This window comes from Allobosea massiliensis, from assembly GCF_042655245.1.
In the GTDB taxonomy this organism is placed as follows: Bacteria; Pseudomonadota; Alphaproteobacteria; order Rhizobiales; family Beijerinckiaceae; genus Allobosea; species Allobosea massiliensis.
This window is the reverse complement of the sequence record NZ_JBHSLU010000073.1, coordinates 21,258-76,714: the sequence shown is the minus strand read 5'-3', so window position 1 is coordinate 76,714 and position 55,457 is coordinate 21,258. Positions and strand designations below refer to the sequence as shown.

The following is a 55,457-nucleotide window of genomic DNA, read 5'->3' as shown; positions in this document are numbered from 1 at the left end:
CGCAGATCACGCCGACGCAGACCGGCGCCATATAGGAATGGTGCCGAAATTCCTCGCGGGCGTGGACATTCGAGACATGAACCTCGATCGCCAGCGCATCCGTGCCCTTAATCGCGTCGCGCAGCGCGACCGAGGTGTGGGTGTAGGCGCCGGCATTGATGACGATGCCCGCCCCCGCCAGCCCGGCCTGCTGGATGAAGGTGACGAGCTCGCCCTCGTAATTGGTCTGGCGGAAGACGAGCTCGACGCCGGCCGCCTCAGCCCTCGCCCTCAGCCGCTCCTCGACTCCGGCCAGCGTTACCGCGCCATAGGTGGCGGGCTCGCGGGTGCCGAGGAGGTTGAGATTGGGACCGTTGAGAACGTGGACGGCGACCATGGCGCAGGTGTTTCCGGCGCCGCCCGAGGGCGGCGGACGCCGCCCTCATAGACGCTGCGAGCCGGCAGGGGAAGTCTGACGGCGCGTCAGGCGCTCGACAGGCTCAGCCGCTGCAGCTCGTCTTGCCGCATTTGCGCACGGCCTCGATCTTCTGCTTGAGGGCCGGCGCGCCGACAGCGCCGAACACGACCTCGTCGCCCAGGATGAAGGCCGGGGTGCCGGTGAGACCGAGACGGTCGCCGAGCGCCACCGTATCCTCGATCACCCCCTTGGTCTGCGCGGATTCCATGTCCTTCTTGAGCCGCTCGACATCGGCGCCAGCCTCCTTGGCGACCTCGAGCGCCTTGGCGCCGTTGATCCGGCCCTTGGTCGCCATCAGCTTGTTGTGGAAATCGAAGTACTTCTGCCCCTGCAGCTGAGTCATGGCCGCAACCGCGACACGACTCGCCTCGACCGAGTCGGGGCCCAGGATCGGGAAGTCCTTGATCACGACCTTGAGCTTCGGATCCTCCTTGACGAGGGCCCGGACGTCCTCGACCGCCCGTTTGCAGAAGCCGCAATTGTAATCCATGAACTCGACGATGGTGACGTCGCCCTGCGGGTTGCCAACGATCGCCGAGGTCGCCGGATCGACGAGCTTCGCCTTCTCCGCCAGGACGGCGCTGCGCTGCGCATCCGCCTGAGCGACGGCGTTGCGGCGCTCCAGCTCGATCATCGCCTCCTGGATGATCTCGGGGTTCTGCAGCAGCGTCTCGCGAATCAGGGCCACGATGGCCTTGCGCTGTTCGGCGGTGAGGCCTTGGGAAGGCGTCGCGGTCTGCGCCAGGGCCGAGGTCGAGGCCGCGAGGCCAAAGCCGAGAGCCAGCGCCGGCAGGAGGCCGGCCAAACGCCGGAGCGGGGTGGGGAGGGCCATCGGGTCGTCCTTCTCGGTTCCGGCGCGCGACCGGTTGATGTTGCACAGCTTCTCGGCTCTCGTGACGCAGGCGTCAATTCACAGCTTTGCCACCGGTTGCGGGGCCGGGACGCCTCGGCTACGCCCGCCGGCAGGCCACCCCGCCCCGGACGAGACGATGCCAGACCAGCCGAATCCAGTCGCCTCCCGCCCGCAGGACAGACTGCAGCCCGCAGCACGCGCCGCGCGCGTCCAGCCCTTCATCGTCATGGACGTGATGAACCAGGCGGCGGCGATCGAGCGCGGCGGCGGCTCGGTCGTCCATATGGAGGTCGGCCAGCCCTCGGCCCCAACGCCGGCCTCGATCCGCGCCGCCGCGGCGCGCGCGCTCGAAGATGGCCGCATCGGATACACCCAGGCGCTGGGGACGGATTCGCTGAGAGCCCGCATCGCCCGACATTACGCCGAAGCCTATGGCGTCGATGTGGCGGCCGAGCGCGTGGTGGTCACGACCGGCTCCTCGGGCGGTTTCATCCTGGCCTTCCTCGCCTGTTTCCAGCCGGGAGCCCGCATTGCGATCACGGCGCCGGGCTATCCCGCCTATCGCAACATCCTGATCGCGCTCGGGCTAGAGCCCGTGGCGATCGAGGTCGGCCCCGAGACCCGCTTCGCCCTGACGCCGGATCTCATCGCCCGCGCGCATCGCGCGAAGCCGCTGGCCGGCGTGCTGACCATGAGCCCGGCCAATCCGACCGGTGTGGTCATGGCGCCCGACGCCATCGCCGCCGTGGCCGCGGAGTGCCGCCGGCTCGGCCTCTGGTACATCTCCGACGAGATCTATCATGGTCTGACCTATGACCAGCCGGCGACGACGGCGCTCTCGGCCGACCCCGACGCGATCATCGTCAACTCCTTCTCGAAGTACTATTGCATGACCGGCTGGCGCGTCGGCTGGCTGGTCGTGCCGCAGCGGCTGGTGCGGACGATCGAGCGGCTGCAGCAGAACCTCTCGATCTCGGTGCCCTATCTGAGTCAGGTCGCGGGCGAGGCCGCCTTCGAGGCCACGCCCGAATGCGAGGCGATCAAGGCGGGCTATGCCGAAAACCGCGCCTATCTGCTGGAAGCGCTGCCGCGGATCGGCCTGGGCGATTTCCTGCCCGTCGACGGCGCCTTCTACATTTATTGCGACATCGGGCGATATTCGAACGATTCTATGAGCTTCTGCCGCGATGTTCTGAACGGAGCGGGCGTCGCGATCACGCCGGGGCTCGATTTCGACGAAGGCCGCGGCGCCCGAACAGTCCGGCTGGCCTTCGCAGGCTCTCTGGCCGAATGCCAGGAGGCCGTCACGCGACTGGACGCCTGGCTGCGACAGCGGGCCTAGCCGCCGCTTGCCAAGCCTCCCGCTGCGGCGCCAAATCGGGGTGACGCTGGGGAGTGTGACGAGATGGGTTCGGGATTTGGCGGTCGCAACCTGATCGCGGCGATGGGGGCTCTGGGCCTCGCCCTGGCGATGGCGCCTCCGGGCCGCGCGCAGTCCCCCGCCCAGTCACCCGTCATCCTGACCCTCTCGGGCGACGAGGCGCCCGAAACCGTCAGCCGCATGGTCGAGGCGCTGTCGCGCGACGGGCGCCAGGTCGAAATCCGCATCGGCGGCACACCTGGTGCGGTGAAGCCTGCGAGCGCTCCGTCCAAACCGGAAGCCCCTTCCAAGGCCGCGGCGCCGAGCGAGAGCGCGGCTCCCTCCACCACGGCCCAGGTCGAGGCTTTCGTCGATGATCTGGTCGAGGGTGTCGATTACGGAGTCGCCTCCGTGCCCCGGATCGGCCAACTCGCCGATGATTGGAGGCGGGCCTGGCAAGCCAGACGCAACGGCCTGACCGGCCTGTCTGCTGAAATGCGCCTCGTGCTCATCATCGCCTTGGCGCTCGCGGCAGCGGGCGCGTTCCGCCGGGCCAGCGCCGGCTTCTTCGCAGCCCGGATGCGCCCGCAGGGACCTGAATTCACTCCGCGGCTGATCGCCTCGTCATGGGGCCTCCTGCAGGATGTCGCCACCATCGTCCTCGCGCTTCTGGCGGCACGGCTGGCGCGCAATGCCTGGCTGCCGGATCCGGACATCGCCGCAGCGACGATCACCACGGTGGCCAACGGCGCCGCCATCGGTGCCCTCCATCTCGCCGTCGGGCGCTTCCTGCTCTCGCCCGGCGTGCCGGAGCGGCGCATCATGCCGCTGCCGCGGGCAGAGCGGCATTTCGGCTTCCTCCTGTTCTACTCGGTGGTGACCCCGCTGATCATCGTCGCGCTGCTGCTGTCGGGCCGGGTCGGCTCGGGGCCGCAGCCGCTGGCGGGACTGCTGATGCTGACCGGCCTCATCGCGGTCGCCTTCAAACTCTGGTGGTTCTACGACCTGCGCGGCGATCTCGCCGCCCTGATCCTGAAGGGTTCACCCGAACCCGGCCCCTGGCGACGCCTGATCGCGCTCTCGGCGCCCTGGTTCTACATGGCGACGGCGCTGGCGCTCTGGGCGGTCGGGCGTGCCGCGGCGATGATGTCGGATGGCGGCCGCTGGGCCGAGGCCGCGGCCCTGACCCAGACGGCGATCGTCATCATCCCGATCCTCGCCGTCGGAATCGGTAGCTGGCTCGACTGCCGCGCCGCCCGCCATGCCAGGACCGAGGGCGCGACGCCGCTCTCTCTGGCGACGGGCGCGGCACTGCGCGCGGCTGCCGTTGGCATTCTCTGGGCTGCCGGATTCTTCATTCTGGCGCGGCTCTGGGCCGGGCTGCTCGTCGGCCTCAGCACGGCGCAGTTCACCGCCTTCTCGCGGCAGGCGGCCGGCGTCGCGATCTTCGCCTTCGCCGGCTGGGTGGCCCTCGTCTTCCTGCGCGTCTTCTTCGACGCCTGCGCGCCGAAACCGCGCGCCTCCGGCCATGCCGATGAGGAGGAGGGCACCGGCGACAGCGTGCCCTCCCGTCTGGCGACCGTGCTGCCGGTTCTGCGCGGGGTCGTGCTGGGTGCGGTGCTGGGCCTGACGATCCTGATCGTGCTGTCACGCATGGGCGTCGATATTGGCCCGCTGCTCGCCGGCTTCGGCATCCTCGGCCTGGCCATCTCCTTCGGTTCGCAGGCGCTGGTGCGCGACATCGTCTCCGGCGTCTTCTTCATGCTCGAGGACGCCTTCCGCGTCGGCGAATATGTCGACACCGGGCGGCTGAAGGGCACGGTCGAGAAGATTTCGCTGCGCTCGATGCAGTTGCGCCACCAGAGCGGACAGATCCACACCATCCCCTTCGGCCAGATCCAGCAGCTGACCAATGCCAGCCGCGACTGGGCGACGATCAAGTTCAACGTCCGGCTCGACCACTCGGCCGACATCGAGCAGGCGCGCAAGACGATCAAAAAGGTCGGGCTCGCTTTGCTCGAGGCCCCCGAATTCGGGCCGCATTTCATCGCCCAGCTCAAGATGCAGGGCGTCGCCGACATCACCGACAGCGCGGTCGTCATCCGTCTCAAATTCACCGCCAACCCCGCCCAGGCTTCGACGCTGCAGCGCGAGGCGCTCAAGCGGGTCTATCGGGCGCTGAACGAGGCCAAGGTGCCCTTCGCCTCGAATCTCGTCACCGTGCGTGGCGGGGAGGGCGGTTCGACCTCGGGCGCCGCCGCGATCGCCGCGGTGCCGCCGCCCAGCCCGCTGGCGCCGGCGGCGGGCTAGGGTTGATCTCATCGCCGCTTGGCGGACTCGTACACGTCGGAGTGATCACGCCGACCGACCGCGACGACGAGGACCGTGAGGACGTTGTCGTCGACCCGGTAGACCAGCCGATACCCGACCTGCCTCAGCTTGATCTTGTAGTGGTGCGGCATCCCGTGCAGCGCGTCGGAAGCGATACGTGGACGGAGGAGCCGTTCGGCGAGCTTCTTCTTGAACTGGACGCGAGCGTTATCGCCGAGCTCGCGCCATTCCTTCTGAGCCGAGGGCAGGAAGGCGAGGCTATAGCTCATCGAGGGTGACCGACACCCCGACCTCGTCGGCGCGAGCCTTGACGATTTCGGCGAGAGCCAAATCATCGAGCCGCTCCAACATCGCCTCATAAGTCTCGGCGGGGACCATATAGGCCATGACGCGGTTGTGGTTCAGGACGGCCACGGGCATCCCCTTGGCATCACTGAGGACGGCGCTGGGGCTCTTCTTCAGCTCCGAAACGCTGACCGCATAATCAGCCTCGACGCGCTGGACGCCGGTCTTCATCCGCGAGCCCTCCGTAACTGACTTGAATACAGTACCAAGTTCGGCACTGAAATCAATTTTGATTTTAAGAGCGTGCTGCCGACGGCGCATGAACAGATCGAGAAAAAGGCCGCTGCGGTGTCCCGCAGCGGCCCCTGATCGTCAGCCTCGTCCGGCCAGCCGGTTCCACCAGCCGCCGCGCTTCGGGCGGTCCGGATCGGGCGGGGTCAGCACTACCGCGACCGGCTCCTCGATCACGCGCGGCGCGGGCGCCGGAGCGGGCTCGGGCTCCGCAACGGGAGCGGCCTCCACCGGTGCCGGCGCGGGAGCTTCGGCAGCAGCAGGCGCGGCGACCGCTTCGATGGTCTCGCCGCCCTCGGTGATCGGCACGACCTTCTTGCGCGAGCGGCTGCGCTTGGGCTTCTCCGCCTCAGCCGGAGCGGCCTCGGCTGCGGGCGCCTCCGCGGTCACTGTTTCCGCAGTGGCTTCGAGCGGCTGCTCGGCCTCGCCCTTGGGCTTGCGGCCGCGGCGGGCGCGCTTCGGCTTCTCCTCGGCGACGGGCTCGACCGGCTCCGCCACCGCCTCGGCGATGCTGGCCAGGGGCTCGGATGCAGTCGCGACGCCATCGGACGCGCCCTCGGCGGTCTGCTCGTCGCCGTCCTCGTCGCCGTCGTCATCGCCGCCATCGGCCTCGTCGCTGCCGCCGTCGAGACGCACGCCATTGGCGTCACGCTCGCCGCCACGCCGCCGCCGACGACGGCGGCGGCGCTTGCGCCCGCCTTCGCCACGCTCGCCCTCGGGCCGCTCCTCGCGACCGCTGGCGGCGACCGCATCCGTCTCGCCGCCGTTCTCGGCATCGAGCGCTTCCGCTTCCGCAGCGGCGTCGAGCGCCTCCTCGTCGGCATCCGAGAGCACGGCTTCCGCCTTGATCGGCGAGGGGACGATGCGTCCCTCATTGCCGACGAACTCGCCGCGCTCCACCTCGAAATAGCGGGTGCCGAGCAGCGTCGGATCGGTCGAGATCGTGATCGCGACGTTGAAGCGGGCTTCCAGATCGGCGAGATGCGCGCGCTTTTGGTTGAGCACATAGAGCGCCACTTCAGGCCGCGTCCGGACGTTGAGGTTGTGCGAGGCGCTCTTGATCAGCGTCTCCTCCAGCGCGCGCAGGATCTGCAGCGACACCGAGGACGCCGAGCGCATCATGCCGGCGCCGGCGCAATGCGGGCAGGGCACGGAGGAGCTCTCGAGCACGCCGGTGCGGATGCGCTGGCGCGACATCTCGAGCAGGCCGAAGGCCGAAATCCGGCCGACCTGGATGCGGGCGCGGTCGTCCTTGAGGCATTCCTTCAGCTTTTTCTCGACCGCACGGTTGTTGCGGTTCTCCTCCATGTCGATGAAATCGATCACGATGAGACCGGCGAGGTCGCGCAGGCGCAGCTGGCGGGAGATCTCCTCAGCCGCTTCGAGATTGGTCTTGAGGGCGGTGTCCTCGATGTTGTGCTCGCGGGTCGAGCGCCCGGAGTTGATGTCGATCGCGACCAGCGCTTCCGTCTGGTTGATGACGATGTAGCCGCCGGACTTCAGCGTCACGGTGTTGGAGAACATCGCGTCGAGCTGGCTCTCGATCCCGAAGGAGGCGAAGAGCGGCGTCTGCTCGCGATAGGCCTTCACGCTCTTGGCATGGCTCGGCATGAGCATGCGCATGAAGTCCTTGGCTTCGCGATAGGCCTCGTCGCCGGCGACGTGAACCTCGTCGATGTCCTTGTTGTAGAGGTCGCGGATCGAGCGCTTGACGAGGTTGCCCTCCTCATAGACCAGCGCCGGGGCGACGGAGGCGAGCGTCAGCTCGCGCACGCTCTCCCACATCCGCATCAGATATTCGTAGTCGCGCTTGATCTCGACCTTGGTGCGCGAGGCACCGGCCGTGCGCAGGATCAGGCCCATCCCCTCCGGAACCTCGAGCTCCTGGGCGATCTCCTTCAGGCGCTTGCGGTCCTCGGCATTGGTGATCTTGCGCGAGATGCCGCCGCCCTTGCCGGTGTTCGGCATCAGGACGGAATAGCGCCCGGCCAGCGAGAGATAGGTGGTCAGCGCCGCGCCCTTGTTGCCGCGCTCTTCCTTGACGACCTGCACCAGGATGATCTGGCGGCGCTTGATCACCTCCTGGATCTTGTACTGGCGGCGCGAGCTGCGTTGCGGGCGCTCCGGCATGTCGTCGAGGGCGTCGCCGCCGCCGAGCTGCTCGGGCTCCTCCTGCTCGCCGTCCTCCGAGCCGTGATCGTCGCCCGACTCGTCGTCATCGGAGCGGCGGCGCGCCTCGTCTGGCTCGGAGTCGGCAGCTGCGTTCGTCTCGTCGCCGTTCGGCTCCCCATCAGTCTCGCCCGCCTGCGGAGCGATTGCGGCGACCGCATCCTCGCCCGCCGATTCCGCCAGGGCCGCGACCTGTTCCTCGGCCGACGCAAGCGCATTCTCGTCGGTCGGCGCGGTGTCGGCGAGCTCGACCGCCTCGGCGCTCACCGTCTCGTCGGACGAAGCCTTCTTGGCGCGCCCGTCCCGGTCGCCGCGACGGCCGCGGTCGCGACGGCCGCGCTTCTCGCGCTTCTCTTCGTCGCGCTCCTCCTCGCGGTCGGCGCGGGCCTCGTCGGCCAGAAGCGCCTGCCGGTCGGCGACGGGAATCTGGTAGTAGTCGGGATGGATTTCCGAGAAGGCGAGGAAGCCGTGGCGGTTGCCGCCATATTCCACGAAGGCGGCCTGGAGCGAGGGCTCCACCCGGGTCACCTTGGCGAGATAGATGTTTCCGCGCAGCGGCTTGCGGCTGGCGGCCTCGAAATCAAATTCCTCGATTCGCGATCCGCGGACCACCACGACCCGGGTCTCTTCCGGGTGGGTGGCGTCGATGAGCATCTTGTTGGCCATATTGACGTTCCATGGGCACGGCCGCCGAAACCCGCCGGGCTGCGGACGAAGGTCCGCTGCCGCGGGCAGGGGTGCCGCGCAGAGGCCGGCGAGCGCCGGCTTGTTGCAGGAGCAAAGGCCGGCGAGCGCCGGCATCTGGGACGGGGAAGTGTTCGGTCGAGACAGAAGAGCGGCTCGGGAAGTCCGGTCGGGCCGAAGGCCCTGCACCGTCCCGCAGGTATTGACGAGTCACCGATGATCCAAGCGGCGTCGTATGCCCCGACATCTGTCCTGACCTGCGGCATGCCCGCTCCGAGGAGACCAGGCCCACCGCGTTTGCACGCTCGCGAGACGTCGGCCTGATGCTGCATGACACGGGCACCGGCACCGGCCGTCTGCGGACGATCCGTTGAGGTTGCCGACTTGCAGCCTGGCCCCGGACGCCGACGGCCCTTCCGGACCGGATGCGCACCATGGGCGGCCCTGCAAGGCAACCTTCCCCATTACAGACAGGTGAGCGTGTTTTGCAAGTCACATCGCGGGGCGGCCTCGTCGCTCCCGCTGCGCGCCGGTTCACCCGAAGGCCGGCCCATGGTAACGCCCTATTAGGATGTTGCGTCGCTATGGTTAAGCCTTGGTGACGACAGTTCGGACGATGAACCTGACACCTCCCTCAATCCTGCCCCTTATCGCCCGTGTCGCGGCCGGCGCCCTGCGCCTGACCGTGCTGGTTGCGGTCGTCGCGACGGGCTTCGCCTGGGCGGGGCAGGCCGTCGCCAATGACCGGCCACCGGCCGAACTGCCGGTCGCGACCGATGCACGGCTGGAACAGGCCGGCGAGACGGTGCGGCTGGTGATGGCGCTGTCACGCCCGCTGGAGGTTACGGCCTCCGTGCTGGCCGGGCCCGACCGGGTCGTCATCGACATGCCCTCGACGAACTTTCAGGTCCAGCCGGCCGTGGCACGGAAGGGCGCGGGCTTCGTCGGCGCCTTCCGATTCGGCCTTTTTACCGCCGACAGGGCGCGGATCGTCATCGATCTCACCCAGCCCGCTGTGGTGGTGAAGGCCGAAACGCGCCCGGTCAGGGGCGGCTTCGGCGAACTCGTCGTGGAGCTGCGGCACGCGACCCGCGCCGAATTCCAGGCCGCCGTCGCCCGCACGCCGACGCGCGAAGCCGCGCCAACCGCGGTGGAGCCTCCGGCCGACAAACCAGCCGGCGAAACCCGGCAGACGGTGGTGATCGACCCCGGCCATGGCGGCATCGATCCCGGCGCCGTCGTCGCCTCGATCTCCGAGAAGAATGTCGTGCTTGCCTTCGGAACCAAGCTGCGGGACCAGCTCGAGGCAAGCGGCCGCTATCGCGTACTGATGACGCGGGACGACGACCGCTTCGTGCCCCTGGCCGAACGCGTCGCCATCGCCCGGGCGGCCGGGGCCGATCTCTTCATCTCGATCCACGCCGATTCGCTGACGCAGGCGCAGGAGGTTCGCGGCGCGACGGTCTATACGGCCTCCGAACGCGCCACCGACGCCGAAGCGGCGAGGCTTGCCGCCAAGGAGAACCAGGCGGATGCCGTCGCCGGGCTGGAGGCCCGCGAGGACACGCAGGACGTCGCCGGCATCCTGATGGATCTGGCCAAACGCGAGACCCGCACGTTCTCCTCCTTGTTCGCCCGCAATCTCGTCGAGACGCTCGGCGGCTCGGTGAAGATGCACAAGGTCCCGCTGCGCTCGGCCGGTTTCCGGGTGCTGAGCGCACCCGACGTGCCTTCGGTGCTGATCGAGCTGGGCTACATGTCGAGCCCCAAGGATGCCGAGCTGTTGAATTCGCCGGAGTGGCGCGGACGCGCCGTCGCGGCGGTGGCGGCGGCCGTCGAGGGCTATTTCGTCAATGCCCGCGCGCCGGGCGGCAAGGCGGCGGAGAATCGGCGCTGACGGCCGGAGCGACGAGACGTCATGTGTCGGAGAGGCCACGGTTTGGCCATGTCCGTCATGTTATAGACGTGATTTGAGACGGTCCGTCCCGGCGCCTGCGCCGGCCGGTCGATGAGCAAGGGCCAGGGCCTGAGATGCGCTTTATCCTGCGACTGTTCGGATGGTTGTTCGCCGCCGGCGCGATCGCTTTCGTGATCGGCGCCGTCGTGGCGGGCGGCTTCCTCTGGCACTACTCGAAGGATCTGCCCGATTCGGCGCAGCTGCGGAACTACGAGCCGCCGGTGATGACGCGCGTCCATGCCGGCGACGGTTCGCTGATCGCCGAGTTCGCCCGCGAACGGCGTCTCTATCTGCCGATCCAGGCCGTTCCCAAGCTGATCATCGACGCTTATCTCTCGGCCGAGGACAAGAATTTCTACAAGCATGTCGGCGTCGACCCGGAAGGGCTCGTGCGCGCCGCGATCACCAATTTCCGCAACCGCTCCGCCGGCCGGCGGCCACAGGGCGCCTCGACGATCACCCAGCAGGTGGCCAAGAACTTCCTCGTCGGCTCCGAGCAGAACATCGAGCGCAAGATCCGCGAGGCGCTCGTCGCGCTACGGATCGAATCGGCCTACTCGAAGGACAAGATCCTCGAGCTCTACCTGAACGAGATCTATCTCGGCGCACCGGCGCCGGGGCAGGGCAGCTACGGGATCGCCGCGGCGGCGCTGAATTATTTCGGCAAGTCGGTCCATGAACTGAACCTGCACGAGGCGGCTTACCTGGCTGCGCTGCCGAAGGCGCCGACCGATCTGCACCCGTTCCGCAACCGCGAGCGCGCCATCGAGCGGCGCAATTACGTCATCGACCGCATGGTCGAGAACGGCTTCGTCAAGCGTGAGATCGGCGAAGCGGCGAAAAAGCAGCCGCTCGGCGTCAATCCTCGCACGGTCTCGCCCAACAACATCGCCGCCGGCTATTTCGCCGAGGAGATCCGTCGCGAGCTGCAGGATCGCTATGGCGAGAAGAAGCTGCTCGAGGGCGGCCTGTCGGTGCGTGCCACCGTCGACCCGAAGATGCAGCTGATGGCCCGCAAGGCGCTGGTCGACGGGCTGGTGCGCTTCGACGAGGCCCGCGGCTGGCGCGGCGCCATCCAGAAGCTCGACCTCTCCGCCCGTGACTGGGGGCTCGCCATCGGCGAACTGCCGGTGCTCGGCGACGTCGCGCCCTGGCGTCTGGCGGTGGTGCTCGACGTGGCGGGCGACAGCGCGCGCCTCGGCCTGCATCCGCTCCGTGAGGCTTCGGGCCATCTCAAGAACGACCGGGATACCGTCACGCTGGGGCCGGAAGGCATCAAGTGGACCCGCCGGGCGCGCGTCTCGCAGGCCGTCTCGGTCGGCGATGTCGTCTATGTCGAACCGATGGATAACCGCCCGGGGCAGGTGCGCCTGCGCCAGCTGCCGGAGGTCAACGGCGCGATCACGGTGATGGACCCGTTCTCGGGCCGCGTGCTCGCCATGGTCGGTGGCTTCAGCCACGACCAGTCCGAATTCAACCGCGCGACGCAGGCGATGCGCCAGCCCGGTTCGTCCTTCAAGCCCTTCGTCTATGCGACGGCGCTCGACAACGGCTACACGCCATCCTCGATCGTGCTCGACGCGCCGGTCGAGATCGACCAGGGCGGCGGGCTCGGCATGTGGCGGCCGGACAATTACGACGGCAAGTCGACCGGCCCGCGCACCCTGCGCTACGGCATCCAGTTCTCGAAGAACCTGATGACGGTGCGTCTCGCCAAAGATGTCGGCATGCCGCTGATCGCGGAATATGCCCGTCGCTTCGGCGTTTATGACGACATGCTGCCCGTGCTCTCGATGTCGCTGGGCGCCGGCGAGACGACGGTCATGCGCATGACCGCCGGCTACGCCATGCTCGTCAACGGCGGCAAGAAGATCCGCCCGACCCTGATCGACCGCATTCAGGACCGCTGGGGCGCAACGATCTTCCGGCACGACCAGCGCATCTGCGAAGGCTGCAACGCCGAGAAATGGGCCGACCAGCGCGAGCCGCGGCTGATCGACAACCGCGACCAGGTTCTCGACCCGCTGACCGCCTACCAGATGGTCTCGATCATGGAGAGCGTCGTCCAGTCCGGCACCGCGACCGTCGTCAAGTCGGTCGGCAAGCCGCTGGCGGGCAAGACGGGGACGACCAACGACGCCAAGGACGTCTGGTTCGTCGGCTTCTCGCCGGATCTCGCGGTCGGCGTCTATATGGGCTTCGACAAGCCGAAGTCGCTCGGCACCTCGGCCACGGCCGGCCAGTATGCGGCGCCGATCTTCCGCGACTTCATGGCGGCGGCCCTGAAGGACAAGCCGGCGACCCCGTTCCGCGTCCCGGCCGGCATCAAGCTGATCCGCGTCGACCCCAAGACCGGGATGCGCGCGGGTGGCGAAGGCGGCATCCTCGAAGCCTTCAAGCCCGGCACCGCGCCGCCGGACAGCTATTCGGTGATTGGCGCCGCGGGTGACGGCATGACGCCCTTCAGCGTGGCCCCGGGCGGCGGTCGCGCCGTCGGCTCCGGCACCGGCGGACTGTACTGACGTCCGCGCCAGCGACGGTCTGCCATGAGGGCGAGCATGACGGGCTCGCCCACCATGCCGTTTACACCGGGCCCGTTCCCGCTTATCCCGACGCCAGATTCATCAAGGCCTAACGCATGCGCCCAGAAATCCAGACGCAACTCGACAACGCCAAGCAGTCGATCGGACTGCTGAGGAGGCATCTTTGACTGGGATCAAGCCCAGCGCCGCCTCGCCGAACTGAACGCCCTCTCGGAGGGCCCCGATTTCTGGAGCGATGCCGACACCGCGCAGAAGCTGATGCGCGAACGCACCTCGCTGGAAACCCAGATCGAGGGCATCCTCAAGCTTGAGCGCGACCTCGACGACGCCCTGACCTTCATCGAGCTCGGCGAGATGGAGGATGACGCCGCCTCGATCGCCGAGGGCGAGGCCGGCATCAAGGCGGTCGAGGTCGAGGCCGCGCGCCTGCAGGTCGAGACCCTGCTCTCGGGCGAGGCCGACATGCTCGACACCTATCTCGAGATCCATCCCGGCGCCGGCGGAACCGAGAGCCAGGACTGGGCCGAGATGCTGCTGCGCATGTATCGGCGCTGGGGCGAGCGGCGGAAGTTCAAGGTCGAGACGCTCGAGTATCAGGACGGTGACACGGCCGGCATCAAGTCCGCCACGCTCCAGTTCAAGGGCCACAACGCCTATGGCTGGCTGAAGACGGAGAGCGGCGTGCACCGGCTGGTGCGCATCTCGCCCTTCGACTCGAATGCGCGGCGCCAGACCTCCTTCGCCTCGGTCTGGGTCTATCCCGTTGTCGACGACCGCATCGTCATCGACATCAACGAGTCGGACTGCCGGATCGACACCTACCGCGCGCAAGGCGCGGGCGGGCAGCACATCAACACGACCGATTCGGCCGTGCGCATCACACACATCCCCTCAGGCATCGCGGTGTCGTGCCAGCAGGAGCGCTCGCAGCACAAGAACCGGGCCAAGGCCTGGGACATGCTGCGCGCGCGACTCTACGAGGTCGAGCTGAAGAAGCGGGAAGAGAAGGCCAATGCCGAGCAGGCCTCGAAGACCGATATCGGCTGGGGCCATCAGATCCGCTCCTATGTGCTGCAGCCCTATCAGCTGGTGAAGGATCTGCGCACCGGCGTGTCGTCGACCGCGCCCTCCGAGGTTCTGGACGGCGCACTCGATCCCTTCATGGAAGCCTCGCTGGCCCAGCGCGTCTACGGCACCGAGGTCGAGGTCGAGGACATCGACTGATCGCGAAAACCCGGCCCGGGCGGCGCCTTTGCGACGCCGCCCGCGGAGGGCGACGCGGAAAGGTCTTGGAACCTCGGGCCTGCCGATCCATTTGTGGACGGCGACGCCGGATCCGCGAAAGGCCAGACCATGACACTCCAACGCCAAATCGGGTTCTGGCTGCTCTCGCTCGCCGTGCTCGTGCTGTTCCTCGTCGTCTTCCGCGACGTGCTGCTGCCCTTCATCGCGGCGCTGGCGCTCGCCTATCTGCTCGACCCCCTGGCCGATCGCCTAGAGCGCATCGGGATGGGCCGGCTCGCCGCCACCATCTTCATCCTCGTGGTGTTCCTGATCATCTTCGTGCTGGCGCTCGTCCTGCTGGTGCCGCTGCTCGGCCAGCAGCTCGCGGGCTTGGTGGCCCGTCTGCCGGCGGACGCGCAGCGTCTGCAGACCCTCGTTCTCGAACAGGGAGGCCCCTGGCTGGAGCGTTTCGGCGGCACGGCGCTGACCGAAGAGGCCAAGAGCTCGCTCGGGAATCTCGTCGGCGAGGCGACCAAATGGGTCGGCAGCGTGCTGCAGTCGCTCTGGACCGGCGGCACGGCCATCGTCGGCGTGTTCTCCCTGCTGGTGCTAACCCCGGTGATCGCCTTCTATCTGCTGGTCGATTGGGACCGCATGTGCGCCACGGTCGACAGCTGGCTGCCGCTCGATCATCGCGACACTATCCGCGGCCTGCTGCACGAGATGGATGTCGCCATTGCCGGCTTCCTGCGCGGCCAGGCGTTGGTGTGCCTCCTGCTCGGCATCTTCTACGCGGTGGGCCTCAGCCTGCTCGGGGTCAATTTCGGCGCGCTGATCGGAATCATCTCCGGCTTCCTGTCCTTCATTCCCTATGTCGGCTCGCTGACTGGACTCGTGCTCTCGGTCGGCGTCGCGATCGTCCAGTTCTGGCCGGACTGGACCTGGCCGCTGGCGACGCTCGCGGTCTTCGCCGCAGGACAATTCCTCGAGGGCAACATCTTCCAGCCGAAATTCGTCGGCGACTCGATCGGCGTCCACCCGGTCTGGCTGATGTTCGCGCTGCTCGCCTTCGGCTCGCTCTTCGGCTTCGTCGGGCTGCTGCTGGCGGTGCCGCTCGCCGCCGTCATCGGCGTACTCTGCCGCTTTGCGCTCCGGCAATATCTCGCTAGCAACATCTATCACGGCGGCGACGCGACCAAGGCCGCGGCTGTGCAGGCGCGCCTCGATGTCGATGCCTGAGCAACCGCCTCGGCCGCGCCAGCTGGCGTTCGACCTGCCGGTCGACAGCCGCCATGGCGTCGAGGATTTCCTGATCGGTCCGTCCAACGAGGCCGCCTACGGGCTGGTCGAGGCCTGGCCGCACTGGCCGGACGCCTGGCTTCGCCTGGTCGGGCCCGAAGGCGCCGGGAAGACGCATCTCGCTGCGATCTGGGCCAAGCGCGCCCATGCCTGGACCGTGTCAGCGAGAGAGGTTCTGGATGCCCAGGTGCCCCATCTCGTCTCCGGCGGCGCGCTGGTGGTCGAGGATTGCGACGGCGGCCTGCAAGACGAGGCGGCGCTGTTCCACCTGATGAATGCGGTCAAGGCGCGCAGTGGCCACCTGCTGCTCACCGCCCGCACGGCGCCCGACCAGTGGGGTCTGCGCGTGCCGGATCTGCTGTCACGGCTGCGGCTGGCGCCGGAGGCCCGGATCGAGCCCCCCGACGACGCATTGCTGCGCGCCGTCCTCGTCAAACTCTTTATCGACCGCCAGCTCGTGGTCGACACCGGGATCATCGACATGCTGGCGCTGCGGATGGAGCGCTCCTTCGCCGCGGCGCGCACCTTGGTCGACCTGCTCGACAGGCTGTCGCTCGAACGCGGCCGCCGCGTCACGCGGCCTCTGGCGACAGAGGCGCTGGAGCACCTCTACGCCGAGGAGTGAAGCCGCCTCAGCCGAGGCGGCGCGGGCCGGCCTCGACCGGGAGGGCGACGAGCCGCGCATGCATCGCCTCGACCAGCAGCTCGTGGGCGCGGTTGGCGATGGCGTCGAGCGAGGGCGTCTTGACGAACATCGCCGCGGCTTTGGCGTTGAGCTGCTCGCGGCTGGGCAGGACAGGCAGCTGCCAGCTCGAGGCATCCCATTGCGCCCAGGCCTCTGCAGCCTGGTTCTGGATCTCCGCGAAACGATCGCCGGCGCGTTCCTGCAGATCGGCCAGCGCCGCCCGAAGCTCGGCCAGCGTCAGGCTCGGCCAGTGCAGCTCGGGCAAAGCAGGGGTCGAGGCATAGGCCTCGCGGAAGGCGCTGACCACCCGATCGACCGGGACCGAGGCCGCCAGTCGCTCGGCCGAGCGCTCGATCACGCGCGGGGGCAGCGCCTGCGAGCGGTCGACCACGGCCTGGGGGGGCTGCTTCAGGTCCCAGACCAGGCGCAGCTTCGAAAGCCCGAGGATGATGTAGTAGGTCGGGTCGATCTGCCACCAGCGGAAGCCCTGGCGGACACTGTACTGATAGGCGTGGTGGTTGTTGTGCCAGCCTTCGCCCATGGTGATGATGGCGAGCCACCAGTTGTTGCGGCTCTCGTCACCGGTCACATAATCCTTGTCGCCATGCACATGGGCGAGCGAGTTGATGCAGAAGGTGGCGTGATAGACAGCGACCGTCGACCAGAAGAAGCCGACGAAGAGCCCCGCCCAGCCGTCGATCAGGAAGCACAACCCTGCGAGCAGGATCGCCGGCGCCAGTTCGAAACGGTGCAGCCAGCGCAGTTCAGGGAACTTCGTCAGGTCAGGGATCGTCGAATCGTCGAAGACGTGGTGGTCGCGGCTGAAGATCCAGCCGACATGCGAATAGGCGAAGGAAGTCTGCACCGGCGAATGCACATCATGCTCGGTGTCGGCATAGCGATGGTGGTGGCGATGCTTCGAGGCCCACCAGAACACGCTCTTCTGCGCCGTCGACTGTGCCAACGCTGCAAGCAGGAACTGCCCGATCCGGCTGGTCTTGTAGGTACGGTGCGAGAAATAGCGGTGATAGCCGCCGGTCACGGCGAACATGCGCAGCCAGTAGAGGCCGATGGCGAGCCAGACCGAGGTGGCGGTGACGCCGCTCCAGAGGGCGCCGAAGCAGGCCAGATGCGCGAGAACGAAGGGAATGGCGGACGGATAGACGATGTCGCCATCGTCGCGTTGGGAAGAACTGCTCAAAATGGCCTCTGTCGATTCAGACGGCCGGGAAAGGCCGCCCGGGGAGCCGACCCCGCGCCGGCACGAAACAGGAGCCGGCCGCGCCTTGCAAGAGGGTGCAGCGACGCAGCCGCGCCGGCACCGCCCTCAGCCGGAAATGACATGGTTGTCATCGAACCGTCACGCTACGGTGGCTCAAGACGCGCAAGGAGACGACCGTGGCCAGAGCAGCGACCGGAACGAGCGCCAAGCGCATGAACACGCAACCCAGCGCCGCCGAGGCCGTGCCTCACCCCCCCGCCGAGGAACCGACGCCACTGCGTGATTCGCCGGCCCGCTTCATGAACCGCGAGCTCTCCTGGCTCCAGTTCAACCGGCGCGTCATGGAGGAAGCCTCCAACCGAAATCACCCGCTGCTCGAGCAGCTGCGTTTCCTCTCGATCTCGGCCGCGAATCTCGATGAGTTCTTCATGGTCCGCGTCTCGGGCCTGCGTGAGCAGCTCAAGGCGGGTGTGGTCACGCCGAGCCAGGACGGCCTAACGCCGGCCGCCCAGCTCGCTGCGCTCGGCGAGGCCGTCGCGGCCCTGACGCGGGACCAGCAGGCCCGCTGGGTCGAGCTGCGCGGCGACCTGGACGAGAACCGCATCCAGCTGCTGTCGCCCGGCGATATCGGCCCGGCCGAGCGCGTCTGGCTGGAGGACTACTTCCTCAACTACGTCTTCCCGGTGCTGACGCCGCTCGCGATCGATCCGGCCCATCCCTTTCCGTTCATTCCCAATCTCGGCTTTACCGTCGCGCTGGCGCTGGAGCGCGTCAGCGACGGGCGCCAGCTCGACGCGCTGATCCGCGTGCCGATCAAGATGGACCGCTTCATCGAGCTGCCCGATCTCGCCCGCGAGGAGAAGCGCCGTTTCATCACGCTGGAGGACGCGGTCTCGCTGTTCATCGGCAAGCTTTTCCCCGGCTACGACGTCAAGGGCACCGGCTCCTTCCGCATCATCCGCGACACCGATCTCGACATCGAGGAGGAGGCGGAAGATCTCGTCCGCGTCTTCGAGACCATGCTCAAGCTGCGCCGGCTGGGCGTCGTCATCCGGCTCGAGATCAGCACGGGGATGCCGGCGCATCTGCGCAAGCTGATCGTGCGCGAGCTCAAGGTCGACGAGGACGAGGTCGTCGAGGTCGAGGGCATGATCGGGCTGAGCGAGCTGTCCCAGCTCGTCGGCGTCGACCGGCCGGACCTGAAGTTCAAGCCCTACAACGCCCGTTTTCCCGAGCGCATCCGCGAGCACGGCGGCGACTGCTTCGCGGCGATCCGGCAGAAGGACCTCTTGGTCCACCACCCCTATGAGAGCTTCGACGTCGTCGTGCAGTTCCTGCAGCAGGCGGCCCGCGACCCCAATGTCGTCGCGATCAAGCAGACGCTCTACCGCACCTCGGCCAACTCCCCGATCGTCAAGGCGCTGACCGAAGCCGCCGAGGCCGGCAAGTCCGTGACGGCTCTTGTGGAGCTCAAGGCGCGCTTCGACGAGGAAGCCAACATCCGCTGGGCCAAGGAGATGGAGCGGGCGGGCGTGCAGGTCGTCTACGGCTTCATCGAGCTGAAGACCCACGCAAAATTGTCGCTGGTGGTGCGTCGGGAGGCCGGGCAGCTCGTCTCCTATTGCCACATCGCGACCGGCAACTATCACCCGATCACCGCGCGCATCTACACGGACGTGTCCTTCTTCACCGCCGATCCGGTGATGTCGCAGGACGTGGCGCGAGTCTTCAACTTCATCACCGGCTATGCCGAGCCGGCCGAGCTGGAGAAAATGTCGGTCTCGCCGGTGGGTCTCAAGCAGCGCCTGCTCGACGACATCGCCGAGGAGGTCGCCCATGTGAAGGCGGGCCGCAAGGGCGCGATCTGGGGCAAGTGCAACTCGCTGGTCGATCCCGTGATCATCGATGCGCTCTATGACGCCAGCCAGGCCGGCGTCGAGATCGACTTCGTCGTGCGCGGCATCTGCTGCCTGCGTCCGGGCGTGCCGGGCCTGTCCGATAACATCCGCGTCAAGTCGATCATCGGGCGCTTCCTCGAACACACCCGCGTCTACGCCTTCGGCGCCGGGCACGGTCTGCCCTCCGCCAAGGCCAAGCTCTACATCTCCTCGGCCGATCTGATGCCGCGCAATCTCGACCGCCGCGTCGAGGCGCTGACGCCGATATTGAACCCGACGGTCCACCAGCAGTTGCTGGAACAGATCATGCTGGCGAACTTCCTCGACAACGAACAGAGCTGGACGATCTTGCCGGACGGCGGCTCCCGACGCATTGTCCCGGCGCCGAACGAAGAGTCGTTCAACGCTCACAAGTACTTCATGACGAACCCGAGTCTGTCAGGACGTGGCAAATCACTCTCGAATTCCAGCCCCCGCTCCCTCTCCCGTCGAGGGGGGCGCAAAGCGTGACGTTCTGACCGCGCCCGGCCGGCTCGGGCTTGGGGCCGGAACGCTCGCCATCGTCGATATCGGCTCCAACTCCGTCCGTCTCGTCGTCTACGAGATGGTCGCGCGTGCGCCCGCCCAGGTCTTCAACGAGAAGGAGATGGCGGGCCTCGGCCGCCAGGTCGCGACCACGGGGCGGCTTGCGCCCGAAGCCGTCGAAAAGGCGATCGCGGCGCTGGTGCGCTTCCGCATCCTCTGCGAGGCGATGCATGTCGGCGAGATCCGGGTCATCGCCACCGCCGCCGCGCGCTATGCCAGCAATGGCGCCGAGTTCATTGCCCGGGCCGAGCAGGCCATCGGCCAGCCGATTGAGCTGATCTCCGGCGACCGGGAGGCCGTGCTCTCGGGCCTCGGCGTTCTCTCTGGCTTCGACAATCCCGACGGCGTCGTCGGCGACCTCGGCGGCGGCAGCCTGGAACTCATTCCCGTCTCGCGCGGCACGGTCGGGGAGGGGGCAAGCGTGCCGCTCGGCGGCCTCGCCTTGCTGGACCGCTCCAAGAACTCGCTCAAGGCGGCTGAGAAGATCGTCAAGGACGAACTCGACAAGCTGCCGCAGATCGAGGCGATGAAGGGGCGCGACTTCTATGCCGTCGGCGGCACCTGGCGCGCGCTGGCGACGCTCCACCAGCATCAGGTCCACTATCCGCTCAATGTCATGCATGGCTACACGCTGCCGGCGAAGGACGTGGCCGATTTCGTCAAGCTGGTCGAGAAGGCCGACCTGACGGGGCTCGACGCGATCGATGCCGTTTCCTCGGCGCGGCGCCCCTTGCTGGCCTATGGCGCGCTGGTGCTCGACGAACTGATCAAGCGCGGCAAGCCCCGCGCCGTCATCATCTCGGCGCAGGGCGTCCGCGAGGGGCTGTTGCACGAACAGCTTTCCGACGAAGAGCGCGCCGCCGACCCGCTCTTGCGCGCCGCCCGCGACTACAACCATCTGCGCGCCCGCGACCCGCGCCATGCCGCCGATCTGATCGCCTGGAGCCGCGCCATCCTCGAGACGGCGGGGCTGCCCGGAGACGAGCCGTCGCCGCGGCTGATCGAATCCGTCTGCCTGCTCTCGGACATCGGCTGGCGCGCCCATCCCGATTACCGCGGCGAGCAGAGCATGAATGTCATCGCCCATGCCTATTTCACCGGCATCGACCATGTCGGTCGCGCCTTCCTGGCGTTGGCGATCTTCCATCGATACGCCGGGCTGAAATCCGACTCTCCCGCAGCCAGCGGGTTGCGGGCGTTGCTGCCGCCGCCGATCCTCGAGCGTGCTGTGCTGCTCGCGGCGATCTTCCGCGTCGCCTATCTGCTCTCGGCCGGCATGGCGGGACTGCTGCCGCGCATGCCCGCGACCTGCGTCGATGGGCGCCTGGTGCTGCGGCTGCCCGACGATCTGGCGCCGCTGGCCAGCGACCGCGTCATCGGCCGCCTGAAGCAGCTCGCCAAGCTGCTCGGCCGCGATTGGGAGATCGCCCGCGTCTGAGCCCGCCGCTCAGCCGACAACGACCCGGCCGCGCTCGATGCGCAGCCCGAGTTCGCCGCTCTTGAGCGCCAGAGCCTTCTCCCCGAACACACCGCGCCGCCAGCCCTGCAGCGCGGGGACATCGGCCTCGTCATCGGCGGCGATGGCTTCAAGATCATCGCTGGACGCGATGATCTTGGGCGCGACGCGCTCCGCCTCGGCCACCGCCTTGAGAAGGACCTTGAGGAGGTCGAGCACGGCGCCGTTGCCGCCGCGGCCGCGTTCGCGCTCCAGCCGGGGCAAGGTCTTGGGATCGAGCGCGAGCCCGCGCTCGATCGCCGCCAGCACCTCGCCGCCCGAGCGGGATCGCTCGAAACCGTTGGGCACTGAGCGCAGCTCGGCCAGCGCCTCGACCGAGCGCGGTGCGCGCTGGACGATGTCCATCAGCGCATCGTCCTTGAGCACGCGCTGGCGCGGCACGTCGCGGTGCTGCGCCTCGCGCTCGCGCCAGGCTGCCAGCTCCATCAGCACGGCGAGTTCCTTCGGCTTGCGGATGCGGCCCTTGAGGCGCTGCCAGGCATTCTCGGGCTTCACCTCATAGGTGGCCGGGGAATTGAGGACCGCCATTTCCTCGGCGACCCAGCTCTCGCGGCCGGTCTGTTCGAGATCGGCCTTCAAGGCCCGGTAGATCTCGCGCAGATGGGTGACGTCGGCCTCGGCATAGACGAGCTGGGCTTCGTTCAGCGGCCGGCGCGACCAGTCGGTGAAGCGCGAAGACTTGTCGATGCGCGCCTTGGCGAGATCGTTGGCGAGCTGCTCGTAGCCGACCGAGTCGCCATAGCCGCAGACCATCGCCGCGACCTGCGTATCGAAGAGCGGCGTCGGGAGCACCCGGCCGAGCATCCAGACGATCTCGAGATCCTGCCGGGCCGCGTGGAAGACCTTGACCACGGCCTCATTGACCATCAGCCCGAAGAAGGGGGCGAGGTCGAGTTCCGGCGCCAGCGGATCGACCAGCACCGCCTCGTCGGGCGAGGCGAGCTGGATCAGGCAGAGCTTGGGATAATAGGTCGTCTCCCGCAGGAACTCGGTATCGACCGTGACGAAGGGGTGGCTGGCGAGGCGCGCGCAGGCGTCGGCGAGGTCGGCCGTGGTCGTGATCAGCTTCATGCTTCGGGCTTAACGGAGCAGGGGGCGCCGCGTCGAGTCCGCAGCGTTCGGAATCCCACCTGAATCCTTGACAAGCCGCGCGCCCGCGTGTGCTTACGCCGGCAGATTTGACCGCCTGCGGCGCGCCTCCGGGCGACCCCGAAAGAGATCATCCCCGTGACCCTGCATCGCTACCGTTCCCACACCTGCGGCGCCCTTCGCGAGAGCGACATCGGCTCCCAGGCCCGCCTCTCCGGCTGGTGCCACCGCATCCGTGACCATGGTGGCGTGCTGTTCATCGACCTGCGCGACCATTACGGCATGACCCAGGTCGTGATCGATCCGGATTCGCCGGCCTTCGCCACCGCCGAGACGCTGCGCTCGGAATGGGTTGTGCGCATCGACGGCAAGGTCAAGGCGCGCCTCGCCGGCACCGAGAACGCCAACCTGCCCACCGGCGCCGTCGAGGTCTTCGCAACCGACATCGAGGTGCTGGGCGCGGCCGGCGAACTGCCGCTGCCGGTGTTCGGCGATCTCGAATATCCCGAGGATACGCGGCTGAAATACCGCTTCCTCGACCTGCGCCGCGAAAAGCTTCACAACAACATCATGCTGCGCACCAAGGTCATCGACTCGATGCGCCAGCGCATGAAGGCGGCCGGCTTCTCCGAATTCCAGACGCCGATCCTGACCGCCTCCTCGCCGGAGGGCGCGCGTGACTTCCTGGTGCCGAGCCGCCTGCATCCGGGCAAGTTCTATGCGCTGCCGCAGGCGCCGCAGCAGTACAAGCAACTGCTGATGATGGCGGGCTTCGACCGCTACTTCCAGATCGCACCCTGCTTCCGCGACGAGGACCCCCGCGCCGACCGCCTGCCGGGCGAGTTCTACCAGCTCGACGTCGAGATGAGCTTCGTCGAGCAGGAGGACGTCTTCGCGACGATGGAGCCGGTCATCGGCGGCATCTTCGAGGAGTTCGGCAACGGCAAGTCGGTGACGAAGAACTGGCCGCGCATCCCCTATGCCGAGGCGATCGCGAAATACGGCTCCGACAAGCCGGACCTGCGCAATCCGCTGGTGATGCAGGACGTCTCGGAGCATTTCCGCGGCTCGGGCTTCAAGGTCTTCGCGCGCATCCTCGAGGATGAGAAGAACCGCGTCTGGGCCATTCCCGGCCCCAAGGGCGGCTCCAGAGCCTTCTGCGACCGGATGAACTCCTGGGCGCAGGGCGAGGGCCAGCCGGGCCTCGGCTACCTGATGATCAAGGAGGACGGCGAGGGGCAGGGGCCGATCGCCAACAACATCGGGCCCGAGCGCGTCGCCGCGATCATCGCCCAGATGGGTCTGCAGCCCGGCGACGCCTGCTTCTTCGCCGCCGGCAACCCCGACAAGTTCTACAAATTCGCCGGAGCGGCCCGCAACAAGGTCGGCCAGGAGCTCGGGCTGATCGACGAGAACGCCTTCGCCTTCGCCTGGATCGTCGACTTCCCGATGTTCGAGTACAATGAGGACGAGAAGAAGGTCGATTTCTCGCACAACCCCTTCTCGATGCCGCAGGGTGGGCTGGAAGCGCTGAAGAGCGAAGATCCGCTCTCGCTTAAGGCGTTCCAGTACGACATCGCCTGCAACGGCTTCGAGCTCGCCTCGGGCGGCATCCGGAACCACAAGCCCGAAGCGATGGTGAAGGCCTTCGAGATCGCCGGCTACGGCGAGGAGACGGTGATCGAGCGTTTCGGCGGCATGTATCGCGCCTTCCAATACGGCGCGCCGCCCCATGGTGGCATGGCGGCCGGCGTCGACCGCATCATCATGCTGCTGGCCGGCGCCACCAACCTGCGCGAGGTCGCTCTGTTCCCGATGAACCAGCAGGCGGTCGACCTGCTGATGGGGGCACCGGCCGAGGCCTCTCCGAAGCAGCTGCGCGAGGCGCATCTGCGCATCAACGCGCCCGAGAAGAACGGCTGATCGACATGACCGCTTCGGCTCCGGTGCGCGCGCTCGCGCTCGTCTGCCTCGCGGCGCTGCCGCTCTCGGCCTGCGTCTCCGGCCCGGCCAATCCGAGCGCGTCCCGCGCCTCGGAACTGGCGAGCCTCGTCTCGCGCTCGGTCGCCTGCCGCGCCGGAACGCCGAGCCGCAGCACGCTCGATGGCTTCATCGCGGCCGAGAAGGCCCGTGGCGCCACCCCGGAGCAGCTCGCCAGCGCGCGCTCGACCTACGTCACGGTCTCCGAAGGCGAGACGGTCAACCAGATGGTGCGGCCGAAGCCCTGTGGCGCCGAGGAACGCGCGGAGGTCCGCGAGAAGATGACGCGCATCCGCGCGGGCGATTTCAGCGGCCTCTGACAAGGCCGTCGCGCGATGAGGCTTCACCCGCTGCTTGCCGGACTGCCGCTGGCGCTCGGCCTTTCCGCCTGCACCACGGCGGGGCCGCTGCCGGGCACGCCTGAATTCGCCGCGGCGCAGGTCTCGCGCGCCTATGATTGCGGGTTGCGGGTCGATCGCGGACGGATCGTCGGGCATATGCGGAAAGACGAGCGGCACCGCTTCGCGCTGGCAAATGCGGCCTTTGCGGTGAAATCCTACAAGGCGCCGCGCGCCTGCGACGCCGCCGAGCGCGCCTCCGTTCAGCGCGACGTTGCGGCGCTGGCCCGTCGCTGAATTCGCTTGCCTCGGATCGGCCATCGCGGCCACAAGGCGCCAATGCCCGCCGCGAGCCTGATCACCGCCATCGTCGTCAGCCATGACAGTGCCGAGGTGCTGCCGGCCTGTCTGTCGGCGCTGGCCGCAGAGGGGGTGCCGGCCATCGTCGTCGACAATGCCAGCGGCGACGCCAGCGCCACCATCGCCCGTGAGCTCGGCGCGACCGTCATCGCCAGCCCGCGCAACGAGGGCTATGGCCGTGCCAACAACCGGGGCGTCGCCGCCAGCGACACGCCCTTCGTGCTGATCGTCAATCCCGACGTCGAGGTCAGGCCGGGCGCGATCGCGGCGCTGCTCGAAGCCGCGGAACGATATCCCGACGCCGCCCTGTTCGCCCCGCGCATCGTCGAGCCTTCGGGCCGGATCTTCCTGCAGCCGCGCTCGCTGCTCTCGCCCCCGCATCTCAACCGCAGCGGGGGGATGGCGATCCCGGAGGGCGACGCCTGCCTGCCCTTCCTCTCGGGCGCCTGCCTGCTGATCCGTCGCGACGTTTTCCGGACGCTCGGCGGCTTCGACCCGGCGATCTTTCTGTTCTACGAGGATGACGACCTCTGCCGCCGCCTGCGCGATGCCGGTCACGCGCTCGTCCATGTCCATGCAGCCGAGGCCGGGCACGGGCGGGGGCGTTCGAGCGCGCCGTCGGCCGCGCGCCGCTTCAGGGCGCGCTGGCACCTCGCCTGGTCGGAGGGCTATGTCGCCCGCAAATACGGTTTGCCGGGGCCGTCCCCGCTCCGGATCGTCGAAAACCTCGTCAAGGCAGCGGGTTACGCGCTGATCCTGCGGCGCGAGAAGATGGCCGCCCATGCCGGCTCCGCGGCCGGCGCGCTCGCCTGGCTGCGCGGCCGCTCGGCGCTGGCTCACGAAGGGTTGGAGTCGCAGCCATGAGGGCGTTGCGCAATGCGACGGTCGCGGAAGGGCTGGCCGGTCCTCACAACAATTTCGGTCTGCTGCGGCTCGTTCTGGCTCTGGCCGTGGTGGTCTCGCATGCTTTCAGCGTCGCCACCGGGCGCGTCGAGGACGAACCCTGGGCCCAGACGACGGGCTTCACCCTGGGTGAGCATGCGGTCAACGGCTTCTTCGCGATCTCCGGCTTCCTGGTGACGATGAGCTATGACCGCCGCGGCTGGCGCGACTATCTCGTTTCCCGCACGCTGCGCATCGCGCCGGGCCTCGTGGCCGCGACGCTGGTCGTCGCGCTCGGCCTCGGCGCAGCCATGACCCGCCTCGATCTCGGTGCCTATCTCGCCGATCCGCAGCTGCGTCGCTTCATCACCGGCACTCTGACCACCTTCAAAAGCGCCTCGGCCCTGCCGGGTGTCTTCGACCGCAATCCGCTGCCCTTCCCGATGGGGACCGTGTGGACGCTGAAATACGAGACGATCTGCTATCTCGGCGTGCTCGTCGGCGGGCTGCTGGGGCTGCTGGCGAGGCCCAGGCTGGCGCTCGCGGCCGGCTGCCTGTTGCTGACTGCCGTTGTGCTCCGCGAGGTCGTTGACCCGGACGGTCCGAAAGGGGTCGAAACGGCGTTGCGGCTGCCGCTGATCTTCCTGGCCGGCGGGCTGATCTATCTGTTCCGCGAGCGCGTGCCCCTGTCGCTGCCCGGCTTGGCACTCGGGCTCGCCGCGCTCGTCCTGCTCGCGCCGACGCCGCTCTACAAGACCGCCCTCTACCTGGTGACCGCCTGGGGCGTGTTGGTACTGGCGCTCCATCCAGCGCTGACCCGGTGGCGCAGCGAGCCGCCCTCCGACCTCTCCTATGGCGTCTATCTCTATGGCTGGCCGATCCAGCAGGCGAGCCACGCCCTCTTTCCCGCCGCCGGCGTGATGACGCTGTTCTGGCCGGGACTCCTCGCGACCCTCGTCATCGCCTGGCTGTCCTGGCATCTGGTCGAGAAGCCCGCGCTCGGGTTCAAGCGCCGGCTGGTTGCCGCTCGCTGACGCTGGCCACGATGTCCGCCACGCGGCCGGACATCAGCAGCGGCAGCAAAGCGAGGACTGTCTCGCGTGGCAGCTCCCACCAGCGGCTGGCGAGCAGCGCGGCGATATCCGCCTCGTCGAAGCGCAGCCGCAGAACGCGCGCCGGATTGCCGCCGACGATGGCATAGGGCGGCACGTCCCGCGTCACCACCGCCCGTGCCGCCACGACGGCACCGGTGCCGATCGTCACGCCGGACAGGATCATGGCCTGTGAGCCGAGCCAGACATCGTGGCCGATGGTGACGTCACCGCGTGTGGTGTCGCTGCCCTCGATCGCGGCGGCTTCGGGCCAGAGCCCCGGCAGGGCTGGAAACGGATAGGTCGTCACCCAGTCGGTCCGGTGGTTGCCCCCGAGCAGGATCTCGACGCCATCGGCGATCGAGCCGTAGCGACCGATCGTCAGCCGCGCCCCGCTTTCGGGGAAGCGAACCTTCGGGCGGCCATAGGTCCAGGCGCCGACCGCAATCTGGCCGGGCCGCCGGGCGATCAGCGCCGCCAGATGCAATCGCGTCTGATTGTGCGGATTGAGGCGCTTGCGCAACAGGCCGCGCAGCGCAGGCGGCAGAGCCGCCCACCGCGCCGCCAACGCGCCCGGACGCCACGACAGATCTTCCGGCGGCAGTCCCTCCGCCGGTTCGGGCGCCTGCGTCACTGCGCGTCGGCCTTGAGGTCGATCTTGTCGAGGATCTCGGTCGGGTCCGTGATGGTGATCACATCCGCGAGGCCGAGCCCGCTCGCAGACTTCGCCTTCGCGTCGAGCGTCAGCGTGCCCGGCTTGGCGACGAAGCGCGAGACCGCCGCCGTCAGCGCCTTGGCGGCGTCCGAGGGGCCGAGGATCGAGGCCAGCCCCAGGCTCGCGATCATCGCGAATTGCTGGCGCATCTCCTCGGGCTTGCGGCCGGCCTTGCGCGCCTCGTTGGCGATCAGCTTCTCGACGAGCCCGAAATTCTCCAGCTTCGCCGTGAGACCGCGGGCCGTCGCGCCGAGCGCCGCCACCTGCGCCAGAGCCGCATCGTTCGAGAACAGGTCCTTGGTCACGTTGCCCAAGGTTCCGGACAGATTGAGGCGTGCCAGCCCGTCGCCGCCGAGCGAGACCTGCCGGATCGCCAGTTCGTTGCGCGCCGCGTCCCAGGCGAGATCGACCTTGGCCGAGAGGTCGAGCGAACGGATCCCCATGGCGATCAGATCCCGCGCCGCCGGATTGCCGGCCCCCTCGGTGATCGGCGCGACGAGCTTGTCGAGCGTCAGTGACAGGCTGGTCGGAATGCCGTTGAACTGCTCGCCCGCCTTCATCTCGAAGGTGCCGAGCGCAACCTTCACCGGAGCCGCGCCGGGCTTCGCCGGAGGGGCATCGACGGAGAGCCCGACCACGCGCATCGTGCCGAGCGTCGGGACGTAGCGGCGCCAGTCGTCCATGTCAGGGCCGGAGCCGGGCCGGCCGAGATCCTCCAGCAGCGCCTTCACCACGGGGCCGTAGGAGAAGCCGACATAGCTGATCGAATCGACCGAGCCCCGGCCGCCGCCGCCGGCGAATTTCAATCCCTCGATCGCGAAGCCGGATTTCTCTGGCGCTTCCTGGCCATAGGCGATGCGCGAAATCCTGATCTCGACGGGGTCCGGCTTCGCCCCCGGCTTGGCCGCTTTCGGATCGACCACCGTCATCACCATGTCGCGGATCTCGCCGCTGCCGATCTCGACGCGGTCATAGAAGCCGAGCAGGGCGATGCCCATGCGCTTCTCGGCCTCGCGCCGGACCGGATCGTCCTTGGCCGCGCCACCGGCCGCGGTCTGCTCTGAGAGCGCCATCGCGCGGGACAGCAGATCGCCCAGCGGCTCGGGGCCCACCGCCGCCGCCACGTCGCGGCTGGTGGTGCGGCCGAAGCTCATCTTGCCGGCCGGGCCCATGTCGATGCTGTAGCCGTCCTGCTCGGCGCGACGCAGCAACGGGCGCAGCGGCTCGGTCTGGCCGGCCGAAACGCGGTCGACGAGCACGCGCGCGGTCTGGCGGACGTCGAATCCCTCGAAGCGCAGCGCCAGCAGCGTGCCGCTGAGCTTGCCGCCTTCGGGAGTCTGGCCGGCGATCGATCCGCCCGCCGATTCGCCCCGCGCGATCTGCCCGTCCCGGACATCCGAGAAACGCACGTCGCGATAGGTGGTGATCTGCTTCTGCTGGCCCTGGGCGACCTCGACGACGAGCTCCGGCGCGCGGATCTCGGCCGCGCTCAGGCGGTCGATGCGCGCCAGCGCCGTTTCGCCGCTCTTGATGTCGAGCAGGCTGCGGAAGGCTTCACGCTCGAGAGCGGAGCCCTTCACCTCGAGTTTCGGGGCCGAGAGGGTCACCAGGCCGAACTCCATGCGGACATTGTCGAGCTGGAAATCGGCGGCGGCGAGCGGCTGCGAAAGCGCCAGCGTGACGAAAGCGAGGGCGGCACCGAACGGGCGGTGCAGGCGCGGAGCGGTCATGACGGTCTCCTGTTTTGTGGCGCGACCCTGCCGCAACCTGCCTGCGAAGGAAAGCCGCGACGCTCCGGCATGCTGACGAAAGACTTGACCGGGCGGCCTGCGTGATCGGTATCTGTCGCAGATTCGCCATCTGTGCCGTCATAGCTTCGCAGGACGCGCCAGCCGGAGCCGAGACGACGATGCAGGCCAAGCCCCGTTTCCTGTCCACCGTGACCCGCGCCGTCGCGGCAATAGCGCTCGGCCTCGCTCTGGCGCTGCCCGCGGGCCTCTCTGCGCAACCCCTGCGCCTGGCCCAGGGCGCGGCCTCGCCGGCCGCGGCGCTGGAAAGCCTCGCCATCGTCAGCGGCGGCAAGCGCCATGTCTTCCAGGTCGAGGTCATGCGCACTCCGGAACAGCGGGCGAGGGGGCTGATGCACCGCCGCTATCTGCCGGCCGACCGTGGCATGCTGTTCGATTTCGGCCGCACCGAGCCGGTCGCGATGTGGATGGAGAACACCTACATCCCGCTCGACATGCTGTTCATCCGCGCCGACGGCACGATCGCGCGCATCGCCGAGAACACCGAACCGTTGTCGCAGCGGACGATTCCCTCGGGCGAGCCGGTGCTGTCGGTGCTGGAGATCAATGGCGGGGTCAGCCGCACGCTCGGCGTGAAGCCGGGTGACCGCGTCGAGCACGCCCTGTTCAAGCGCTGAGCCGGCGCCCCGCGCTTGCGGGCGGGGCGCCGGACGTGATAGCCAACCGCCACGCGTGGAATGGCCAGTCGGGGTATAGCGCAGCCCGGTAGCGCATCTGCTTTGGGAGCAGAGGGTCCCAGGTTCGAATCCTGGTGCCCCGACCATTCCGGGCGTCTTGCGACCGGGTACGGCCCGGCGGCAAGCGTGTCAGACGGCCAGTTATCAGGTGAGCGTCGAGCGAGAGCCATGACCGCACGCATCTATCGCCCCGCCCGGACGGCCATGCAGTCCGGCACCGCCAAGACCGAGCGCTGGCTCCTGGAATACGAGCCGGAGCAGCCGCGCCAGATCGAGCCGCTGATGGGCTGGACCTCGTCGGGCGACATGAAGAGCCAGGTCAAGCTCTGGTTCGACAGCGAGGCCGAGGCCGTGACCTATGCCACGCGCAACGGCATTCCTTTCCGTGTCGAGCAGCCGCAGGAGCCGCTGCGCCGGACGGTGGCCTATTCCGACAATTTCAAGTTCTCGCGTCGCGGACAGTGGACGCATTGACAGCTTGAAGGGGCAGGGCGCTCGCCTTCGCCCCTGATGAGACCGGCGGAGGCCACGGCCTTCGTCTTCGGGCCCGTAGCTCAGATGGATAGAGCAGCAGCCTTCTAAGCTGCTGGTCGCTGGTTCGAATCCAGCCGGGCTCGCCACTTCTTTCCCGTTTCGCCCCCTCTCCGGGCGAGCTCGCCACCCCGTGATGCTCGTCTTACTCCTCGCGGCCCCAGTTGCGGAGCCGCCGGATCGCAGCGGCCGGGTCCGCAGGGCGTCGCTGCCAGAGGCCGTGAGCCAGCCCGCCGAGGAAGAACAGTCCGAAGCTCGGCAGCGCGACGGCAATGGGGGCTGTGACGAGGCCCATGGCGCAGCCGCCGGAATCGCCGGCGCCGCATTTCGGATCGAAGATCATCGCGCCGAAGACGAGGATGACGGCCGCAAGCGGGCCGATCAGCAGGCCCCAGAGACCGGTGCGCAGCGCCTTCAGCAACAGCCGGCCCATCGTCGGCCCTCTCACCAGTCGGCAGGCTAGCGGCCTGCCCCGCCGATGTCATGCGTCGGCGCCGCGTCCTGAACTTGCCGCGGCGCAGCATGCGGCGTAAACCGCGCCGGCCGCTGCCTGGCGGCCTTCGCCTTGATCATGCCCGAAAGACCGGTCATCGCCGCGGCCTTTCCGGCTTCGAGCCAGTTGCGATCGCTGCGGTCGCGAGGATGTCCATGCCGTCGCTCACCTCCGCGCTCGACCGTCTCGCGACGCTGGCTTCAGCCAGCCACGCCCGCGCCTGCGTATTGCTGGTGCTGTTGTCGCTGGCGGCGTTTCTGCCCGGCTTCCAGACGCTGCAGCCGCTCGATCGGGACGAGCCGCGCTTCGCCCAGGCCAGCAAGCAGATGCTGGAGACGCGCGATTTCGTCGATATCCGCTTCCAGGACGAGGCGCGCCACAAGAAGCCGGTCGGCATCTACTGGCTGCAGAGCGCGACCGTCGCTGCCGGCGAGGCACTGGGCGTGCCGCAGGCGCGCACCCAGATCTGGCTCTACCGCATTCCCTCGCTCGTCGGTGCCATCGCCACGGTTTTGCTGACCTACTGGGCGCTGCTCGCCTTCGTCAGTGCACGCATGGCGCTTCTCGGCGCGGCGCTGATGGCCGCCTGCGTCCTGCTCGGCGTCGAGGCCCGCATCGCCAAAACCGACGCGATGCTGGCTGCCTGCGCCGTCGCGACCATGGGCGCGCTGGCGCGAACCTGGCTGGACTGGACGCGCTCGCTCGCCTTTGTCCCGAGCTCGCGCAACTGGCTGGTGTTCTGGGGCGCGACGGCGCTCGGCCTGCTGCTGAAAGGGCCGATCGTCCCCATGGTCTGGGGCCTCGCCATCCTCGTCCTCAGCCTCCGCGAGCGCAGCTTCCGCTGGCTGAAGCCGCTGCGCTTCGGCCCCGGCCTGCTGCTGTGCCTCGTCGTCGTCCTGCCCTGGTTCCTGGCGATCGCCTGGAAGACGGGCGGGAGCTTCTTCGCCGAAAGCGTCGGGCAGGACATGCTCGGCAAGGTCGCCGAGGGGCAGGAGAAGCACTGGGGGCCGCCGGGGCTCTATCTCCTGATCTTCTTCGGGACCTACTGGCCGGCGGCCGCCTTCGCCGCGATGGCCGTGCCCTTTGCCTGGCTGCGCCGGCGCGAGCCGCAGGTCCTGTTCCTGCTGGCCTGGATCGTGCCGTCCTGGCTCGTCTTCGAGGCGGTGCCGACCAAGCTGCCGCATTACGTGCTGCCGCTCTACCCGGCGGTGACGGCGCTGCTGCTGCTCGCGGTGCTGAATGACGGGATCGACCGTTTCCGCCGCGGCTCCGTCGCCACGGCGCTGCTCGTCGTCATCGTGCCGCTCGCCCTGACCGGGGTCATCGTCGCGGCCAACTGGTCGCTGGACGGAACCATTCCCTATCTCGCCCTGCCGTTCCTGCTGCTGGCGCTGTTCGTCGCCGGGACGGTGGTCGCCGCCTTCCGCCGCAGCGACTTCGAAGGCGCGCTCTGGCGCGGGGTCGTCGCGAGCCTGCTGCTCGGGCTCGGTGTCTACGGCTTCGCGGTCGAGAGCCTGCGTTCCTTCAAGCTCTCGCCCCGCCTGGCGGAGGCGGTCCGCTCGGTCGGCTGCTCCGATCCGGCGGTCATGACGGTCGGTTATCGCGAACCCAGCCTCGTCTTCCTCGTCGGCACCGATCTCGCGATGGGCGCTGATGGTTCCGCCGCAGCCACCTTCCTCGCCCAGCCGGGCTGCCGGGTCGCCCTGGTCGAGGCGCGCCATGCCGCCGCCTTCCAGGCCGCGCTGCCCGCCACGGGGATCACGCCCCGGCTGGTGACGACGCTGCGCGGTTTCAACCTCAACGGAGGCCGGCGCCTCGAGATCGCGGTGCTGACCCGACCCTGACCCGTTCCCGGCAGCGTCCGCCGGCGAACGGACATCCTGCCAAGCTCCTTGCCCCGCGCGCCGCCCTGACGCAGGTTGCGGGCCGTTTTTCCCGGATGATCGTCTGTTGACCGACCCCACCTTTTCTCCCGAAGCCGCTTCGCCCGCGCCGCTGCTCAGCGTGGTCGTGCCCGTCCGCAATGAGGTCGGCAACGTCGCGCCGCTGATCGCCGATATCGAGGCGGCCTGCCGGCCGATCGGCGCCTTCGAGGTGATCTACGTCAATGATGGCTCGAGCGACGGCACGGCAGCGGCGCTGGCGGCCCTCGCCGCGGAACGGAGCTGGCTGCGCATCGTCACCCATGCCGAGTCCTGCGGACAGAGCGCTGCCGTGCGCAGCGGGGTGCGCCATGCCCGCGCGCCGATCGTCGCCACGCTCGACGGTGACGGCCAGAACGATCCCGCCTTCCTGCCGGCGATGGTGGAGGCTCTGCAGCGGGCCGGCCTCCAAGCCGGGCTCGTCCAGGGTCAGCGTGTCGGCCGCAAGGACACCGGCTTCAAGAAGCTGCAATCCCGCATCGCCAACGGTGTGCGCGGACGCCTGCTCAAGGACGGCACGCGCGACGCCGGCTGCGGGCTGAAATGCTTCCGGCGCGAGGCCTATCTGGCGCTGCCCTATTTCGACGCGCTGCATCGCTTCATGCCGGCTCTGATGGTGCGTGAAGGCTACCGCGTCGTGCATCTGGACGTGCGCGACCGTCCGCGTCTCACAGGCGTGTCGAATTACGGCTTCTTCGACCGGCTCTGGGTTGGCATTCTCGACCTCGTCGGCGTCTGGTGGCTGATCCGCCGCCGCCGCCGCATCCCCCAGATCGTGCCGGAGGCGCAGCCATGATCATCTCGATCGGTCACGCCGTCTCGGACTATCTCTACGACGTCTTCGTGCTGAAGTTTGACTTCTGGCTCGCCTTCGGCATCGTCGCGCAGCTGCTCTTCACCGCGCGCTTCCTGGTCCAGTGGCTGGCGAGCGAGCGGGAGGGCAACTCGGTGATGCCGCTCTCCTTCTGGTATTTTTCGCTGGCGGGCGGCCTGATGACCTTGGTCTACGGCATCGTCCGGCGCGAGCCGATCATCATCATGGGCCAGGCTCTCGCAATGGTGATCTACACCCGCAACCTGATCCTGATCTTCCGCAACCGCCGAAGGCAGCAGGGCTGAGGCCCCGTCGCCCACCGGTCGGCGGTGCGTCTTGCGAGTCCAGCCCGATCGGTTTCGATCGACGGGAAGCCTCTCCTCGCAGGTTGGCGCGCCGTTCTGGCGCCGAATCAGGCAGGGCTGTGCCTCGGCACCGCGGCGGCGGCGGCTCGTCGAGCAGCCCGCCCGAGGCTTGACCGCCCCCACATTCTCGCATGTGATGTATGCAGTGGACAGGGGACGCCGTCGCAAGACGCCTCCGCTTGACGCTCATGCGGGGCTCTGGCAATCGACGAATGGACGGTATGGCGCATAATTTCTGTGCATCCAGCGGCCGTCGCGCCGCTAGCGTCCACACCGACGGCATCTGCCGGCCGATATCGGGCAGGAGCATTTCAATGGGAGAGAGTACCATGAAGAAGTTCATGACGGCCGCCGTCGCGGGGCTGGGCCTGGCGCTGGCGGCGACGGCCGCCTCGGCGCAGGCGCCCTCGACGCTGGCTCAGGTCAAGCAGCGCAACATCCTCAACTGCGGCTCCAACACCGGCCTCGCCGGCTTCGGCGTGCCGGATGCGCAGGGCAACTGGGGCGGTCTCGACGTCGAGTTCTGCCGCGCGGTCGCCGCGGCGATCTTCAACGATCCGGCGAAGGTCAAGTTCATCCCGCTCTCGGCCAAGGACCGCTTCACGGCGCTCCAGTCGGGCGAGGTCGACCTGCTCGTGCGCAACTCGACCTGGACGATGACCCGCGACGCCTCGCTCGGCATCGTCTTCACCGGCGTCAACTACTATGATGGCCAGGGCTTCATGGTCCGCAAGAAGCTCGGCGTGACCTCTGCGCTGCAGCTCTCGGGCGCTTCGGTCTGCACCCAGCAGGGCACCACGACCGAGTTGAACCTCGCCGACTACTTCCGCGCCAACAACCTGAAATACGAGGTCGTCGCCTTCGCCTCCTCGGACGAGACGGTCAAGGCCTATGACGCCGGCCGCTGCGACGCCTTCACCACCGACGCCTCCGGCCTCTATGCCGAACGCCTGAAGCTGACGGCGCCGGACGATCACATCGTTCTGCCGGAGATCATCTCGAAGGAGCCGCTGGGTCCGTCCGTCCGCAACAACGATCCGCAGTGGTTCGCGCTGGTGAAGTGGGTCCACTTCGCCATGCTGAACGCCGAGGAGCTGGGCGTCACCAAGGCCAATGTCGACGAGATGATGAAGTCGCCGAATCCGGAGATCAAGCGTCTGCTCGGCACCGAGGGCAAGTTCGGCGAGACGATCGGCCTGACCAATGACTGGGTCTACCGCATCATCAAGCATGTCGGGAACTACGGCGAGTCGTTCGAGAAGAACGTCGGCGCCGGCTCGCTGCTGAAGATCGCGCGCGGCCAGAACGCGCTCTGGACCAAGGGCGGCCTGCAGTACGCCCCGCCGGTCCGTTAAGAACGACGAGCGGGCGCCGGATCGATCCGGCGCCCGCTTTTTTCCCGCATCACGCAACCGGCAAGACGCCCAGAGGAGAGAGAGACGGGCCGCGCTGGTCCAGGACTTGCTAATTCACCGAGAACGGGAGGAACCCGTTCCGCCAAACAGGGGACACGACATGAAAACCGTCATCGCTGCAGCGTTCGCCGCTGCCGCCGCAACCATTTGCGTCACCGGCGCCCAGGCTCAGACCGGGCTGCTCGGCCAGATCAAGAGCAAGGGCGTCCTGACCTGCGGCGTCGGCCCGGGCCTCGCCGGCTTCGGCATCCCCGATGCGCAGGGCAATTGGAGCGGCCTCGACGTCGATCTGTGCAAAGCCATCTCGGCCGCGATCTTCAACGATCCGAACAAGGTCAAGTACATCCCGCTCTCCTCGAAGGACCGCTTCACGGCGCTCCAGTCCGGCGAGGTCGATCTGCTCTCGCGCAACACGACCTGGACGATGTCGCGCGACACCTCGCTGGGCCTGAACTTCGCGGGCGTGAACTACTACGATGGCCAGGGCTTCATGGTCCGCAAGAAGCTCGGAATCGATTCCGCGCTGAAGCTCGCCGGCGCCTCGGTCTGCACCCAGCAGGGCACGACGACGGAGCTCAACCTCGCGGACTATTTCCGCGCCAACAAGATGAAGTACGAGGTCGTCGCCTTCGCCACCTCCGACGAGACCATCAAGGCCTACGAGTCAGGCCGCTGCGACGCCTTCACCACCGACGCCTCCGGCCTCTATGCCGAGCGCCTGAAGCTGCAGGTCCCGACGGATCACATCGTTCTGCCGGAGATCATCTCGAAGGAGCCGCTCGGGCCGGTGGTGCGCCACGGCGACGACAACTGGCTCGACGTGGTCAAATGGACCCATTACGCGATGCTGAACGCCGAGGAATTGGGCGTCACCAAGGCCAATGTCGACGAGATGCTGAAATCCGACAATCCGGAGATCAAGCGCCTGGTCGGCACCGAAGGCAAGTTCGGCGAGGCGATCGGGCTCACCAATGACTGGGCCTACCGCATCATCAAGCATGTCGGGAACTACGGCGAGTCCTTCGAGCGCAATGTCGGCGCCGGCTCGCTGCTGAAGATCGCGCGCGGCCAGAACGCGCTCTGGACCAAGGGCGGGCTGCAATACGCCCCGCCGATCCGCTGACCCCCGGCGCCCTGCCCAGCATGGCTCTGCGCTGCCCGGCCGGCCCCCGCACCACACCCCGCCGCGATGCGCGGCGGGGTCTTGGTCTGGGACTTGCTACGCGCTCTGGACGCGGGTCCGCCCCGCGTCCAGAACAGGGGGACACCATGAACACCATCGTCACGACGGTTCTCGCCGCAGCAGCGCTCGTCGCCACCGCAGGGGCCGCCGGCGCCCAGACCAACACGCTCGCGCAGATCAAGGCGCGCGGCGTGCTCAACTGTGGCACCAGCCCCGGTCTTGCCGGCTTCGCCATGCCGGACGCCCAGGGCAACTACAAGGGGCTCGACGTCGATCTCTGCCGGGGGATCGCGGCCGCCATCTTCAACGACCCGACCAAAATCAAATTCGTCCCGCTCTCCTCGAAGGACCGCTTCACCGCGCTCCAGGCGGGTGAGGTCGATCTGCTCTCGCGCACCACGACATGGACGATGTCGCGCGACACCTCGCTGGGCCTGAACTTCGCCGGCGTGAACTATTATGACGGCCAGGGCTTCATGGTCCGCAAGAAGCTCGGCGTCGATTCCGCGCTGAAGCTCGCCGGAGCCTCGGTCTGCGTGGCCCAGGGCACCACGACGGAACTGAACCTCGCGGATTATTTCCGCTCCAACAAGATGAAGTACGAGGTCGTGGCCTTCGCCGGCGGTGACGAGACGATCAAGGCCTACGAGTCCGGCCGCTGCGACGTCTTCACCACGGATTCCTCCGGCCTCTATGCCGAGCGCCTGAAGCTCCAGGTCCCTGGCGACCACATCGTCCTGCCCGAGATCATCTCGAAGGAGCCGCTCGGCCCCGTCGTTCGCCATGGCGACGACAACTGGCTCGATGTGGTGAAATGGACGCACAACGCCATGCTGAATGCCGAAGAACTGGGCGTGACCCAGGCGAATGTCGATCAGATGCTCAAATCCGATAATCCGGAGATCAAGCGACTGGTCGGCACGGAGGGCAAGTTCGGCGAGGCCATCGGCCTTACCAATGACTGGGCCTACCGCATCATCAAGCATGTCGGCAATTACGGGGAGGTGTTCGATCGCAATGTCGGCGAAGGCTCGCTGCTGAAGATCGCGCGCGGCCAGAACGCGCTCTGGACCAAGGGCGGGCTGCAATACGCGCCGCCGATCCGCTAACCGGGGCGACACCGAACAAACACCACGAAACACCGGCGGTGGCGACGCCGCCGGTGGACAAGGCGTCAATCAGAACGAAAAAAGGGCGTAACAGGTGACGAGCATACCCACCGAGACCGCGCAGCCAGGCAAGGCCTCGCTGTTCTACGATCCCAAGATCAGGGGCTATGTCTACCAGCTCGCCCTGCTGGCGCTCGTCGCCTTTCTGGTCTGGTCGGCCGCCTCGAACGCAATCGAGAACCTGCGCGCGCAGAAGATCGCCTCGGGCTTCGGCTTCTGGAACAACGTGGCAGGATTCGACGTCAACCAGAAGCTGATTCCCTTCAGCGCTTCGGGCTCGACCTATGGCCAGGCCTTCTGGGTCGGCCTCCTCAATACGCTCCTCGTCGCCTCGATCGGCATCGTCCTCTCGACGATCCTCGGCTTCTTCGTCGGCGTCGCGCGCCTCTCCAGCAACTGGGTGCTGGCGAAGCTGGCGATGGTCTATGTCGAGGTCATCCGCAACCTGCCGCTGCTGCTGCAGCTCTTCTTCTGGTACAATGCGGTGCTGAAGCCGCTGCCCGACGCGCGCAACTCGATCGCGCTGCCGGGCTCGATCTTCCTCAACAACCGCGGCCTGATCCTGCCGAATCCGCAGTTCGGCCCCGCCTTCCAGTGGGTGGTGATCGCCTTTTTCCTCGCCGTCGTCGCGGCGATCGTCTTCTACCGGTGGTCGAAGACGCAGCAGGCGCGCACCGGCACGCAATATCCCAACGGCCTGATCACCCTCGGCCTGATCCTGGGCGTGCCTCTGCTGGTCTTCTTCATGGCCGGCAGCCCGCTCTCCTTCGAGCTGCCGCAGCAGGGGCGCTTCAACCTCACCGGTGGCCTGCAGATCTTTCCGGAGTTCGTCGCCCTGCTGATCGGGCTAACCACCTATACGGCGGGCTTCATCGCCGAGGTGGTGCGTGCCGGCATCCTCGCTGTCTCGAAGGGGCAGACCGAGGCGGCGCACGCGCTCGGCCTGCGCCCGGGGCCGACGCTGAAGCTCGTCGTCATTCCCCAGGCGATGCGGGTCATCATCCCGCCGCTGACGTCGAACTATCTCAACCTGACCAAGAACTCCTCGCTGGCGGTGGCGATCGGCTATCCCGATCTCGTCCAGGTATTCACCGGCACGGTGCTGAACCAGACCGGCCAGGCCGTCGAGGTGGTCGCCATCACCATGGCGGTCTATCTGACGATTTCGCTCGTGACCTCGCTGTTCATGAACATCTACAACAAGCGCATGGCGCTGGTGGAACGGTGAGGGCGCCACGATGACCGACGCGACACTCGAAAACGCTCCCCACGCCTTCGTGCGCCGGGAGACACTGGAACAACAGGCGCCGCCGCTGTCGGTGGCCGGGCCGGTGGCCTGGATCCGTACCAATCTGTTCTCCGGTCCGGTGAACAGCTTCATGACGCTGATCTGCATCTATGTCGTCGCCACCAGCCTGCCGGATCTGATCCGCTTCTACTTCATCGACGCGGTCTGGAGCGGCACCAACCGCGACGCCTGCCTCGCCGACAAAGTGGGCCGGCCTGTCGGGGCCTGCTGGGCCTATGTCGCCGACCGCTTCCAGTACTTCATCTACGGCTCCTATCCGGTCAGCCAGCGCTGGCGCGTCAACATCGTCTTTTTGATGTTCGCGCTCGGCGTGGTCTGGATGCTGTGGGACCGCGCCCCCTTGAAGAAGCTCGGCGCCTTCTTCTTCTTCGTCGTGATGCCGCTCGGGGCCTATGTGCTGCTGCTGGGAGGCCCTGGCGCCACCGGTGTCTTGCGCACGCTGATCATGATCACGCTGGCGCTGGCCGCGCTGTATCTCGTCCTGTCCTTCGTTCCCGGGCTCGCCCGCTTCTGGACGCCGGCGCCGCTGCTCGAGGTCGAGATGGCGGCGACGCCGATACAGCGGTTCCAGAGCCCCAAGCGCCTGATCCTGCTCGCGCTGGTGGTGTTCGGGCTGATCGCGATCCTCGCTGATCGGGCGGGGCTGCCGCGGGTCGATACGGGGCTTTGGGGCGGCATGACGGTGACCTTCCTGATCGCGGCGGTCGGCATCGTCTTCTCGCTGCCGCTCGGCATCCTGCTCGCGCTCGGGCGCCGTTCGCGGCTGCCGATCATCCAGCTGCTCTCGGTGATCTTCATCGAGTTCGTGCGCGGCGTGCCGCTGATCACCGTGCTGTTCATGGCCAACACCATGCTGCCGCTCTTCGTGCCGCAGGAATATTCGCCCGACCGGCTGCTGCGGCCGCTGATCGGCGTCGCCCTCTTTGCCGCCGCCTATATGGCGGAGGTCATCCGCGGCGGCCTGCAGGCGATCCCGAAGGGCCAGTACGAGGGCGCGATGTCGCTCGGCCTGGGCTACTGGCAGATGATGCGCCTCATCATCCTGCCGCAGGCGCTGCGGATCGTGATCCCCGGCATCGTCAACACCTTCATCGGGCTGTTCAAGGACACGACGCTGGTCACCATCGTCGGCATCTTCGACTTCCTGCGCACCATCGAGGCGACGCTGGTCGATCCGACCTGGGCGACGCCGACCACCCGCGCGACGGGCTATGCCTTCGCCGCGGTTTTCTATTTCCTGTGTTGCTGGGGCATGTCCCGCTACTCGATCGCGGTCGAGCAGCGGCTCGCCGCCGGCCAGAGACGCTGAGAGGAACCACGATCATGGCAATGGCAGACATGAAGGCGACGGATTCGCGCCCCGCGGCGCTGAAGCCCACCTCGCTGAACACCCCGACCGCCGTGGAGATGGTCGGCGTCAACAAGTGGTATGGCGAGTTCCACGTGCTCCGCGACATCAACCTCAAGGTCGAGCGCGGCGAGAAGCTGGTGATCTGCGGACCGTCCGGCTCCGGCAAATCGACGATGATCCGCTGCATCAACCGGCTCGAAGAGCACCAGAAGGGCCAGATCATCGTCGACGGGACCGAACTGACCAACGATCTCAAGAAGATCGACGAGATCCGCCGCGACGTCGGCATGGTCTTCCAGCACTTCAACCTGTTCCCGCATCTGACGATCCTCGAGAACCTGACGCTCGCGCCGATCTGGGTGAAGAAGCTGCCCAAGAAGGACGCCGAGGAGATCGCGATGCACTATCTCAAGCGCGTCAAGATCCCCGAGCAGGCCCTGAAGTATCCGGGCCAGCTTTCGGGCGGTCAGCAGCAGCGCGTCGCCATCGCCCGCTCGCTCTGCATGAGCCCGAAGATCATGCTCTTCGACGAGCCGACCTCGGCGCTCGATCCCGAGATGGTCAAGGAGGTGCTCGACACCATGGTCTCGCTGGCGGAGGAGGGCATGACGATGCTCTGCGTCACCCACGAGATGGGCTTCGCCCGTCAGGTCGCGGACCGCGTCATCTTCATGGATGCCGGCCAGATCGTCGAGATGAACAAGCCCGACGCCTTCTTCAAGAACCCGCAGCACGAGCGCACCAAGCTCTTCCTGAGCCAGATTCTCCACTGACGCAGTCGGAGCCGCCGCCGCCGCCGCTCCTGCGGCGGTGACGACGCAGGGGAACAATGACCGGAGCGCGAGGTTGTCCTGCCAAATCGGAGGACCACCATGAAACGCTTCATTCCTGTTCTGCTGGCCGCGATGGTCACCACGGGCGGAGCTTACGCCCAGTCGATCAACATCGGCCCGGGCGGCGTCGAGGTCGATCCGCGCTCGCCGCGCGAGCGCGCCATCGACCGTGAGATCCGGCGCGAGGAGCGGGCGCGCGAGCGGGCCCGCTACGAACGCATCCGCGACCGGCGCGACTGCCGCACCGTGACGACGATCCGCGAGACGCGCCGCGGCGAAGTCCGCAGCACCGAGCGCGTCTGCGACTGATTTCGCAGTCGGCTTCAAAACGAGAGAAGCCCCGCCGAACAGAGGTTCGGCGGGGCTTTTTGTTGGCCTGAACAGCGGGTAGAGCCCTATTGGCCGTCGCGCGCCTTGACCGCCACGTCCGGGAAATCCGAAAACAGCCCGTCGATGCCGAGCGCGAAGAAGGCCTTGTACTCGGCCGCTGCATCGCCCTTGAAATCCGAAGCCAGCCGCTTCGGCTCGCTGCGGAAGGTCCAGGTGTGGACCTGCAGACCCGCCGCCTTGGCGTTGCGCACCACATCGGTCGGCGGCAGCAGGACGCGGTCGCGCTCGTCGATCACGCCGTCCTTGTTCAGATCCTGCGGCTTGCCATCCGCCCCGATCACCGGCTTGCCGGGCAGGAGATAGGGCTTCCACGGGGCCACGCCATCGGCATAGGTCGCGATCTCCTTCAGCCCCTCGGCCGTGACGAGGTCCTTGAAGGTGCGCTTGTCGCCGGTGACGACGAAATCATAGGGTTTGTCGAAGGGGGCGGCGAGGACGATGCCGCCATCCTTGTCGACATCGTCGGCGTCGACCAGCTGGAACAGCCGTACCTGCGTCTTGCCGCGCAGATATTTGAGGTTGGCCGTCTCGAAGCTCTGGATGATCACCGGCGAGTTCTTCTCGGTCCAGCCCGCAGCCTTCAGCGCATCGAGCAGCCGGTCTTCCAGCGGCAACCCGATCGCGGCATGGAAGATCGGATGCTTGGTCTCCGGATAGACGCCGATGGTCCGTCCCAGCCGCGCGCTCTCGGCCTTGGCGAGGTCGACGACGTCCTGGAAGGTCGGGATCTGATATTGGCCGTTATGAGACTGGTCGCGATCGGCGAAGGCCTGTCTGGCGCGCAGCGTCTTGATTTCGGCCAGGGTGAAGTCGCCGGCGAACCAGTCGCTCGTCTCGACGCCGTCGACGCGGCGCGTGGTCTTGCGGCTGGCGAATTCGGGCCGGCTGGCGACATCGGTCGTGCCGCCCAGCATCGGCTCGTGCCGGGCGATCAGGACCCCGTCCTTGGTCGCGACCAGATCCGGTTCGATGAAATCCGCCCCCTGGGCGATGGCGAGCCGGTAGGCTTCGAGCGTGTGTTCCGGCAGATAGCCGCTGGCGCCGCGATGGCCGACGATGAGAGGCTTCGCCGCGCCGCCGCTGGTCGCAGCGGTCTGGGCAAGACCGGCCTCTGGAGCGGCCGCGGCGATGGCGAGACTGATGGCCAATCCCGCCGTCGTCAGCAGTCTCGTCGTCATGGCGTCGATCTCCGGTCGTTGGCGTGGGAGCCCAACCCTTGATCGCCCGATATGACAGACGGTTGAAGCCGTCACGGCCTCTGCGCTTCGAAAGGCGCAGAGGCGAGGGCGCTTCAGCGGCGGCCGCTCTCGAGCGTCGTCTTGGCGTCGAGGCGCTTGCCGGGCGGCGGGGTCAGATCCGGGGCCGGCTGCGTGGCGCAGGCGGCGAGCGACAGGGCGAGGAGGGAGGCGAGGAGCATCTGGCCGGCGCGCTGCATGGATCGGGACCTTTTGTTGCGGAAGGCGGTTGCCTCGTCTTTCCGCTTGTGGAAGGAGCCCGTCAAGCGGATCTCGTCGGGCGCGCCATGACAGTGCGTCATGATGGAATGGGTCCAGTCTCGATCTGCGCCGGCGCTTCGCCGCCCCTGTTGTCCGGAAACACGCCTGCCATGACGCCCGCCGCCCGCATCAGCGCCGCCATCGAGGTGCTCGAGGATCTCATCCAGCGCCGCCGGCCCGCCGCCGACGCGCTCAAGGATTGGGGCCTGTCGCGCCGCTTCGCCGGCTCGAAGGATCGCGCGGCGATCGCCTCGCTCGTCTATGACGCGCTGCGCCGCAAGGCGTCCAGCGCGCATGTGATGGGCTCCGAGACGCCCCGCGCGTTGATGCTCGGCATGCTGGCGCGCCAGCGCGGGCTCGATCTCGAACAGATCGCGGCCCTGTTCACGGGCGAGCACCACGCGCCGGCGCCGCTCGAAAGCGAGGAGGTCGACCGGCTGGTGGCGCTGTCTCTCGCCGATGCGCCCGATTGGGTGCGCGCCGACGTGCCCGAATGGCTCTGGCCCGGCTTTGCGAGCGCCTTCGGGCCCGATGCCGTCGCCGAGGGCGAGGCCCTGGCCGGGCGCGCGCCGATCGACATCCGCGCGAACCGGCTGAAGACGACGCGCGACCGGCTCGCCGGCGAACTCGGCCATGCCACGCCGGAGCCCGGCGCCTGGTCGCCCGATGCGCTGCGATTCCAGCCCGGCATCGATGGGCGAGGGCCCTCGCTTCAGGCGGAACCGTCCTTCTTCGCCGGCGGTTTCGAAATCCAGGACGAGGGCTCGCAACTCGTCACCCTGCTCGCCGGGGCGAAGCCCGGCCAGACGGTGATCGACCTCTGCGCCGGAGCCGGCGGCAAGACGCTGGCGCTCGCCGCGCTGATGGCCAATAGCGGCTGCCTGTTCGCGACCGACCTCGATGCGCGCCGGCTCGCGCCGCTGCATGAACGCCTCGCCCGCTCCGGCGCCTCGATCGTCGAGATCCGCATTCCCCGCTCGCGCGGCCATGAGCCGCTGGCCGAGATCGAGGGCCAGGCGGACCTCGTCCTGGTCGACGCTCCCTGCACCGGCTCGGGCACCTGGCGGCGCAATCCGGATGCGAAGTGGCGCGTCCGCCCCGGCGCGCTGGCCGAGCGCGTCAGAGACCAGGCCGAGGTGCTGGCGCGGGCGGCCAGACTGGTGAAGCCTGGCGGGCGCATCGCCTATATCACCTGCTCGGTCCTGCCCGAGGAGAACGACGCGGCCATCGAAGCCTTCCTCGGCCGCAATGCCGGCTTCGCGACCGTGCCGCCCGCCGAGATACTCGCCTCCGAGCATGGCGATTTCAGCTTGCTCGCCCGCTTCGCGACGGGCCGCGGCCTCCAGCTCTCGCCGCGGCGCACCGGCACGGACGGCTTCTATCTGGCCTGCGTCCGGCGAGGGGACTGAAGCCGCGCGACAGCCGTTGCGTGGCATCGCGCGATGGCTTAACCGGGCGCGATGACGAGCGCTCAGCCCCATCACGACTCCATCCTGATCATCGATTTCGGCTCGCAGGTGACGCAGCTGATCGCGCGGCGCATCCGCGAGATCGGCGTCTACTGCGAGATCGCGCCGTTCCAGTCGGCCTCCGAGGCCTTCCAGCGCCTGAAGCCCAAGGGCGTGATCTTCTCCGGCGGGCCGGCCTCGGTGCCCGATGAAGGTTCGCCCCGCGCCCCGCAGGAGGTCTTCTCCACCGGGCTCCCGGTGCTCGGCATCTGCTATGGCCAGCAGACCATGGCCCATCAGCTTGGCGGTACCGTCGAGAGCGGGCACGCCGCCGAATTCGGCCGCGCCGATGTCGAGATCGTCACGTCGTCGGCGCTGTTCGAGGGCATCTGGGAGGAGGGCGGCCGCTATCCGGTCTGGATGAGCCATGGCGACCGCGTCACGCAGCTCCCGGCCGGCTTCACCGTCAAGGCGACCTCCGAGAACGCCCCCTATGCGGTGGCGAGCGACGAGGAGCGGCGCTTCTACTCGACCATGTTCCACCCCGAGGTCGTGCACACGCCCGATGGCGGCAAGCTGCTGCGCAACTTCGTCGTGAAAATCTGCGGCTGCACGCCGGACTGGAGTATGTCGGCCTATCGCGCCGAAATGCAGAAGAAGATCCGCGAGCAGGTCGGCAACGGCCGCGTGATCTGCGGGTTGTCCGGCGGCGTCGATTCCGCCGTGGCGGCCGTGCTGATCCATGAGGCGATCGGCGACCAGCTCACCTGCGTCTTCGTCGATCACGGTCTGATGCGGATGAACGAGGCGGAGGAGGTCGTGCGCCTGTTCCGCGACCACTACAACATCCCGCTCGTGCATGTTGAGGCGGAAGAGCTCTTCCTGTCGGAACTCGCCAAATGCGGCGCCGATCCCGAAGCCAAGCGCAAGACCATCGGCCGGCTCTTCATCGATGTCTTCGATGCCGAAGCGGCGAAGCTCGGCGGTGCGGATTTCCTCGCCCAAGGCACGCTCTATCCGGACGTGATCGAGAGCGTCTCCTTCTCGGGCGGCCCCTCGGTCACGATCAAGAGCCACCACAATGTCGGCGGTTTGCCCGAGCGCATGAAGATGAAGCTCGTCGAGCCGCTGCGCGAGCTGTTCAAGGACGAGGTGAGGGTGCTCGGCCGCGAGCTCGGCCTGCCCGAGGCTTTCGTCGGCCGCCACCCCTTCCCGGGACCGGGGCTGGCCATCCGCTGCCCCGGCGAGATCACCAAGGAGAAGCTCGACATCCTCCGCAAGGCGGATGCGATCTATCTCGACGAGATCCGCAAGGCCGGCCTCTACGACGTGATCTGGCAGGCCTTCGCCGTGCTGCTGCCGGTGCGCACGGTCGGCGTGATGGGCGACTATCGCACCTACGACCATGTCTGCGCGCTGCGCGCCGTGACTTCGGTCGACGGCATGACGGCGGATTTCTACCCCTATGACATGGCCTTCCTCGGCCGCACGGCGACGCGCATCATCAACGAGGTCAAGGGCATCAACCGCGTCGTCTACGACATCACCAGCAAGCCGCCCGGCACGATCGAGTGGGAGTGATCCGCCCCGCGGCCCTCGCGGGCCGCGGCATCCAGGGACCGGCGCCATGATGAGCCTTCCTTTCTTCGGCCTGCTGGCCGGCTTCGGTTGCGTTCTCGCCGGGCAGCGCGGCGCGGCCCTGCTGCTCTGGGCGGTCTCGATGGTCGTGATGCTCGTGCTGTTCCGCCTGCACGTCACCGATGCGCTGACGATCGTGCTGTGAGGCCGCGACCATGACCCCAGCCATCGCCCGGACGCTCAACGCCTTGGGCCTGCTCGCGGTCAGCCTCGTGCTGATCGCCGCCTTCCTCGACCAGTTCCTGCTCGGCGAACTGCCGTGCCCGCTCTGCCTGCTGCAGCGCGTCGGCTTCATGGGAGCGGTGCTGGGGCTGGCGCTGAACGTCCGGTTCGGACCGCGCCCGTCGCATTACGCCGTGACGATCCTCTCCGCCTGCTTCGGCGGCATGGTCTCGATCCGCCAGATCCTCGGCCATATCGTGCCGGGCACCGGCACCTATGGCAGCGCGATTTTCGGTCTGCACTACTACAGCTGGGCCCTGCTGATCTTCGGCGCCATCGTGCTGGGCTGCACGGCCCTGCTCTTCTTCGAGCGCCAGTTCGCCGATTCGGACGCGGCTCCCGCGCGCGCCACGGGCTTCGGCGTGGCGATGATCGGGCTGGCCGCCGCACTGGCGCTGGCGAACGGCGTCTCGACGGTGCTGGAATGCGGCGCCGGGCTGTGCCCCGACAACCCCGTGGTCTACGAGTTGCTGCAGGGTTTGAAGGGCCCATAGCCGATCCCGCTTGCCAAACCGCACGCCGGGCGGCAATGACTGCGGCAGGGAAGGGTGGCCGAGTGGTTTAAGGCAGCGGTCTTGAAAACCGCCGTGGGTGCAAGCCCACCGTGGGTTCGAATCCCACCCCTTCCGCCAGAAATCATCACGGAACTCGTCATTCTGGTGGAAATCGCCGGTCTGCCGTTGGGTGGGCCGGTGATTTCGTGGACAATTCGTGGACATTCAGCCCCACGAGCAACCCTGACATTGCACCCTATTTGCCCTTGTTCAAAACTGGACTCTGTTCTCGATGTGGTCCGTCCTGGACCGGGTTGCAAACTCGTTGGGGGTAAGGCCGCCAAGGCTCGTATGCGGCCGGTGGGCATTGTAGTCCATCCTCCATTCTTCGATCAGCCGGCGAGCGGTCGGCAGGTTGCGGAACATGCGCTCGTTGAGACATTCGTCTCGGAAGCGGCCATTCAGGCTCTCGACGAACCCGTTCTGCATCGGCTTGCCCGGCGCAATGTAGTGCCACTCGACCTGGCTATCCTCCTGCCATTGCAGGACGGCCCGCGAGGTCAGCTCGGTGCCGTTGTCGCTGACGACCATGAGCGGCCGGCCGCGAAGGGGGATGAGCGCATCGAGCGCGCGGGCGACCCGCTGGCCGGAGAGCGAGGTGTCGACGACGAGTGCCAGGCATTCGCGGGTGAAGTCGTCGACCACGACCAGCACACGAAAGCGCCGTCCGTCGACCAACTGGTCGGCGACGAAGTCGAGGCTCCAGCGCTGGTTCGGGCCCTGTGGCATGGCCATCGGCGCCCGTGTCCCGAGCGCGCGCTTGCGCCCGCCACGCCGGCGCACCGTCAGCCGCTCTTCACGGATTGTGCCGGAACAGCTTCTTATGGTTCAGCACGATGCCGTCCCGCCGCAGCAGGATGTGCAGGCGCCTGTAGCCGAACCGCCGCCGCTGACCCGCCTGGGTCTTCAGGCGCTCGCGTATCCTCGCGTCGCCGGACCGATGCGAGGCATAGCGATAGGTCTTCGGGTCAAGCCCGATCAGGCTGCACGCCCGACGCTGCGAGTAGCTCTTCTCTTCGATGGCCCAGGTCACGAACGCTCTCCGCGATCCGGGCTTCAGAAGTTGTTTCCAAGCGCCTCGCGCAACGTCGCGACGTCGAGCATCGACTCCGCCAGCAGCTTCTTGAGCTTCCGGGTCCCGTCGTCGAGCGCCTTCAGCCGACGGGCGTCCGATACCTCCATCCCGCCATAGCGATTGCGCCAATTGTAGAGCGTCGCATCGCTGATCCCGTGCTTGCGGCACAGATCCGCCACCGCGACCCCGGCCTGATGCTCCTTCAGCACCGCGATGATCTGCTCTTCGCCAAACCGGCTCTTCTTCATCTCCGTCTCCTTCCGACGGAGTCCAATTCAAACCGAGGGCGCTTCAGGGGGCAACGTCAGCGGACATGCGCGTCGTGCTTACGTCCGACAAGTCTGCGGCCGATCAAAAACCGATTAGACTGACAAAACGGATCAAGTGCGCTGTACGAGCAGCGTTGGCCAAGTGGCACCGTCGGAAATCTACTTCACAGCCCGAAGGATTTCGTGATGACCGAGGATTGCCATTATGCTTGTCGACAAGCTAATCTAGACGAAGGGTGCATCCTGAATGGTCGAAAGATGCAGGCTAGTGTGGGTCGGGCCGCCCGCACGGAGGCCTGCGACCATTATGCTCCGATCTCTCATTGCTGAACCCGCCGATCTACAGCGCCTCGCGGACGCATTCGATGCGGCTTGGGTCGCAATTAACGCCAAACAGCCCGTAGATCCCGTCGCTGCGTCGGCGGAACGCGAAAGGTTGAGCTACATCCTGATTTATCTGTGGCAATCCAATCCCGATATCGAGTTGGCTCAGGTTGCGACCGAACAGTTCCTCGACGGAGCCGGCAAGGCAGAGCCCGGCGCGGATGCCATTGAACGAGCGCTACAGGCCTCAGGCTAACTCTGCTGTTTGCATCTAAAATCCTCTCTCCGGTCGCGTCGCTGGGTCAAGAGCTGATCGAGCCTGTTGCCAGCTCGAACGGCAGACGATCGTGCCGAAGCCGAACCGGCTGATCGGCCCTCCTTCACTTGTGGACGTCTAGGGTCGCCCAGCCGCTGGGCCGGTTCGTGGGCGGCAGGCTGCTGCGGTCCTTGTGAGAACGCAGGATATGGGCCTTCGCCAGCATATGCGCGGTCACGGGCGCGGTGAGGAATAGGAAGATTGTGATCAGCATTTCGTGGAACGAGATATGGGCGCCCGCGATCGCGAAATACAGCATCGAGGCGATCAGCAGCGAACCGATGCCGAGCGTCGTCGACTTGGAGGGCCCGTGCAGGCGCCGCATCAGGTCGGGCAGCTTCGCCAGCCCGAAGGAGCCGACCAGCAGGAAGAAGGCTCCGATGAGAATCAAGGCCGTGACGGCCGCTTCGCCGATCCAGTGCATGCTGCGTGTCCTATTCGATCACATTACCACGGAGCAGATATTTGCAGAACGCCACGGTCGTGACGAAGCCAACCATGGCGATCAGCATCGCGGCTTCGAAATAGATCGTCGTGCCGTAATAGATGCCCAGCAGCACGATCAGCCCGATCGCGTTGATGACCATCGTGTCCAGCGCGAGGATGCGATCCGTAACGTCGGGACCGATCGCCAGCCGGTACAGATTGAGCAGGATGGCGACGCTGGTGGCGATCAGCGCGATCAGACAGGCGGTTGCGATCATTCGAAGATCCTCTTCAACCTGCGCTCGTAGCGCTGCTTGATCTGGGCGATCGTCGCCTCCGCTTCGTCAGTCTCCAGGCAGTGCACGAGCAGGGCGCGGCCGTCGGCGCTCACATCGGCCGAGACCGTGCCGGGCGTCATCGTGATCGTCCCCGCGAGCACCGTGATCGCCTCCGGCGATGTGAGATCGAGCGGCAGGGTGATGAAGCGTGAATGCAGGCTGTCGCCGCGGCGAAACAGGATGAGGTAGGCGACCTGAATGTTCGAGACGACGATGTCCCAGAGCACGACCAGCATGAACTCGATCATCATCAGCGGCGCACCGACGCGCGGGCGCCCCGGCCAGTAGGCGCTGGTGGCGAGCGGAATCAGGATGCCCAGGATCAGCCCCAGCACCAGATGGCCAAAGGTCACCTCATTGGCGAGCAGGACCCAGACCGCGACGATCCAGACCGACAGCAGGGGATGGGGGAACATGCGCAAAGCCATGGCCTAATTCTCCCCCGTGCCGGCGCCGGCGGCGGGCGACAGCACCGCGCGGACATAGCCGGCCTTGTCGAGCAGCTGATCCGACGTCGCCGCGAAGGCTCTGGTGAACGGGCCGGCGCCCAGTGACAGCGCCGCCGTGGCCGCCAGCAGGAGGGCGATGACGACGAGCGGCACGAGGGTGATCCCGGTCAGGCCGGGCGCCTTCGCGACCGCCGCTCCACCCGCAGACGGAACCGGCTCGCTGTTGTTCCAGAAGATCATCGAGCCGGCGCGCGCATAGCCGATCATCATCAGCAGGCTCGCGCCGAGCATGACCGCCCAGATCAGCGGTGCCTGCGGCGCCTGGCGCGTCGCGTCGAGGATCAGCAGCTTTCCGATGAAGCCCGACAAGGGCGGCATCCCGACCATGGCGATGGCCCCCAGAAAGAACATCGCCCCCAGCAGCGTCTCGTTGGCGATCGCCGGCGCGGGTTCGAGCCTTTCGAGTTGCTGGCCGCGCCGCTGGGAGATCACGTCGACGAGCAGGAACAGGGCGGCGCCCGTCAGGGTGCTGTGCACAAGGTAGGAGAGCGCCGCCGTCGTGCCGGGACCGTCGAACAGCCCCACCGCGATCAGCAGATTGCCCATGGAGGCGACGACGGAGAAGCAGACGAGATCGCGCAGATTGCGACTGGCGAGCACGCCGATGGCGCCAACGATCAGCGTGACGAGCGCTGCGGGGATCACGATCGGCGCGACCATGGCGGCCAGCGGCCCCGCATCCGCACCGAAGATCAGCCCGTAGACGCGGATGATCGCATAGGCGCCGACCTTGGTCATGATCATGAACATGGCCGCAGCCGGCGCGGATGTCGCCGCATAGGCGCTGGGCAGCCACCAGTGCAGCGGCACCAACGCCGCCTTGGTCGCGAAGACCGCAAACAGCAGCATCGCTCCTGTCTTCAGCAGCGCCTGGTCGTCCGCGGACACCGCCGCGACCTTGCCCGCCAGATCGGCCATGTTGAGCGTGCCGGTGATCGCGTAGATCAGACCGACGCCGAACAGGAACAGCGTCGAGGCGATCAGGTTGATCGCGACATAGTGGAAGCCCGCCTTCAGCCGCGGCGCGCCGCCGCCATGCAGCATCAGCCCATAGGAGGCGATCAGCATGACCTCGAAGAAGACGAACAGGTTGAACAGGTCGCCTGTCAGGAAGGCGCCGTTGACGCCGAGCAGCTGGAACTGCAGCAGGGCATGGAAATGCCGTCCACGCGTGTCCCAGCCGGCACAGGCATAGACTGCCACCATCAGCGCCAGCGCCGCACTGAGCAGCAGCATGATGGCCGACAGCCGGTCGAGCACGAGCACGATGCCGAAGGGGGCCGGCCAGTTGCCGAGGAAATAAGCCCGCGGCGTTCCGTCGCCGGCGAGCACGAGCAGGCCGATGGCCAGGGCCAGCGCCAGAATGGTGGACGCAACCGAGACGACGCGCTGATGCTTGAGGTGATGCGGCAGCGCCAGGATGAGCAGCGCCGCCGTCATCGCCGGCAGAACCGTGGGAAGGACGATCGAGTTGTTCATGCTGGCAGCCGCGCCTTGTCTACGTCGGTCCGGATCCGGGCCGCGTCGCCCTCGCCGGACACAGCGAGATCGACCTCGTCGCTTCCCGACTCCAGGAAGCCGCGCAGCGCGAGCACAACGATCAGAGCTGTCATGCCGAAGGAGATCACGATCGCGGTCAGGACGAGCGCCTGCGGCAGCGGGTCGGCATAGGCGCTTGCCAGTGGGCTGATGACCGGCGGCTGGTTGATCGTCAGGCGGCCCATCGCGAACAGGAAGAGGTTCACCGCATAGGTCAGGAAGGTCAGACCGAGAATGACCGGGAACGTCCGTGCGCGCAGCAGGAGGTAAATCCCCACCGCCGTCATCACGCCCGTGGCGCTGGCGACAAGCAGTTCCATGTCACACCTCCTTCGCCACGGCCGTGTCGGCCTCGATCACGATATCCATCGGATGGTCCGTGGCAGGCGAGCGCTCGGCCCGCTGCTGGACACGTGAGATCTGCGACAGCGACAGCAGCACGGCCCCGACGACGGCGAGGAAAACGCCGAGATCGAAGGCCATCGCCGTCGCCAGTTCGAACGTCCCGACGAACGGCAGCGAGAAATAGCCGAAAGAACTCGTCAGGAAGGGCCGCCCGAACACGAAGGAACCGATGCCGGTCAGGCCGGCGATGACGATGCCGGCCCCGATCATCGCCTGGGAGTCGAGGCGGGCGCGGGCATTCGCCCAGACATAGCCGCTGGCCATGTACTGCATGATCAGCGCCATCGCGACGACGAGACCGGCGATGAAGCCGCCGCCCGGCAGGTTGTGCCCGCGCAGGAAGATGTAGACGCCCACCGTCAGCGCCAGCGGCAGCAGCGCCCGCGTCGCCACCACCAGCATCAGGGGGTGGGCGTCGCGAGCCTCTTCCGCGAAGCGGATACTCGCCAGCCGGCGCGCCGCGGGTCGTCCGAAGGGGTGGTCCAGCAGCGCGAAGATCGCCAGCGCGGCGATGCCGAGCACGATGATCTCGCCGAAGGTATCGAAGCCGCGGAAGTCGACCAGAATGACGTTGACGACATTGGTGCCGCCGCCCCCGGGCTTCGACTGCTCCAGATGATAGGTGGAGATGGTCTCGAAGCCCCGTGTCATCACGGCATAGACCAGTCCCGCGGCACCGAGGCCCGCCACCGTCGCGATGCCGGCATCGCGCCAGCGCAAGGCGAGGCTGCTCTGTTTCGGCGTCGTCTTCGGCAGCAGATTGAGGGCCAGGAGCAGCAGAACGGTCGTTACCACGTCGACGGAGATCTGGGTCAACGCGAGATCCGGCGCCGAGAACTGCAGGAAGGCGAGCGAGACGACCAGGCCGACGACGCTCGTCAGGATCAGCGCAAAGACGCGATCATGGTGGCGCAGCGCCGCCACAAGGCTGGCCCCGACGAGTGCGAACCAGGCCACGACAGCCGGCAGCGACATCGGCAGCGTGGCCCGCGCGCCGCTCCCATGTGAGGCACTCCAGAACCCGCCGGCCGCCAGCACGAGCACGGCAGCGAGGATGACGACGAAATAGAGCTGCAGCGATCCGGTATGCGAGCGCGCGATGCTCCAGCTGGCCCCCGCCACCAGCCGGCGGATGACGCGATCGAACAGCGTCTTCGCGTCGGGGCGCGGCAGGGACAGACGGAACGCCTCGACCCGGCGATAGGCGAGGAACAGGGCCGTGCCGGCGATCAGCGCCGCGATGCTGACCAGCAGGGCCGGTGTGACCCCGTGCCAGAGCGCGAGGTAATAGGAGGAGGGCAGCGGACCGCCGATGACGGCCATCGCCGTGCGCGCGACGATCGGCCCGGCGATCAGCGCCGGCAGGAGCCCGATCGCCACCACCAGCACAACCAGCACCGCAACCGGCAGCCACATGCCCGCCGGCGGGTCATGCGGGTGGGCGGGGTAGTCGTGTCGCTGCGGACCGAAGAAGACGGCGACCGCCAGCCTGACCGAATAGGCGACCGAAAACAGCGTCGCCAGACCGACCATCACGGGGAACAGCCAGGGAATGCCGGCATAGGAGGTCTGCAGGGCCTGCTCGAGCATCATCTCCTTGGACAGGAAGCCATTCAGCGGCGCGATGCCCGCCATCGCGGCAGAGGCGATCAGCACCAGCGTCGCGGTGATCGGCATCAGCGTCATGAGACCGCCGAGCCGTCGGATGTCGCGCGTGCCGGTCTCGTGGTCGACGATGCCGGCGCCCATGAAGAGAGCCGCCTTGAAGGTCGCGTGATTGAGGATGTGGAACACCGCGGCCACCGCCGCCATCGGCGTCCCGAAGCCCAGCAGCATCGTCATCAGCCCGAGATGGCTGACGGTGGAGAACGCCAGCAGCCCCTTGAGGTCATCCTTGAAGATCGCGATCCAGGCCGCCACCAGCATGGTGACGAGCCCCACGGGCGCCACGATCAGGAACCAGGCATCGGTGCCGGCCAGCACCGGCCACAGGCGCGCCAGCAGGAAGACGCCCGCCTTCACCATCGTGGCTGAATGCAGATAGGCCGACACCGGCGTCGGCGCCGCCATCGCATGCGGCAGCCAGAAGTGGAATGGGAACTGGGCCGATTTTGTGAAGGCGCCGCCGAGGATGAGCAGCAGCATCGGCAGATAGAGGGGCGAGGCCTTGATCAGATCGCCTCGCTGCAGGATGACCGACAGGTCGTAGGATCCGGCGATGTTGCCCAGCATCAGCATGCCGGCGATCAGCAGCAGCCCGCCGCCGCCGGTGACGACCAGCGCCATCCGTGCGCCCTGCCGCGCCTCGGGCAGGTGCCGCCAATAGCCGATCAGCAGGAAGGAGGTCAGGCTGGTCAGTTCCCAGAACACCAGCAGGAGCAGGATGTTGTCAGACACGACGACACCGACCATCGCGCCCTGGAACAGCAGCAGATAGGCGTAGAAGCGCCCCATCGGGTCGTTGCGGCTGAGGTAATAGCGCGCGTAGACGATCACAAGCAGGCCGATGCCGAGGATCATCGTGGCGAAGAACAGGCCGAGGCCGTCGATGAAGAACGAGAACGACAGCCCGAGCTGCGGCAGCCAGTCCAGCCGCGCCTGGACGATCTCGCCACGATAGACGCCCGGCGCATGCGAAAGCAGCAGCGCGAGGGCGAGCAACGTCGCCAGGCCCGTTACCACGGCGCAGACATTCCGGCCCGAGCGGATCGTCAACGGTGGAAAGACTGCCGCGAAGAACGGCACCAGCGGGATCAGCCACAAATTCATCTACAAATGATTCCGATCACAATCTTGCAAACCATTCAGCCGCTACCGCATCCTC

The 55,457-nt window shown here is 67.5% G+C and carries 49 protein-coding genes, 3 tRNA genes and 1 pseudogene (1 of these 53 only partly in view); 34 read left to right on the top strand and 19 right to left on the bottom strand.

All coding sequences use genetic code 11. The annotated features are described in order from the left end of the window. Positions 1 to 376 carry the 5' portion of a type II 3-dehydroquinate dehydratase gene (aroQ, locus tag ACFPN9_RS21855; protein ID WP_066735062.1) on the bottom strand. 83 nt of this gene lie to the left of the window's left edge, so 376 of the gene's 459 nt are visible here — the first part of the coding sequence; its start codon is at positions 374 to 376; its stop codon lies off the left edge, out of view. 103 nt (positions 377 to 479) lie between these two features. Continuing rightward, positions 480 to 1,289, bottom strand: a complete 810-nt coding sequence (locus ACFPN9_RS21850) for a DsbA family protein (protein WP_066735065.1) — start codon at positions 1,287 to 1,289, stop codon at positions 480 to 482. A gap of 157 nt (positions 1,290 to 1,446) precedes the next feature. On the opposite strand from ACFPN9_RS21850, the gene ACFPN9_RS21845 reads away from it, so the two are divergent. Together ACFPN9_RS21845 and ACFPN9_RS21840 are read left to right on the top strand one after the other, a co-directional pair. Further along, a complete protein-coding gene (locus tag ACFPN9_RS21845) occupies positions 1,447 to 2,652 on the top strand; it encodes a pyridoxal phosphate-dependent aminotransferase (protein WP_066735070.1) in 1,206 nt (401 codons plus the stop codon). A 63-nt stretch (positions 2,653 to 2,715) separates the two neighbouring features. Beyond that, positions 2,716 to 4,980 carry a mechanosensitive ion channel domain-containing protein gene (locus tag ACFPN9_RS21840; protein WP_377817583.1) on the top strand — a complete coding sequence of 755 codons (2,265 nt, stop codon included), beginning with the start codon at positions 2,716 to 2,718 and terminating at the stop codon, positions 4,978 to 4,980. 8 nt (positions 4,981 to 4,988) lie between these two features. Here ACFPN9_RS21840 and ACFPN9_RS21835 read toward each other — a convergent pair whose 3' ends face one another. The 3 genes from ACFPN9_RS21835 to ACFPN9_RS21825 all read right to left on the bottom strand — a co-directional run bounded on the left by ACFPN9_RS21835 (position 4,989) and on the right by ACFPN9_RS21825 (position 8,412). Continuing rightward, the gene (locus ACFPN9_RS21835; protein WP_066735076.1) at positions 4,989 to 5,270 is read right to left on the bottom strand and encodes a type II toxin-antitoxin system RelE family toxin; all 282 of its coding nucleotides are present in this window, start codon (positions 5,268 to 5,270) and stop codon (positions 4,989 to 4,991) included. Next, positions 5,260 to 5,517: a type II toxin-antitoxin system Phd/YefM family antitoxin gene (locus tag ACFPN9_RS21830; protein WP_066735078.1), complete on the bottom strand. Its 258-nt coding sequence runs from the start codon at positions 5,515 to 5,517 to the stop codon at positions 5,260 to 5,262. The genes ACFPN9_RS21835 and ACFPN9_RS21830 overlap by 11 nt, the downstream gene beginning before the upstream one ends. Positions 5,518 to 5,658: 141 nt before the next feature. Continuing rightward, positions 5,659 to 8,412, bottom strand: coding sequence for an Rne/Rng family ribonuclease (locus ACFPN9_RS21825; RefSeq protein ID WP_066735081.1), 2,754 nt, complete (start codon positions 8,410 to 8,412; stop codon positions 5,659 to 5,661). A gap of 634 nt (positions 8,413 to 9,046) precedes the next feature. Here ACFPN9_RS21825 and ACFPN9_RS21820 point away from each other — a divergent pair. From ACFPN9_RS21820 to ACFPN9_RS21800, 5 genes are all read left to right on the top strand, one after another. After that, on the top strand, positions 9,047 to 10,327 hold the full coding sequence (locus ACFPN9_RS21820; RefSeq protein WP_066735083.1) for an N-acetylmuramoyl-L-alanine amidase: 1,281 nt from the start codon (positions 9,047 to 9,049) through the stop codon (positions 10,325 to 10,327). A 134-nt stretch (positions 10,328 to 10,461) separates the two neighbouring features. Continuing rightward, the gene (locus tag ACFPN9_RS21815; RefSeq protein WP_066735085.1) at positions 10,462 to 12,909 is read left to right on the top strand and encodes a penicillin-binding protein 1A; all 2,448 of its coding nucleotides are present in this window, start codon (positions 10,462 to 10,464) and stop codon (positions 12,907 to 12,909) included. 116 nt (positions 12,910 to 13,025) lie between these two features. Then, positions 13,026 to 14,154 (top strand): peptide chain release factor 2 gene (gene prfB / locus ACFPN9_RS21810; protein WP_156449897.1). Its coding sequence is split into 2 segments (ribosomal slippage): positions 13,026 to 13,094 and positions 13,096 to 14,154, totalling 1,128 coding nucleotides; the frame shifts between segments, so codons are not numbered across the junction. Between the two features lie 129 nt (positions 14,155 to 14,283). Next, on the top strand, positions 14,284 to 15,393 hold the full coding sequence (locus ACFPN9_RS21805) for an AI-2E family transporter (protein ID WP_066735143.1): 1,110 nt from the start codon (positions 14,284 to 14,286) through the stop codon (positions 15,391 to 15,393). After that, a complete protein-coding gene (locus tag ACFPN9_RS21800; RefSeq protein WP_377817582.1) occupies positions 15,380 to 16,078 on the top strand; it encodes a P-loop NTPase family protein in 699 nt (232 codons plus the stop codon). The genes ACFPN9_RS21805 and ACFPN9_RS21800 overlap by 14 nt, the downstream gene beginning before the upstream one ends. A 7-nt stretch (positions 16,079 to 16,085) precedes the next feature. Here the strand turns inward: ACFPN9_RS21800 and ACFPN9_RS21795 are convergent, their stop codons facing one another. Then, on the bottom strand, positions 16,086 to 17,339 hold the full coding sequence (locus ACFPN9_RS21795; RefSeq protein ID WP_066735091.1) for an acyl-CoA desaturase: 1,254 nt from the start codon (positions 17,337 to 17,339) through the stop codon (positions 16,086 to 16,088). A 233-nt stretch (positions 17,340 to 17,572) separates the two neighbouring features. Between ACFPN9_RS21795 and ACFPN9_RS21790 the strand changes: the two genes are divergently transcribed. Further along, positions 17,573 to 19,768 carry an RNA degradosome polyphosphate kinase gene (locus ACFPN9_RS21790; protein ID WP_066735093.1) on the top strand — a complete coding sequence of 732 codons (2,196 nt, stop codon included), beginning with the start codon at positions 17,573 to 17,575 and terminating at the stop codon, positions 19,766 to 19,768. After that, positions 19,704 to 21,281: an exopolyphosphatase gene (gene ppx, locus ACFPN9_RS21785; RefSeq protein WP_283805312.1), complete on the top strand. Its 1,578-nt coding sequence runs from the start codon at positions 19,704 to 19,706 to the stop codon at positions 21,279 to 21,281. Before ACFPN9_RS21790 ends, ppx begins: the two co-directional genes overlap by 65 nt. Positions 21,282 to 21,290: 9 nt before the next feature. On the opposite strand, the gene rnd is transcribed toward ppx, so the two are convergent. After that, a complete protein-coding gene (gene rnd, locus ACFPN9_RS21780) occupies positions 21,291 to 22,430 on the bottom strand; it encodes a ribonuclease D (protein WP_066735095.1) in 1,140 nt (379 codons plus the stop codon). A gap of 162 nt (positions 22,431 to 22,592) precedes the next feature. On the opposite strand from rnd, the gene aspS reads away from it, so the two are divergent. The 5 genes from aspS to ACFPN9_RS21755 are packed head-to-tail and all read left to right on the top strand — an operon-like array spanning position 22,593 to position 27,042. After that, complete coding sequence (aspS, locus tag ACFPN9_RS21775; RefSeq protein ID WP_066735158.1) at positions 22,593 to 24,371, top strand: aspartate--tRNA ligase; 1,779 nt, start codon at positions 22,593 to 22,595, stop codon at positions 24,369 to 24,371. Between the two features lie 5 nt (positions 24,372 to 24,376). Beyond that, complete coding sequence (locus ACFPN9_RS21770; protein ID WP_066735098.1) at positions 24,377 to 24,748, top strand: hypothetical protein; 372 nt, start codon at positions 24,377 to 24,379, stop codon at positions 24,746 to 24,748. 15 nt (positions 24,749 to 24,763) lie between these two features. Then, the gene (locus ACFPN9_RS21765; RefSeq protein WP_066735101.1) at positions 24,764 to 25,063 is read left to right on the top strand and encodes a hypothetical protein; all 300 of its coding nucleotides are present in this window, start codon (positions 24,764 to 24,766) and stop codon (positions 25,061 to 25,063) included. A 42-nt stretch (positions 25,064 to 25,105) separates the two neighbouring features. Further along, a complete protein-coding gene (locus ACFPN9_RS21760; protein ID WP_066735110.1) occupies positions 25,106 to 25,990 on the top strand; it encodes a glycosyltransferase family 2 protein in 885 nt (294 codons plus the stop codon). After that, positions 25,987 to 27,042 (top strand): acyltransferase family protein, encoded by a 1,056-nt coding sequence (locus ACFPN9_RS21755; protein WP_066735112.1) that lies wholly within the window; start codon positions 25,987 to 25,989, stop codon positions 27,040 to 27,042. Before ACFPN9_RS21760 ends, ACFPN9_RS21755 begins: the two co-directional genes overlap by 4 nt. Here the strand turns inward: ACFPN9_RS21755 and ACFPN9_RS21750 are convergent. Further along, positions 27,014 to 27,634 (bottom strand): CatB-related O-acetyltransferase, encoded by a 621-nt coding sequence (locus tag ACFPN9_RS21750; protein ID WP_066735162.1) that lies wholly within the window; start codon positions 27,632 to 27,634, stop codon positions 27,014 to 27,016. The two genes, ACFPN9_RS21755 and ACFPN9_RS21750, sit on opposite strands and share 29 nt — an antisense overlap. A 95-nt stretch (positions 27,635 to 27,729) precedes the next feature. Then, entirely contained in the window at positions 27,730 to 29,544 is a 1,815-nt protein-coding gene (locus tag ACFPN9_RS21745) for a hypothetical protein (protein ID WP_066735115.1), read from the bottom strand. Positions 29,545 to 29,723: 179 nt separating this feature from the next. On the opposite strand from ACFPN9_RS21745, the gene ACFPN9_RS21740 reads away from it, so the two are divergent. The 4 genes from ACFPN9_RS21740 to ACFPN9_RS21725 all read left to right on the top strand — a co-directional run bounded on the left by ACFPN9_RS21740 (position 29,724) and on the right by ACFPN9_RS21725 (position 30,919). Further along, complete coding sequence (locus tag ACFPN9_RS21740) at positions 29,724 to 30,239, top strand: DUF192 domain-containing protein (RefSeq protein WP_082735124.1); 516 nt, start codon at positions 29,724 to 29,726, stop codon at positions 30,237 to 30,239. A 69-nt stretch (positions 30,240 to 30,308) separates the two neighbouring features. Next, positions 30,309 to 30,385, top strand: a tRNA-Pro gene (locus ACFPN9_RS21735). 82 nt (positions 30,386 to 30,467) lie between these two features. After that, positions 30,468 to 30,773, top strand: a complete 306-nt coding sequence (locus tag ACFPN9_RS21730) for an ETC complex I subunit (RefSeq protein WP_066735117.1) — start codon at positions 30,468 to 30,470, stop codon at positions 30,771 to 30,773. Positions 30,774 to 30,842: 69 nt separating this feature from the next. Continuing rightward, positions 30,843 to 30,919 (top strand) — tRNA-Arg (locus ACFPN9_RS21725). 56 nt (positions 30,920 to 30,975) lie between these two features. On the opposite strand, the gene ACFPN9_RS21720 is transcribed toward ACFPN9_RS21725, so the two are convergent. Further along, positions 30,976 to 31,263 carry a hypothetical protein gene (locus tag ACFPN9_RS21720; protein WP_066735127.1) on the bottom strand — a complete coding sequence of 96 codons (288 nt, stop codon included), beginning with the start codon at positions 31,261 to 31,263 and terminating at the stop codon, positions 30,976 to 30,978. 215 nt (positions 31,264 to 31,478) lie between these two features. On the opposite strand from ACFPN9_RS21720, the gene ACFPN9_RS21715 reads away from it, so the two are divergent. The 10 genes from ACFPN9_RS21715 (at position 31,479) to ACFPN9_RS21670 (ending at position 41,993) form a co-directional block, all read left to right on the top strand. Then, on the top strand, positions 31,479 to 33,167 hold the full coding sequence (locus ACFPN9_RS21715; RefSeq protein ID WP_245289754.1) for an ArnT family glycosyltransferase: 1,689 nt from the start codon (positions 31,479 to 31,481) through the stop codon (positions 33,165 to 33,167). A 106-nt stretch (positions 33,168 to 33,273) separates the two neighbouring features. Continuing rightward, on the top strand, positions 33,274 to 34,041 hold the full coding sequence (locus ACFPN9_RS21710) for a glycosyltransferase family 2 protein (RefSeq protein WP_066735133.1): 768 nt from the start codon (positions 33,274 to 33,276) through the stop codon (positions 34,039 to 34,041). Next, positions 34,038 to 34,364 (top strand): lipid-A-disaccharide synthase N-terminal domain-containing protein, encoded by a 327-nt coding sequence (locus tag ACFPN9_RS21705; protein ID WP_066735136.1) that lies wholly within the window; start codon positions 34,038 to 34,040, stop codon positions 34,362 to 34,364. The genes ACFPN9_RS21710 and ACFPN9_RS21705 overlap by 4 nt, the downstream gene beginning before the upstream one ends. Before the next feature lie 389 nt (positions 34,365 to 34,753). Further along, positions 34,754 to 35,779, top strand: coding sequence for an amino acid ABC transporter substrate-binding protein (locus tag ACFPN9_RS21700; RefSeq protein WP_067997360.1), 1,026 nt, complete (start codon positions 34,754 to 34,756; stop codon positions 35,777 to 35,779). Between the two features lie 160 nt (positions 35,780 to 35,939). Beyond that, positions 35,940 to 36,962, top strand: coding sequence for an amino acid ABC transporter substrate-binding protein (locus tag ACFPN9_RS21695; RefSeq protein WP_377817581.1), 1,023 nt, complete (start codon positions 35,940 to 35,942; stop codon positions 36,960 to 36,962). 146 nt (positions 36,963 to 37,108) lie between these two features. Then, a complete protein-coding gene (locus ACFPN9_RS21690) occupies positions 37,109 to 38,131 on the top strand; it encodes an amino acid ABC transporter substrate-binding protein (protein ID WP_066718500.1) in 1,023 nt (340 codons plus the stop codon). Between the two features lie 94 nt (positions 38,132 to 38,225). Then, a complete protein-coding gene (locus tag ACFPN9_RS21685; RefSeq protein ID WP_245289491.1) occupies positions 38,226 to 39,419 on the top strand; it encodes an amino acid ABC transporter permease in 1,194 nt (397 codons plus the stop codon). A gap of 10 nt (positions 39,420 to 39,429) precedes the next feature. Next, entirely contained in the window at positions 39,430 to 40,809 is a 1,380-nt protein-coding gene (locus tag ACFPN9_RS21680; protein WP_066718503.1) for an amino acid ABC transporter permease, read from the top strand. Positions 40,810 to 40,907: 98 nt separating this feature from the next. After that, positions 40,908 to 41,624 carry an amino acid ABC transporter ATP-binding protein gene (locus ACFPN9_RS21675; RefSeq protein WP_197426554.1) on the top strand — a complete coding sequence of 239 codons (717 nt, stop codon included), beginning with the start codon at positions 40,908 to 40,910 and terminating at the stop codon, positions 41,622 to 41,624. Positions 41,625 to 41,723: 99 nt separating this feature from the next. Continuing rightward, positions 41,724 to 41,993: a hypothetical protein gene (locus ACFPN9_RS21670; protein WP_066718506.1), complete on the top strand. Its 270-nt coding sequence runs from the start codon at positions 41,724 to 41,726 to the stop codon at positions 41,991 to 41,993. 86 nt (positions 41,994 to 42,079) lie between these two features. On the opposite strand, the gene ACFPN9_RS21665 is transcribed toward ACFPN9_RS21670, so the two are convergent. Together ACFPN9_RS21665 and ACFPN9_RS21660 are read right to left on the bottom strand one after the other, a co-directional pair. Next, a complete protein-coding gene (locus ACFPN9_RS21665) occupies positions 42,080 to 43,252 on the bottom strand; it encodes a glycerophosphodiester phosphodiesterase (protein ID WP_066718508.1) in 1,173 nt (390 codons plus the stop codon). Positions 43,253 to 43,365: 113 nt separating this feature from the next. Next, positions 43,366 to 43,611, bottom strand: a complete 246-nt coding sequence (locus ACFPN9_RS21660; RefSeq protein WP_066718510.1) for a hypothetical protein — start codon at positions 43,609 to 43,611, stop codon at positions 43,366 to 43,368. A 69-nt stretch (positions 43,612 to 43,680) separates the two neighbouring features. Here ACFPN9_RS21660 and ACFPN9_RS21655 point away from each other — a divergent pair, with 69 nt between their 5' ends. From ACFPN9_RS21655 to ACFPN9_RS21635, 5 genes are all read left to right on the top strand, one after another. Then, positions 43,681 to 44,979, top strand: a complete 1,299-nt coding sequence (locus ACFPN9_RS21655) for an RsmB/NOP family class I SAM-dependent RNA methyltransferase (protein ID WP_066718514.1) — start codon at positions 43,681 to 43,683, stop codon at positions 44,977 to 44,979. A 51-nt stretch (positions 44,980 to 45,030) separates the two neighbouring features. Further along, positions 45,031 to 46,599: a glutamine-hydrolyzing GMP synthase gene (gene guaA / locus ACFPN9_RS21650; protein WP_066718517.1), complete on the top strand. Its 1,569-nt coding sequence runs from the start codon at positions 45,031 to 45,033 to the stop codon at positions 46,597 to 46,599. Between the two features lie 46 nt (positions 46,600 to 46,645). Further along, positions 46,646 to 46,801 (top strand): DUF5993 family protein, encoded by a 156-nt coding sequence (locus tag ACFPN9_RS21645; protein ID WP_197426553.1) that lies wholly within the window; start codon positions 46,646 to 46,648, stop codon positions 46,799 to 46,801. Between the two features lie 10 nt (positions 46,802 to 46,811). After that, a complete protein-coding gene (locus ACFPN9_RS21640) occupies positions 46,812 to 47,372 on the top strand; it encodes a disulfide bond formation protein B (protein WP_066718520.1) in 561 nt (186 codons plus the stop codon). A 48-nt stretch (positions 47,373 to 47,420) separates the two neighbouring features. Beyond that, positions 47,421 to 47,510, top strand: a tRNA-Ser gene (locus tag ACFPN9_RS21635). A gap of 132 nt (positions 47,511 to 47,642) precedes the next feature. Here ACFPN9_RS21635 and ACFPN9_RS21630 read toward each other — a convergent pair. After that, positions 47,643 to 48,755, bottom strand: a pseudogene (locus ACFPN9_RS21630) (IS3 family transposase). 457 nt (positions 48,756 to 49,212) lie between these two features. Between ACFPN9_RS21630 and ACFPN9_RS21625 the strand changes: the two are divergent. Further along, entirely contained in the window at positions 49,213 to 49,356 is a 144-nt protein-coding gene (locus ACFPN9_RS21625) for a hypothetical protein (RefSeq protein ID WP_156449994.1), read from the top strand. A gap of 124 nt (positions 49,357 to 49,480) precedes the next feature. Here the strand turns inward: ACFPN9_RS21625 and ACFPN9_RS21620 are convergent, their stop codons facing one another. From ACFPN9_RS21620 to ACFPN9_RS21595, 6 genes are read right to left on the bottom strand one after another with little or no spacing between them, the layout of a single operon-like run. Further along, positions 49,481 to 49,840 carry a Na+/H+ antiporter subunit G gene (locus ACFPN9_RS21620; RefSeq protein ID WP_067254631.1) on the bottom strand — a complete coding sequence of 120 codons (360 nt, stop codon included), beginning with the start codon at positions 49,838 to 49,840 and terminating at the stop codon, positions 49,481 to 49,483. A 10-nt stretch (positions 49,841 to 49,850) separates the two neighbouring features. Next, on the bottom strand, positions 49,851 to 50,120 hold the full coding sequence (locus ACFPN9_RS21615; protein ID WP_067254628.1) for a K+/H+ antiporter subunit F: 270 nt from the start codon (positions 50,118 to 50,120) through the stop codon (positions 49,851 to 49,853). Then, positions 50,117 to 50,608, bottom strand: coding sequence for a Na+/H+ antiporter subunit E (locus ACFPN9_RS21610; protein WP_067254625.1), 492 nt, complete (start codon positions 50,606 to 50,608; stop codon positions 50,117 to 50,119). Before ACFPN9_RS21610 ends, ACFPN9_RS21615 begins: the two co-directional genes overlap by 4 nt. Before the next feature lie 3 nt (positions 50,609 to 50,611). Further along, positions 50,612 to 52,168, bottom strand: coding sequence for a monovalent cation/H+ antiporter subunit D (locus tag ACFPN9_RS21605; RefSeq protein WP_067254621.1), 1,557 nt, complete (start codon positions 52,166 to 52,168; stop codon positions 50,612 to 50,614). Further along, positions 52,165 to 52,548 carry a Na+/H+ antiporter subunit C gene (locus ACFPN9_RS21600; RefSeq protein WP_067254618.1) on the bottom strand — a complete coding sequence of 128 codons (384 nt, stop codon included), beginning with the start codon at positions 52,546 to 52,548 and terminating at the stop codon, positions 52,165 to 52,167. The genes ACFPN9_RS21605 and ACFPN9_RS21600 overlap by 4 nt, the downstream gene beginning before the upstream one ends. A gap of 1 nt (position 52,549) precedes the next feature. Next, positions 52,550 to 55,402, bottom strand: a complete 2,853-nt coding sequence (locus tag ACFPN9_RS21595) for a monovalent cation/H+ antiporter subunit A (RefSeq protein ID WP_377817580.1) — start codon at positions 55,400 to 55,402, stop codon at positions 52,550 to 52,552. Positions 55,403 to 55,457 lie beyond the last annotated feature (55 nt).

What these genes read in the sequence shown, in the direction of transcription:
- ACFPN9_RS21850 (WP_066735065.1), bottom strand. Translation starts at nt 1,289, where the DNA reads ATGGCCCTCCCCACCCCGCTCCGGCGTTTGGCCGGCCTCCTGCCGGCG.
- ACFPN9_RS21845 (WP_066735070.1), top strand. Translation starts at nt 1,447, where the DNA reads ATGCCAGACCAGCCGAATCCAGTCGCCTCCCGCCCGCAGGACAGACTG.
- ACFPN9_RS21840 (WP_377817583.1), top strand. Translation starts at nt 2,716, where the DNA reads ATGGGTTCGGGATTTGGCGGTCGCAACCTGATCGCGGCGATGGGGGCT.
- ACFPN9_RS21835 (WP_066735076.1), bottom strand. Translation starts at nt 5,270, where the DNA reads ATGAGCTATAGCCTCGCCTTCCTGCCCTCGGCTCAGAAGGAATGGCGC.
- ACFPN9_RS21830 (WP_066735078.1), bottom strand. Translation starts at nt 5,517, where the DNA reads ATGAAGACCGGCGTCCAGCGCGTCGAGGCTGATTATGCGGTCAGCGTT.
- ACFPN9_RS21825 (WP_066735081.1), bottom strand. Translation starts at nt 8,412, where the DNA reads ATGGCCAACAAGATGCTCATCGACGCCACCCACCCGGAAGAGACCCGG.
- ACFPN9_RS21820 (WP_066735083.1), top strand. Translation starts at nt 9,047, where the DNA reads ATGAACCTGACACCTCCCTCAATCCTGCCCCTTATCGCCCGTGTCGCG.
- ACFPN9_RS21815 (WP_066735085.1), top strand. Translation starts at nt 10,462, where the DNA reads ATGCGCTTTATCCTGCGACTGTTCGGATGGTTGTTCGCCGCCGGCGCG.
- ACFPN9_RS21805 (WP_066735143.1), top strand. Translation starts at nt 14,284, where the DNA reads ATGACACTCCAACGCCAAATCGGGTTCTGGCTGCTCTCGCTCGCCGTG.
- ACFPN9_RS21800 (WP_377817582.1), top strand. Translation starts at nt 15,380, where the DNA reads ATGTCGATGCCTGAGCAACCGCCTCGGCCGCGCCAGCTGGCGTTCGAC.
- ACFPN9_RS21790 (WP_066735093.1), top strand. Translation starts at nt 17,573, where the DNA reads ATGAACACGCAACCCAGCGCCGCCGAGGCCGTGCCTCACCCCCCCGCC.
- rnd (WP_066735095.1), bottom strand. Translation starts at nt 22,430, where the DNA reads ATGAAGCTGATCACGACCACGGCCGACCTCGCCGACGCCTGCGCGCGC.
- ACFPN9_RS21770 (WP_066735098.1), top strand. Translation starts at nt 24,377, where the DNA reads ATGACCGCTTCGGCTCCGGTGCGCGCGCTCGCGCTCGTCTGCCTCGCG.
- ACFPN9_RS21765 (WP_066735101.1), top strand. Translation starts at nt 24,764, where the DNA reads ATGAGGCTTCACCCGCTGCTTGCCGGACTGCCGCTGGCGCTCGGCCTT.
- ACFPN9_RS21760 (WP_066735110.1), top strand. Translation starts at nt 25,106, where the DNA reads ATGCCCGCCGCGAGCCTGATCACCGCCATCGTCGTCAGCCATGACAGT.
- ACFPN9_RS21755 (WP_066735112.1), top strand. Translation starts at nt 25,987, where the DNA reads ATGAGGGCGTTGCGCAATGCGACGGTCGCGGAAGGGCTGGCCGGTCCT.
- ACFPN9_RS21745 (WP_066735115.1), bottom strand. Translation starts at nt 29,544, where the DNA reads ATGACCGCTCCGCGCCTGCACCGCCCGTTCGGTGCCGCCCTCGCTTTC.
- ACFPN9_RS21740 (WP_082735124.1), top strand. Translation starts at nt 29,724, where the DNA reads ATGCAGGCCAAGCCCCGTTTCCTGTCCACCGTGACCCGCGCCGTCGCG.
- ACFPN9_RS21730 (WP_066735117.1), top strand. Translation starts at nt 30,468, where the DNA reads ATGACCGCACGCATCTATCGCCCCGCCCGGACGGCCATGCAGTCCGGC.
- ACFPN9_RS21720 (WP_066735127.1), bottom strand. Translation starts at nt 31,263, where the DNA reads ATGGGCCGGCTGTTGCTGAAGGCGCTGCGCACCGGTCTCTGGGGCCTG.
- ACFPN9_RS21715 (WP_245289754.1), top strand. Translation starts at nt 31,479, where the DNA reads ATGCCGTCGCTCACCTCCGCGCTCGACCGTCTCGCGACGCTGGCTTCA.
- ACFPN9_RS21705 (WP_066735136.1), top strand. Translation starts at nt 34,038, where the DNA reads ATGATCATCTCGATCGGTCACGCCGTCTCGGACTATCTCTACGACGTC.
- ACFPN9_RS21700 (WP_067997360.1), top strand. Translation starts at nt 34,754, where the DNA reads ATGAAGAAGTTCATGACGGCCGCCGTCGCGGGGCTGGGCCTGGCGCTG.
- ACFPN9_RS21695 (WP_377817581.1), top strand. Translation starts at nt 35,940, where the DNA reads ATGAAAACCGTCATCGCTGCAGCGTTCGCCGCTGCCGCCGCAACCATT.
- ACFPN9_RS21690 (WP_066718500.1), top strand. Translation starts at nt 37,109, where the DNA reads ATGAACACCATCGTCACGACGGTTCTCGCCGCAGCAGCGCTCGTCGCC.
- ACFPN9_RS21680 (WP_066718503.1), top strand. Translation starts at nt 39,430, where the DNA reads ATGACCGACGCGACACTCGAAAACGCTCCCCACGCCTTCGTGCGCCGG.
- ACFPN9_RS21675 (WP_197426554.1), top strand. Translation starts at nt 40,908, where the DNA reads ATGGTCGGCGTCAACAAGTGGTATGGCGAGTTCCACGTGCTCCGCGAC.
- ACFPN9_RS21670 (WP_066718506.1), top strand. Translation starts at nt 41,724, where the DNA reads ATGAAACGCTTCATTCCTGTTCTGCTGGCCGCGATGGTCACCACGGGC.
- ACFPN9_RS21665 (WP_066718508.1), bottom strand. Translation starts at nt 43,252, where the DNA reads ATGACGACGAGACTGCTGACGACGGCGGGATTGGCCATCAGTCTCGCC.
- ACFPN9_RS21660 (WP_066718510.1), bottom strand. Translation starts at nt 43,611, where the DNA reads ATGACGCACTGTCATGGCGCGCCCGACGAGATCCGCTTGACGGGCTCC.
- ACFPN9_RS21655 (WP_066718514.1), top strand. Translation starts at nt 43,681, where the DNA reads ATGACGCCCGCCGCCCGCATCAGCGCCGCCATCGAGGTGCTCGAGGAT.
- guaA (WP_066718517.1), top strand. Translation starts at nt 45,031, where the DNA reads ATGACGAGCGCTCAGCCCCATCACGACTCCATCCTGATCATCGATTTC.
- ACFPN9_RS21645 (WP_197426553.1), top strand. Translation starts at nt 46,646, where the DNA reads ATGATGAGCCTTCCTTTCTTCGGCCTGCTGGCCGGCTTCGGTTGCGTT.
- ACFPN9_RS21640 (WP_066718520.1), top strand. Translation starts at nt 46,812, where the DNA reads ATGACCCCAGCCATCGCCCGGACGCTCAACGCCTTGGGCCTGCTCGCG.
- ACFPN9_RS21620 (WP_067254631.1), bottom strand. Translation starts at nt 49,840, where the DNA reads ATGCACTGGATCGGCGAAGCGGCCGTCACGGCCTTGATTCTCATCGGA.
- ACFPN9_RS21615 (WP_067254628.1), bottom strand. Translation starts at nt 50,120, where the DNA reads ATGATCGCAACCGCCTGTCTGATCGCGCTGATCGCCACCAGCGTCGCC.
- ACFPN9_RS21610 (WP_067254625.1), bottom strand. Translation starts at nt 50,608, where the DNA reads ATGGCTTTGCGCATGTTCCCCCATCCCCTGCTGTCGGTCTGGATCGTC.
- ACFPN9_RS21605 (WP_067254621.1), bottom strand. Translation starts at nt 52,168, where the DNA reads ATGAACAACTCGATCGTCCTTCCCACGGTTCTGCCGGCGATGACGGCG.
- ACFPN9_RS21600 (WP_067254618.1), bottom strand. Translation starts at nt 52,548, where the DNA reads ATGGAACTGCTTGTCGCCAGCGCCACGGGCGTGATGACGGCGGTGGGG.
- ACFPN9_RS21595 (WP_377817580.1), bottom strand. Translation starts at nt 55,402, where the DNA reads ATGAATTTGTGGCTGATCCCGCTGGTGCCGTTCTTCGCGGCAGTCTTT.